This is a genomic window from Alloprevotella sp., from assembly GCF_057240785.1.
This window is the reverse complement of record NZ_DBHHRH010000030.1, coordinates 1-57,671: the sequence shown is the minus strand read 5'-3', so window position 1 is coordinate 57,671 and position 57,671 is coordinate 1. Positions and strand designations below refer to the sequence as shown.

The 57,671-nt window shown below is 49.8% G+C and carries 42 protein-coding genes, 1 tRNA gene and 1 riboswitch (1 of these 44 running past the window's edge); of the genes, 25 read left to right on the top strand and 18 right to left on the bottom strand.

Features of this window, described 5'->3' with window-relative positions; all coding sequences use genetic code 11:
* The 4 genes from uvrC to deoC all read left to right on the top strand — a co-directional run.
* Positions 1-962: the 3' portion of an excinuclease ABC subunit UvrC gene (uvrC, locus tag ACO4R2_RS06490; protein ID WP_484769619.1), read on the top strand. The gene continues 880 nt to the left of window position 1, outside the view; only the last 962 of its 1,842 coding nucleotides appear in the window; its start codon lies off the left edge, out of view; it ends in the stop codon at positions 960-962.
* Positions 963-986: 24 nt separating this feature from the next.
* Positions 987-1,439, top strand: coding sequence for a D-aminoacyl-tRNA deacylase (gene dtd / locus ACO4R2_RS06485; RefSeq protein ID WP_484769618.1), 453 nt, complete (start codon positions 987-989; stop codon positions 1,437-1,439).
* Between the two features lie 90 nt (positions 1,440-1,529).
* Complete coding sequence (locus ACO4R2_RS06480) at positions 1,530-1,862, top strand: nucleotide pyrophosphohydrolase (RefSeq protein WP_009347587.1); 333 nt, start codon at positions 1,530-1,532, stop codon at positions 1,860-1,862.
* A gap of 12 nt (positions 1,863-1,874) precedes the next feature.
* Positions 1,875-2,807 (top strand): deoxyribose-phosphate aldolase, encoded by a 933-nt coding sequence (deoC, locus tag ACO4R2_RS06475; protein ID WP_311489827.1) that lies wholly within the window; start codon positions 1,875-1,877, stop codon positions 2,805-2,807.
* A 338-nt stretch (positions 2,808-3,145) separates the two neighbouring features.
* On the opposite strand, the gene ACO4R2_RS06470 is transcribed toward deoC, so the two are convergent.
* Entirely contained in the window at positions 3,146-4,120 is a 975-nt protein-coding gene (locus ACO4R2_RS06470) for a polyprenyl synthetase family protein (RefSeq protein ID WP_484769617.1), read from the bottom strand.
* 231 nt (positions 4,121-4,351) lie between these two features.
* On the opposite strand from ACO4R2_RS06470, the gene polA reads away from it, so the two are divergent.
* Positions 4,352-7,117 (top strand): DNA polymerase I, encoded by a 2,766-nt coding sequence (gene polA / locus ACO4R2_RS06465; RefSeq protein WP_484769616.1) that lies wholly within the window; start codon positions 4,352-4,354, stop codon positions 7,115-7,117.
* Between the two features lie 135 nt (positions 7,118-7,252).
* Here the strand turns inward: polA and ACO4R2_RS06460 are convergent, their stop codons facing one another.
* Positions 7,253-8,434, bottom strand: coding sequence for an FprA family A-type flavoprotein (locus tag ACO4R2_RS06460; protein WP_484769615.1), 1,182 nt, complete (start codon positions 8,432-8,434; stop codon positions 7,253-7,255).
* 743 nt (positions 8,435-9,177) lie between these two features.
* Here ACO4R2_RS06460 and ACO4R2_RS06455 point away from each other — a divergent pair.
* The 6 genes from ACO4R2_RS06455 (at position 9,178) to ACO4R2_RS06430 (ending at position 17,976) form a co-directional block, all read left to right on the top strand.
* Complete coding sequence (locus ACO4R2_RS06455) at positions 9,178-10,791, top strand: DNA/RNA non-specific endonuclease (protein WP_484769614.1); 1,614 nt, start codon at positions 9,178-9,180, stop codon at positions 10,789-10,791.
* Between the two features lie 33 nt (positions 10,792-10,824).
* Positions 10,825-12,222 carry a fimbrillin family protein gene (locus ACO4R2_RS06450; protein ID WP_484769613.1) on the top strand — a complete coding sequence of 466 codons (1,398 nt, stop codon included), beginning with the start codon at positions 10,825-10,827 and terminating at the stop codon, positions 12,220-12,222.
* A gap of 11 nt (positions 12,223-12,233) precedes the next feature.
* Positions 12,234-14,783: a TonB-dependent receptor gene (locus tag ACO4R2_RS06445; RefSeq protein WP_484769612.1), complete on the top strand. Its 2,550-nt coding sequence runs from the start codon at positions 12,234-12,236 to the stop codon at positions 14,781-14,783.
* Between the two features lie 31 nt (positions 14,784-14,814).
* The gene (locus ACO4R2_RS06440) at positions 14,815-16,152 is read left to right on the top strand and encodes a DUF5689 domain-containing protein (protein WP_484769611.1); all 1,338 of its coding nucleotides are present in this window, start codon (positions 14,815-14,817) and stop codon (positions 16,150-16,152) included.
* Between the two features lie 69 nt (positions 16,153-16,221).
* The gene (locus ACO4R2_RS06435; protein WP_311489818.1) at positions 16,222-17,256 is read left to right on the top strand and encodes an endonuclease/exonuclease/phosphatase family protein; all 1,035 of its coding nucleotides are present in this window, start codon (positions 16,222-16,224) and stop codon (positions 17,254-17,256) included.
* Between the two features lie 312 nt (positions 17,257-17,568).
* On the top strand, positions 17,569-17,976 hold the full coding sequence (locus ACO4R2_RS06430; RefSeq protein WP_484769610.1) for a hypothetical protein: 408 nt from the start codon (positions 17,569-17,571) through the stop codon (positions 17,974-17,976).
* Here ACO4R2_RS06430 and ACO4R2_RS06425 read toward each other — a convergent pair.
* A tRNA-Arg gene (locus tag ACO4R2_RS06425) sits at positions 17,962-18,036 on the bottom strand. The genes ACO4R2_RS06430 and ACO4R2_RS06425 overlap by 15 nt on opposite strands.
* 125 nt (positions 18,037-18,161) lie before the next feature.
* Here ACO4R2_RS06425 and nhaD point away from each other — a divergent pair.
* From nhaD to ACO4R2_RS06405, 4 genes are all read left to right on the top strand, one after another.
* On the top strand, positions 18,162-19,523 hold the full coding sequence (nhaD, locus tag ACO4R2_RS06420; RefSeq protein ID WP_484769609.1) for a sodium:proton antiporter NhaD: 1,362 nt from the start codon (positions 18,162-18,164) through the stop codon (positions 19,521-19,523).
* A gap of 18 nt (positions 19,524-19,541) precedes the next feature.
* On the top strand, positions 19,542-20,174 hold the full coding sequence (locus ACO4R2_RS06415; RefSeq protein ID WP_484769608.1) for an outer membrane beta-barrel protein: 633 nt from the start codon (positions 19,542-19,544) through the stop codon (positions 20,172-20,174).
* Positions 20,175-20,255: 81 nt separating this feature from the next.
* Positions 20,256-20,531 carry a putative quinol monooxygenase gene (locus ACO4R2_RS06410; RefSeq protein ID WP_311489815.1) on the top strand — a complete coding sequence of 92 codons (276 nt, stop codon included), beginning with the start codon at positions 20,256-20,258 and terminating at the stop codon, positions 20,529-20,531.
* Positions 20,532-20,756: 225 nt separating this feature from the next.
* The gene (locus ACO4R2_RS06405; protein ID WP_311489814.1) at positions 20,757-21,173 is read left to right on the top strand and encodes a hypothetical protein; all 417 of its coding nucleotides are present in this window, start codon (positions 20,757-20,759) and stop codon (positions 21,171-21,173) included.
* A 243-nt stretch (positions 21,174-21,416) separates the two neighbouring features.
* Here ACO4R2_RS06405 and ACO4R2_RS06400 read toward each other — a convergent pair whose 3' ends face one another.
* Positions 21,417-22,124: a DUF421 domain-containing protein gene (locus ACO4R2_RS06400; protein ID WP_484769607.1), complete on the bottom strand. Its 708-nt coding sequence runs from the start codon at positions 22,122-22,124 to the stop codon at positions 21,417-21,419.
* A gap of 251 nt (positions 22,125-22,375) precedes the next feature.
* Here ACO4R2_RS06400 and ACO4R2_RS06395 point away from each other — a divergent pair, with 251 nt between their 5' ends.
* From ACO4R2_RS06395 to rnc, 7 genes are all read left to right on the top strand, one after another.
* Positions 22,376-23,314 carry a rhomboid family intramembrane serine protease gene (locus ACO4R2_RS06395; RefSeq protein WP_484769606.1) on the top strand — a complete coding sequence of 313 codons (939 nt, stop codon included), beginning with the start codon at positions 22,376-22,378 and terminating at the stop codon, positions 23,312-23,314.
* Between the two features lie 8 nt (positions 23,315-23,322).
* Entirely contained in the window at positions 23,323-24,423 is a 1,101-nt protein-coding gene (locus ACO4R2_RS06390) for an endonuclease/exonuclease/phosphatase family protein (RefSeq protein WP_484769605.1), read from the top strand.
* Between the two features lie 174 nt (positions 24,424-24,597).
* Positions 24,598-26,664, top strand: coding sequence for a protein-disulfide reductase DsbD family protein (locus ACO4R2_RS06385; protein ID WP_484769604.1), 2,067 nt, complete (start codon positions 24,598-24,600; stop codon positions 26,662-26,664).
* Between the two features lie 832 nt (positions 26,665-27,496).
* Entirely contained in the window at positions 27,497-29,980 is a 2,484-nt protein-coding gene (locus ACO4R2_RS06380; protein WP_484769603.1) for a DUF4982 domain-containing protein, read from the top strand.
* A 353-nt stretch (positions 29,981-30,333) separates the two neighbouring features.
* Positions 30,334-30,570 carry an acyl carrier protein gene (locus tag ACO4R2_RS06375; RefSeq protein WP_009347569.1) on the top strand — a complete coding sequence of 79 codons (237 nt, stop codon included), beginning with the start codon at positions 30,334-30,336 and terminating at the stop codon, positions 30,568-30,570.
* A gap of 119 nt (positions 30,571-30,689) precedes the next feature.
* Entirely contained in the window at positions 30,690-31,949 is a 1,260-nt protein-coding gene (gene fabF / locus ACO4R2_RS06370) for a beta-ketoacyl-ACP synthase II (RefSeq protein WP_311489807.1), read from the top strand.
* A gap of 155 nt (positions 31,950-32,104) precedes the next feature.
* Complete coding sequence (gene rnc / locus ACO4R2_RS06365; RefSeq protein WP_484769602.1) at positions 32,105-32,959, top strand: ribonuclease III; 855 nt, start codon at positions 32,105-32,107, stop codon at positions 32,957-32,959.
* 115 nt (positions 32,960-33,074) lie between these two features.
* Here rnc and ACO4R2_RS06360 read toward each other — a convergent pair whose 3' ends face one another.
* Positions 33,075-33,749, bottom strand: coding sequence for a hypothetical protein (locus tag ACO4R2_RS06360; RefSeq protein WP_484769601.1), 675 nt, complete (start codon positions 33,747-33,749; stop codon positions 33,075-33,077).
* Between the two features lie 207 nt (positions 33,750-33,956).
* Positions 33,957-34,979: a flotillin-like protein FloA gene (floA, locus tag ACO4R2_RS06355; RefSeq protein ID WP_311489804.1), complete on the bottom strand. Its 1,023-nt coding sequence runs from the start codon at positions 34,977-34,979 to the stop codon at positions 33,957-33,959.
* A 381-nt stretch (positions 34,980-35,360) separates the two neighbouring features.
* Here floA and ACO4R2_RS06350 point away from each other — a divergent pair, with 381 nt between their 5' ends.
* Positions 35,361-35,588, top strand: coding sequence for a hypothetical protein (locus ACO4R2_RS06350; protein WP_484769600.1), 228 nt, complete (start codon positions 35,361-35,363; stop codon positions 35,586-35,588).
* A gap of 272 nt (positions 35,589-35,860) precedes the next feature.
* Here ACO4R2_RS06350 and ACO4R2_RS06345 read toward each other — a convergent pair whose 3' ends face one another.
* Entirely contained in the window at positions 35,861-39,940 is a 4,080-nt protein-coding gene (locus ACO4R2_RS06345; RefSeq protein ID WP_484769599.1) for a glycoside hydrolase family 2 TIM barrel-domain containing protein, read from the bottom strand.
* 248 nt (positions 39,941-40,188) lie between these two features.
* Here ACO4R2_RS06345 and ACO4R2_RS06340 point away from each other — a divergent pair, with 248 nt between their 5' ends.
* Positions 40,189-40,899, top strand: coding sequence for a glycosyltransferase family 2 protein (locus ACO4R2_RS06340; RefSeq protein ID WP_484769598.1), 711 nt, complete (start codon positions 40,189-40,191; stop codon positions 40,897-40,899).
* 151 nt (positions 40,900-41,050) lie between these two features.
* Here the strand turns inward: ACO4R2_RS06340 and ACO4R2_RS06335 are convergent, their stop codons facing one another.
* The 11 genes from ACO4R2_RS06335 to rpoN all read right to left on the bottom strand — a co-directional run bounded on the left by ACO4R2_RS06335 (position 41,051) and on the right by rpoN (position 56,465).
* A complete protein-coding gene (locus tag ACO4R2_RS06335) occupies positions 41,051-42,616 on the bottom strand; it encodes a YifB family Mg chelatase-like AAA ATPase (RefSeq protein ID WP_311489800.1) in 1,566 nt (521 codons plus the stop codon).
* Positions 42,617-42,687: 71 nt separating this feature from the next.
* Positions 42,688-43,701, bottom strand: a complete 1,014-nt coding sequence (locus ACO4R2_RS06330) for a DUF4369 domain-containing protein (protein ID WP_484769597.1) — start codon at positions 43,699-43,701, stop codon at positions 42,688-42,690.
* On the bottom strand, positions 43,702-45,402 hold the full coding sequence (locus ACO4R2_RS06325; RefSeq protein ID WP_484769716.1) for a tetratricopeptide repeat protein: 1,701 nt from the start codon (positions 45,400-45,402) through the stop codon (positions 43,702-43,704).
* A 561-nt stretch (positions 45,403-45,963) separates the two neighbouring features.
* Positions 45,964-46,911, bottom strand: a complete 948-nt coding sequence (gene lgt, locus ACO4R2_RS06320; RefSeq protein ID WP_311489798.1) for a prolipoprotein diacylglyceryl transferase — start codon at positions 46,909-46,911, stop codon at positions 45,964-45,966.
* Between the two features lie 86 nt (positions 46,912-46,997).
* The gene (ychF, locus tag ACO4R2_RS06315; RefSeq protein WP_311489797.1) at positions 46,998-48,101 is read right to left on the bottom strand and encodes a redox-regulated ATPase YchF; all 1,104 of its coding nucleotides are present in this window, start codon (positions 48,099-48,101) and stop codon (positions 46,998-47,000) included.
* Positions 48,102-48,296: 195 nt separating this feature from the next.
* Complete coding sequence (locus ACO4R2_RS06310; RefSeq protein WP_484769596.1) at positions 48,297-49,412, bottom strand: YncE family protein; 1,116 nt, start codon at positions 49,410-49,412, stop codon at positions 48,297-48,299.
* A gap of 39 nt (positions 49,413-49,451) precedes the next feature.
* Entirely contained in the window at positions 49,452-51,404 is a 1,953-nt protein-coding gene (locus tag ACO4R2_RS06305; protein ID WP_484769595.1) for a TonB-dependent receptor plug domain-containing protein, read from the bottom strand.
* A 92-nt stretch (positions 51,405-51,496) separates the two neighbouring features.
* Positions 51,497-51,693, bottom strand: a riboswitch (cobalamin riboswitch).
* Positions 51,694-51,855: 162 nt separating this feature from the next.
* A complete protein-coding gene (locus ACO4R2_RS06300; protein WP_484769594.1) occupies positions 51,856-53,733 on the bottom strand; it encodes a 4-hydroxy-3-methylbut-2-en-1-yl diphosphate synthase in 1,878 nt (625 codons plus the stop codon).
* A gap of 74 nt (positions 53,734-53,807) precedes the next feature.
* On the bottom strand, positions 53,808-54,314 hold the full coding sequence (purE, locus tag ACO4R2_RS06295; protein WP_311489793.1) for a 5-(carboxyamino)imidazole ribonucleotide mutase: 507 nt from the start codon (positions 54,312-54,314) through the stop codon (positions 53,808-53,810).
* A gap of 35 nt (positions 54,315-54,349) precedes the next feature.
* On the bottom strand, positions 54,350-54,967 hold the full coding sequence (locus ACO4R2_RS06290) for a phosphatase PAP2 family protein (protein WP_484769593.1): 618 nt from the start codon (positions 54,965-54,967) through the stop codon (positions 54,350-54,352).
* Positions 54,968-54,980: 13 nt separating this feature from the next.
* Positions 54,981-56,465, bottom strand: coding sequence for an RNA polymerase factor sigma-54 (gene rpoN / locus ACO4R2_RS06285; RefSeq protein ID WP_484769592.1), 1,485 nt, complete (start codon positions 56,463-56,465; stop codon positions 54,981-54,983).
* Between the two features lie 347 nt (positions 56,466-56,812).
* Here rpoN and ACO4R2_RS06280 point away from each other — a divergent pair.
* Positions 56,813-57,671, top strand: an 859-nt coding sequence (locus ACO4R2_RS06280) for a BspA family leucine-rich repeat surface protein (protein WP_484769591.1), incomplete at its 3' end; no start/stop codon positions are given.

The window sequence follows — 57,671 nt, the reverse complement described above, 5'->3', positions numbered from 1 at the left end:
AATACAAGAAGAAACTCAACGAAACGGACGAGGAACTGCTGGCGATGGGCATTGTTGAGATGCGCGACCGCTATGAGAGCGACAGTAAAGAGATTATTGTACCGTTTCACGTAGACTTACCCGACGACTACGCCCTACAGACTATCCCACAACGCGGCGACAAAAAGAAATTGCTCGACTTATCGAAACTAAACGTAAAGCAATATCGCTTCGATCGTCTGAAGCAAGCAGAGAAGCTCAATCCAGAACAAAAATCTGTGCGCCTCATGAAAGAAATTCAACGCGATTTAGGGCTGGAAAAACTCCCCTACCACATCGAACTCTTCGATAATTCTAACATCCAGGGCGAAGATGCCGTGGCAGCTTGCGTGGTCTTTGAAAAACTAAAACCTTGTAAGAAAGAATACCGCAAATATAACATCAAAACCGTGGTAGGACCTGATGATTACGCCTCCATGAAAGAAGTTGTTTTCCGCCGCTACAGCCGACTCAAAGAAGAGGGAAAGAAACTGCCCGAACTGATTATAGCCGACGGCGGAAAAGGTCAGATGGAAGTTATACGCGAAGTGGTGGAAGACGCCTTAGGCCTCAACATCCCCATAGCAGGCTTGGCCAAAGACAATCATCACCGCACACGCGAGCTCCTTTTTGGATTTCCTCCCAAGAGCGTAGGAATGAAGGCCAACAGCGAACTTTTCCGCCTGCTCACACGTATGCAGGACGAAGTACACCGCTTCGCCATCACCTTCCACAGGCAAAAACGCTCGAAACGTCAGACCAAATCAGAACTTGATACCATTCCAGGCGTGGGCGCAAAGACCAGAGAGCTTCTCATCAAGACTTTCGGCTCCGTGAAACGTATCAAAGAAGCCAGCTTGCAGCAACTGCAAGTGGTTGTAGGGCGCGCAAAAGGGCAGAAACTATTTGAAAACCTCCACTCCAATAAGGAAAATCACGAATAAGTTTGTACATTTGCTAACAATATTATGCGAACAGTCATTCAAAGAGTTTCTCACGCCTCCGTAACCATAGATGGTTGCGTGCACGGCAGCATCCAACAAGGATTTCTTATACTCCTCGGCATTGAGCCTTCAGACACCGAAGCAGATGCCGACTGGTTAGCAAAAAAGGCAGCCGGGTTGCGCATCTTCGATGATGAGGAAGGCGTCATGAACCGCGACATCGTCAGCATTGGAGGTAACGCACTCGTTGTGAGCCAGTTCACACTGATGGCAAGCTACAAGAAAGGCAACCGTCCCTCCTATCTGCGCGCCGCTGGTCATGACATCGCCGTGCCTCTCTACGAATATTTCTGTCAACGCCTTTCAGAAGCCATTGGAAATCAGGTGGAAACAGGTGTTTTTGGGGCAGATATGAAAGTAGAACTCCTAAATGATGGGCCAGTAACTATTTGTATGGACACGAAGAACAAAGAATAAGATAGAAGAAAAGAATCTAAAACAAGAGAAAATCACTCTCAACACTCTGTTAATCAAACTCTTTTCTAAACATCTCCAAGCAAAGAATATATGACATTAGAAGAAGCACAGGCAACTGTGGACAAATGGATCAAAGAGTATGGCGTGCGCTATTTCTCCGAACTTACGAACATGGCATGCCTTACGGAAGAAGTGGGCGAGCTGGCCCGTGTCATTAGCCGCAAATATGGCGACCAAAGTTTCAAAGCGGGCGAATCACAAGACCCTGCCGATGAGATGGCCGATGTCCTATGGGTATTGCTCTGCTTAGCCAATCAGACAGGGGTGAACCTCACAGAGGCTTTTGAGCGCAATATGGAAAAGAAAACACGCCGCGATGCTACGCGACACAAGAATAATCCCAAACTAACATCTAATCATTAAAATCAAAAAAATATGCCCGAAAAAAATTTGCATATCCAGAAAGATGCAAGCCAAACTGCAAACATGAGCAAGTACGAACAAGCATTTCAGAAATACGACCTACAGCTCAACGACGATGCGGTAAAAGCTGCCGTAGAGAAGCTCCTCGAGGAGAAATCAGCTCAGTACAACACCCCAGAAGTGCTCCGCTATTTGTTGAGCACCATTGAGCTAACCACGCTCACCTGCAACGACTCCGACGAGAGCGTACTGGCCATGGTGGAGAAGTATAATAAAGTGGCCGAAAACCACCCTGACCTCCCACCCTTTTCTGCACTTGTCACCTATCCTCGCTTTGTGGACATCGTGTCCAAGAGTCTTGAAGTGGAAGGCACCAAAGCAGCCTGCGTTGTAGGCGGTTTCCCTTCTTCACAAACGTTTATAGAAATCAAGACCACCGAGACTGCTCTCTCCATCAAAGACGGTGCAGAAGAGTGCGACATGGTACTCTCTGTAGGTCCCTTCCTTCAAGGCGACTACGAAACTTGTGTCGACGAGATTGAAGAAATCAAGGCCGTGTGCGGCGAAGTGCCATTGAAGGTTATCCTTGAGACGGGCGAACTCAAAACAGCTGCCAACATCAAGCGCGCAAGCATCCTGTCCATGTACGCTGGTGCAGACCTCATCAAGACCAGCACAGGCAAGACTCCCGTATCGGCAACTCCCGAGGCAGCTTACGTTATGTGTCAAGCCATTAAGGAATACTATAATGAAACAGGCCGTATGGTCGGTTTTAAGGCCTCTGGCGGCGTTTCTACCCCTAAAGATGCAGTTCTCTACTATACCATCGTTCGTGAGGTCTTAGGCGAAGAATGGATAAAGGCCGGCCTTTTCCGCATCGGAACCAGCTCTCTGGCATCACGCCTATTGACGGCAGTAACAGGTGAAGAATTCGAGAAATTCTAAACCTCTGTCAAAATTATAGCTTAAAAAGTATCCGCAACCTCCTAAAGGAGAGGTTGCGGATACTTTGTTTTTACGAGAATCAAAGTCTGCCACCACGTAGCGAAACAAGGAAAAATACACATTGCAAAAGGCTATATTTCAACACCTTAAAGATGGGGAAAAATATCCTTATTGTGTCAGCTGACGCAATAAGGATGTCAGTTCACACAATAAGGATGTCGGCTGACATCCTTATTGTATTTTTGGAGGGAATAAGAGTATTGTAGAGGACGATTGAGCAAGACTGTGACAAAGCTTTTTTACTGCCTCACGAATCCTATAAAAAGTCAAGAAATAACTTATAAATCGCGACCTATCGTAAAGTCGAGATAGCGCAGAAGGGCTTCGCGAACCTCCGCATTTTGAAAATTATCCAAGATGCCCAAGGCCTCTGTGCGCATACGTTCCATAGTGTCCCGCGCATAGTCGATGCCGCCAGCTTGCTTGGTATATTCCACGAGATTCGATATTTCTTCGCGCGTGGCTGTCCCTGCCTTCACCTTTGCGGCCCAATCGCGAACGTCTTGACGCTCGGTGTGATTGACAGCATAAATAGCCGGCAGTGTGAGCTTCCCCTCGGCCATGTCATTTCCCGTAGGTTTCCCTATATTAGAATCCTCGTAATAGTCGAAAATATCGTCGCGGATTTGGAAACAAACGCCCACGATTTCAGCAAATTTGGAAATCTCCTCGGCAAGCGATTCGGGCGCTCCGGCACTCAATGCTCCCAGACGCGCACAAGCCGTAAAGAGGGCCGCTGTCTTGCGCTGAATGATATGAAAATAAGCTTCTTCCGTGCTCACCTCGCTACGGATATTGGCCAACTGGCGCACTTCTCCCTCGGAGAGCGTCCCGCCCAAGAGAGCTATAATATCCACAATGCGCACATCCTTTGTCAGTGCAGCTTGATGAAGCGTTGCGGCCAAGATATAGTCGCCCACGAGCACTGCCACCTTGTTGCCATAAATGGCATTCGCACTGGCGTGTCCGCGGCGTTTACCGCTTTCGTCAACAACATCATCGTGAATCAAACTGGAAGTGTGTAGCAACTCAAGGGCTACGGCCGAACGAAGTGTAGCTTCACGAACAGGACCAAATTCGCGGGCTACAAGCAAAACGAGAATGGGACGCATCATCTTCCCCTGCCTACTGCCTACATACTGCAAGGCGGCGTTAAGATATTCGTCCTCGTGAGTGAAACAGCTGTCAAATAAAACTTTATATTCCTTCAGCTCGTTTTCAATCGGTTTGCGGATAAGTGATAGTTGGTCCATTAGTATGCACATTTTGAATCGCAAAAATACTAATTTAATCGTGATTGCGAACGATATTATATCTGCAATCGGCACGGATACATTAAATTAAAAACTTTTTATGATAAAGAAAACGAAACAAAAAGCGTGCGGGGAAAGCTATAAAGCAGAGAGGGAGGTGGGATTTAGGCAGGTGGGAAAAGAGGTGAGTAGGGCCGAAATTGCTATATTTGCAACAAACAAAGCACAGCAATGAAGAAATTCTATCTCCTCGACGCCTACGCGCTGATTTATCGCGCCTACTATGGTCTCATTCGTAGTCCGCGCATCAATTCCAAAGGCCAAAACACGAGTGCCATCTTCGGATTCCTGACCACCCTCAACGAGGTGCTGCAAAAGGAGCAACCCGATCTCTTGGCCATCGGTTTCGACCCCGCAGGACATACGTTCCGCCACGAACTCTTCCCCGAATACAAGGCACAACGTGAGGCTACGCCGGAGGACATCAAAAAGGCTATACCCATCATCAAGGACCTCATCAAGGCCTACCGTATTCCCATCTTGGAAGTGCCTGGTTTCGAAGCCGACGACGTCATCGGAACGATGGCGAAAGCCGCAGTGCGGGAGGGCTACGAGGTGCGCATGATTACGCCCGATAAGGACTATGCCCAACTTGTAGAACCCAACCTGCTGATGCAACGCCCTGGCCACGGCAATGCTCCGTGGGAAATTCTCGGCCCTCAAGAGGTGTGCGAGAAATATGGCTTGCAGTCGCCACTACAAGTCATCGACTATCTCGCACTAATGGGTGATGCTGCCGACAACATACCGGGCTGCCCTGGCGTTGGCCCAAAAACAGCCACTACCCTACTCCAGCAATTCGGATCTTGCGAGGACATCATCGCACATAGTTCGGAACTGAAGGGAGCAGTAAGAAAAAAAATAGAAGAACACGTCGACGAAATCAAACTCTCGAAAGTCCTGACAACAATCAAGACCGACGTACCACTCCAATACGACTTTGAACAATTCAAAATAGAAGAGCCGGACAAAGAAGCCTTGCGCCAAATTTTCACTGAGCTCGAATTTCGCTCTTTCCTCACAAAACTCGACGGACCTCAAAAATCCTCAAAATCTGCTCCCGTTGAGCTCTCTCTCTTTGGCTCAGAATCGACCGAGGATAAAGGAAATGATTCTGAACGCCTCTTTTCGCGATTAGAAAACCTATCTTACAAATACAAACTCATTGAGAATGAAACGGAAGCAAAAGAATTAGCCGACTTTTTATTGACAAATGAAATTTTCAGTCTAGACACGGAGACCACTTCCATAGAGGCATTGGACGCCAAATTAGTGGGATTGAGCTTTTCAACAGAGGATTTCCGCGCTTGGTACGTTCCCGTTTCACGTGAAACAGAGAAAGCTAAAAAAATCCTTGAGATTTTCCGCCCGGTGTATGAGAACCCGAAAATTTTGAAAGTCGGGCAGAACCTCAAGTATGACCTCACGGTTCTGGCCAATTATGGTATTCATCTCTCCGGCCCTCTTTTCGACACAATGCTGGCTCACTATCTCATACAGCCCGAACTTCGCCACAATATGGATTATCTGGCTGAGATATACCTCAACTATAAAACCATCCACATTGAAGAATTGATTGGGCCTAAAGGACGTGGTCAGAAAAACATGGGCGACCTCGAGCCGAAGGATATTTATAAATACGCCTGCGAGGACGCCGACGTAACGCTCCGCTTGATGAAACCATTGGCGGAAGAGTTGCGCAAAAACAGCCTTGAGGAAGTGTTCCAAAACATAGAGATGCCGCTGATGCCCGTCTTAGCCCGAATGGAGCGCAATGGGGTTGTGCTCGACACTGATACCTTGAAGGAAGTGGAAAATGACTTTACGCTGCGTCTCCAGACTTTAGAAAAAGACATCTACGAACTGGCGGGACACGAATTCACTATCAACTCTCCACGACAGGTGGGAGAAGTGCTTTTCGGCGAACTGAAACTCTCTGAAAAGGTCAAGAAAACCAAGAGCGGGCAGTATTCCACCAGTGAGGAGGTGCTGCGTGATCTCCATTCGAAGCATCCTATCGTGCAGAAGATACTGGATTATCGCGGACTCAAAAAGCTTCTTTCCACCTACGTTGAAGCTCTTCCCAAACTCATCAATCCGGCCACAGGACACATCCATACCTCTTTCAATCAGGCCGTTACGGCCACGGGACGCCTCAGTTCTTCCAATCCGAACTTGCAGAATATCCCTGTGCGCGGTGAAGATGGTCGTGAAATTCGTAAGGCCTTTATTCCCGAGGCGGGAGAAATCTTTTTCTCTGCCGACTACTCCCAAATAGAGCTTAGAATTATGGCTCATTTGAGTGGAGATGAGCACATGATTGAGGCTTTCAATGCTGGCCACGACGTACATGCCGCCACGGCCGCCCGTATTTTCCACAAGGACATTAAAGACATCAGCAAAGACGAACGCCGGAAGGCCAAAACGGCTAATTTTGGCATCATCTACGGTATTAGTGCCTTCGGTTTGGCTGAACGTATGGATGTCTCTCGTACGGAAGCCAAAGAACTCATCGACTCCTATTTTGAAATGTATCCGAAGATAAAGGACTATATCTCAAAGGCCGTGGACACTGCGCGGGAGAAAGGCTACATCGAGACTGAGTTCGGCCGTCGCCGCTACCTCCCCGACATCAATAGCCGCAATGCCGTGGTGCGCGGCTATGCGGAGCGAAACGCCGTGAATGCACCCATCCAAGGGACGGCGGCAGACATCATCAAAATTGCTATGATTCGCGTGCAACAGCGCTTAGATGCTGAAGGCTGCAAGGCCCGCATGATGTTGCAGGTGCATGATGAATTGAACTTCAGCGTTCCTACCGATGAGTTTGATAAGGTGAAACGCATCGTCATCGAAGAAATGCAAGGAGCTTATAAGATGAGCGTTCCCCTCGAGGCAGATTGCGGCGAGGGCAAGAATTGGCTCGAAGCCCACTAACAGACACAACGAAGCGCGGAAGGATGTTGCTGGTTTGCCCAGTACTCCCTTTCCGCGCTTTGCTTATAAAAGCAACTGCCACCTATAAGGAAAACCTCCATAGGTGGCAGTTGTTATTGTATAGAAATAGTTCGTTTATGCCTTGACAGCGGCTGCCAAACGGCGGCCCAATTCACGCGCGCGCTCCAATACGTCTGGGTTTGCGCCCTGCTTCCATTCCACAGGCGCATCCACCATCTCCATTTTCATACGTTCGTTGTATTTCTCCAGAATCTTAACGGCCTGACCAGCCCAAGAGAAACCGCCGAAAGCCGCCAGCACATGATTGCTGACTTTACGGCCGCAGAGACGCTCCATCATATCGTTGACAACGGGGAAAAGTTCGCTGTTGTAAGTAGGTCCGCCAATGGCCAAACCTTTGTAGCGGAAGATGTCGCGGAGAACATAGGAAGGCTGCGACACACTCAGATTGTGAACCACTATCTTGCGTACGCCTGCTTCCGCTGCTCCTTCGGCAATAGCCTCAGCCACGCGCTGCGTGTTGCCATACATAGACCCATAAGCCACCACGATACCTTCTTCGGTCTCGCCAGCCCCCAGACGGCGGTACAGCTCAATGATAGTGGAGATATGCTCCGTCCAAACTGGGCCGTGAGTAGAGCAAATCATCTCTATCTCCAGAGGTGCCAGTTTCTTGAGTCCTGCCAGCACTTGTGTGCCATATTTTCCCAAGATAGCAGCATAGTAGCGTTCCATTTCTGGAAGGTAGGATTCCGTGTCCATATTGCGATCGACAATGTTTCCATTCAGCGCACCGAAGCAACCGAATACATCGCCAGAGAACAGCACCTTATCTTCCTTCAGATAACTTACCATGGTTTCCGGCCAGTGCAACATCGGCACAAGGTGGAACTGGAGCGTCGTGCTCCCCAAGCTCAATTCTGTTCCCTCGGTCACCTCTACATCATCGGCTGTCGGTACACCGTAGAAACCTTCCACCATATCGAACGTCTTTTTATTGCCCACTAATTTGACATCGGGGTAATACTTTCTAAGAAGACTGATGGAGCCACTATGGTCTGGTTCCATATGGTTGATGACAAGGTAATCGATCTTACGGTCGCCAAGGACAGCATGCAGCTTATCAAGGAACTCGAGGAAGAAGTCGGCCTCAACAGTATCTATGAGGGCAACTTTTTCGTCGACAACTAAATAGCTATTATAGGACACGCCTTGTGGTAAATGCCACTGGCCTTCGAAGCGATGTTTTGTGCGGTCGTTCACACCGACATAGTAAATCTTATCTGTGAGTTGCATATCTTTGGATAATTTCTAACATATATCTTTTTCTCAGAAAGAAGACTTTAGAAATTCGCAAGAGGTTAGGAATCAACGACATGTCACTCTTGCCGCCCCCTATCCCATTTGGTTCGTTTTCCGTCTCTTTCTTACAGTGTGCAAAGATACAAAGAAAACAAGTATGCAACAAGATAGTAACTGCAAGATACCAAGAACGAGGTAGGAGCTTAAGGAAAACATAGAACAACTCAAACCTATACTTCGCCAACTCCCAGAAAATGAACTATACAGCTTATTCTGTCTACTCCAAAGACTACCAAATCGCCTCCTCTCATAAGGGTATTCATCTATGCAATAAGGATACCCATGGATACAATAAGGCTATCAGCTGACAGAATAAGGATGTCAGCTGACAGAATAAGGCTATCAGCTGACACAATAAGGAAAACCACGAACGCAATAAGGAAGCCTACGCGCTGAGAATGGCGTATTTCGGGCCGGAGGTAGGCACGATGGATTTCAAGCCATTCTCAGGACTGTAGACTGCGAATTATATTTACAAAACACAGTCTTATCAAACTATAAAAGAAGGAAGAAAAACGAGAAAAGAGGAAATAGAGAAAGATAAAATTGCTATGTCGAAGTGTTAAATCTCACCCATTGAGCCGCTTTTTAATGGCTTTCGATGGGCAGATATTCTAAAAAATCCCTTACCTTTGAATCCCTTTACACTGATTACTAATTGTTTTTCTGACTTAAGGATGAAAATAAGACATATAGGTTTGCTTCTTTTGCTCGCTGCTGGAACACTGATTGCGGGGTGCTCTCCATCGGAAAATGTGGTCGATGTGACCACCGATGCGTTTAGTTTCAACTCCGAATATGCAGGCAACACAAGCAGCCTGACTTGGGCACAGAACAGCAAGATAGGTATCTTCGAGAAAAAGAGCGGACAAACACTCTCGGAAAGCAGCATAGTTGATGGTTTTTCCAACATTCCGTATCAAACCATCGGCAACGGCATTTTCACACACACCACGCGCCCACTGACCTATCCGCAAGATGGGTCGGCCGTTGACTTCATAGCTTATGCGCCCTTTAGCGACACGCTGCGAAGCTACCAAATCAGCGTGGATGTGAGCCAGCAAACGGACAATCCGTGGCTCAACCTGCTCACGTCCAACAATCTCTTGGCGCGCACAAATACCAAACAACCCACGCTGCGCTTCAAACGCGCACTGGGTAAGGTGACGCTCACCATCAACTCCACCGATGGCGGCGACATTAGTGGTTTAACAGCCACACTCTTTGATATGCCCACAAGCGGCACTTTCGACCTCCGCAACAACACGATGACGGTTACAGCTCCGCGCAACGGCACTATCCCCATGACCATGACGGGCGGCAAATTCAGCCGCACGGCCACGGCCTATGTCCTACCTCAGCAACTGCAAGCCTTGAAGGTGCGCTTCACAGCTGCCAACGGACTGGTGCGCGAAGTGACGCTATCGCCCAGCGTGACCGTGAACAGCGACAACGCCTTGCAGCAAGACGTAACCATCTCGGGCTTAGGCTCTACCACCACCGTTGTGGCGGGCAAACAGCACTGGACGGAAACGCCTCTCATCACTTCCCAACAGAGCAGCAATGTGAGCCTGCGCTACATAGAGCACTTCTTCGCCCGCAATGGCCAGAACTATCGCAACTACGCTATGCTCTACGACACGGATCTCAAGATGGCTTATTGGGTGGCTTATCCGCTCTGCACTTTCTATACGCAGCGCAACACGGGGCGTACGGATGCTTGGGACTACGACCCCTTGCTCTCAACGGAACAACAGCCCACGATGAAAAACGCAATAGAGCGGTATCAGCGTGGCCACCAGATACCGAGTGCTGACCGCTATGTGACGGAAGAAGCTAATAAGCAAACGTTCTACTACTCCAATATGACGCCGCAAGCAGGTGCTTTGAACGGCCAGGTATGGGCGCGATTGGAAAGCGCGGTTCGCGGTTGGTCGTCGAACATCGATACGCTATACGTCGTTACGGGAGCTATGCCCACCACGGCAAGTAACAGTTCAGTGACTTACGTTAGCGATAATAGCGGCAAAAAGATTGCCGTGCCCAAATACTACTTCAAAGCTCTCTGCCGCATTGATCGCTCAACGGGTGCGGCCTATACGATTGCCTTCAAGTTTGACCAAGGCAGCCGCGGCACTACAAATGCGGGAACATCTGTGAGCTACTATTCGGCCAACTATATGGACTTCGCGCTCAGTGTGAGCGAGCTGGAAGAGCTCACAGGCTTCACTTTCTTCCCCAGCATCCGACAACAGTACAAACTGACCTATGATGTCGGAAAATGGCAATAAGACAATAAAATTACAAACTAAATATCTACAAAAATGAGATTAAAGACCTTTATCCTGACAACAGGTGCAATGGCTCTGACTCTGGCTTCTTGTACGGAAGTAGAGGATCATAGCAATTGGGGTTATGGCACTGAGCCTAACTTTACTGCCTACGTGAGTGGAGGCACCTCTATCGGTAAGGCCGATTCCTGGACTACGGGAATCACCGCTGGCGTATTTATGAAAGCAGCCGGCAGCAAACTCTCCGAAGCTACTTCATGCAACCGCGAATACCAACTTTCCGATCGCGGAAAACTGACTGCTGCCAACACAGATGCTACCATCCATTTCCCATTAGATGGCTCAAAGGTGGACTTTGTCGCCTATGCGCCCTACAACGCATCGGCTGCAACGGGCGCTTTCTCTGTGTCGCTCAACGATCAGCAAGATCAATCGAAGCTCTACCTCATCCAATCGGATGATGCTACCAACTGTAGCGGTTTGAACACCGACCTAAAACTCGGCTTTAAGCACAAGCTTGCCAAAGTATTTGTAGTGGCGACGGCCGACAACGGTGTGACACTCAACAACATGTCAGTGACGCTGACAAATGCAGCCGTGGAAGGCACATACAACTTAGCCAACGGGGCTTTCAAGAGCGTTTCAAAGACGGCCGATATTACGATGCCTGTCACTGGCAACCGTGCAGAGGGCACCGTGATACCCATGTCGACGACGAAGAGTAAGATTGTTGTCAATGTGAACGGAATGACAAAGGAATTCTCTATCAACAAAACGGCTTTCCTTGCTGGCAAGACCTACGCCCTCCCGGTAAAGGTGACGGCAAGTAACCTCACGGCTGATACCATACTATCAGGCAACTGGACAGAGAACCCAGGCGCCACTGTGGCTACTCCAACGCCCAACGTAGACGTACATTTTCAGAATGAGAAGGTGCTGTTCGAAGAAAACTTTGGCACAGCAGCCGTCACAAAAGTGGACAACAGATGGCCGTTTGTGAGCAGCTTCACTGCATGGTCTAATCCGACGCTCACCTTTAAGGATGCCAACAATACTCTCTCACTGCGTAACCACAGCAATACAAATGTCATCTGGTTCCCCAGTGGTAAGGATTCCGACTTCAGCATCAGCGGATTCGACACACAAGGCTATAAAAAGTTAGTATTGACCTACGAGCTCAATGCTAACCTCTACAACGCGGGAGAAGAGATGGACCTCGCGGCCATGACGGGAACGTTCAACGGTCAAGCCTTTGCTACACCATCGAAGATAGTAAAGAATCCCGATGACAAGAACACATTCACCACGATTACTATCGAACTCCCCGTTAGTGCTGCAAATGCTACCTCAGAACTGCATTTCCTCAGCTCGGCAAATGCCAACACGAAGGGACTCCGCTTAGCAAAGATCAAACTTGTTGGAACAAAATAAAAAAAGATATTATGAACAGACGGAATATCCTTATTGGCGCACTGCTTTTCCCGTGTCTTATCTACGCACAGAAACCTGCGGAGAAAGCAGACTCCACCACTCAGGAAGACCTATCCTTAGTGGGAGTGGTCGACGCGAGTGTCTTCGACGCTGATGGAGAGGACGGCTCCAACGATGCCTCACAGGACATCAACACGACAGTACTCACCGCGCACGACATCTACCTCAATACGGCGGCTTACCAGCTCTCGCCCATGCGCTTCCGCAACAGAGGCTACAGCAACATCTATGAAGAGACATATATCAATGGTATGCCGTTCAACGATCAGCTCCGAGGCGTGTTCAACTATGCTTCAATCGGTGCGATGAATATCCTGACGCGCTATGGAGACCAGACAAACAACGCTATGCCTGGTGCGTTCACCTTCGGAACTATCGGTGGCGCGAATAATATCCTGATGCGCGCTGGCGACTTTGGCCGAGGTGGCCAAGCTACAGCTTCATTCACCAATCGCAACTACTACTGGCGCGGCATGGCACAGCTATCCACTGGCATGATGGACAACGGCTGGGCCGTAACAGGACTCATCGGCGGACGCTATTCGGGCGAAGGAAACATACAAGGAACTTTCTATCGCAACATTGCCTATGCGCTACTCATCGAGAAGCAGTTGGCCGGCGGTCGCCACCGTTTCAACTTCACCACAATGGGTTCGCCCGTGGTTCGCGGCCAGCAAAGCGGTTCTCTGCAAGAGGTGTACGACCTCACAGGTAACAACCTCTACAACGCAAACTGGGGCTACCAGAACGGAAAGAAGCGCAACGCGAAAGTCGTTAAGGCTTTCGATCCCACAGCCATACTTAGCTACGAAGGTAAGCTATCCGACAAACTCACACTCAATACTGGCTTGAGCTTCCACTTTGGGAAGTACGGCAACACAGCCCTCAACTGGTTTGACGGAGCCGATCCTCGCCCCGACTACTACCGCTATCTTCCTTCTTACTTTGCCGCCAATGGCAACACAGAAGCAGCAGCGTACTACGAGCAACTATGGAGAAGCGGCGACACAAGCTTTACGCAGGTGAATTGGGACCACATGATTGCAGCCAACCGCCAGAACGTGATGAACGGAGACGGACAGGCCATTTATTTAGTGAATGAGCGCCGCAGCGACCTTTATGAGACCACGCTCAACGCTACGCTCACTGCTCAGCTCACTAAGCACAACAAACTGACGGCGGGCTTGCTCGGTCGAAACACCGTGAGTCACCAGTTTGTGAAAGTGGACGACTTGCTCGGCGCAAACTATGTGCTCGACATTGATAAGTACTCCGACACGGACTATCCCGGTGATAACGACCAACGCCAAAAGGACCTCCGCCACCCGAACCGTCGTGTTTACGAAGGCGGTATTATCGACTACGACTTCAAACTTCATGTCAACAGCCTTCGCGGTTGGATCAACAATCAGTATTCAAAAGGCCATTGGGACGCTTATTATGGTGTTCAGCTGACTTATACGGATTTCTTCCGCGACGGAAAGATGCAGAACGGCCACCATGCTAACAATTCCTACGGCGTAGGTGTTCGTCACAACTTTACTGATATTATGCTGAAAGGTGGTCTGACTTACAAACTCAACGGACGTCACCTCTTCCAGGTCAATACAATGTACGGAACCGTGGCTCCTCTGGCCAACGACGCTTATATCTCTGCTCGCTACAGCGATGAAACGCCACAAGGTCTCAAGAGTAGCCGTATCTTCCATATTGATGCCAGCTATCTTTTCTCAACGTCGAAAGTACAGGGCCGTATTAGCGTGTTCAACACAAGCTTCTTCGACCTGACAGAACGTTCCACTTACTACTACGATGGGGTTACGATGGTCAACCAAGTACTGACGGGCGTCCACAAAGTACACCGCGGCGTAGAAGCAGCAGCATCTTACAAACTCGACGACCATTGGACGCTGAGCGCAGCAGGAACTGTTTCTCAGTACTACTATGCTAACAATCCAGAAGGCCAGTTCTCCACCGACAACGGTAAGAGCCTTTCCGACTACGCCGTATCTGAGACTGAAAAGGTTTATATGCGCCACGTCATGGTGGGAGGTGTTCCTCAGTTGGCAGGAACTATCGGTGCACGCTACTTCATCAATTATTGGTTCCTCGGCGCAAACATCAATATGTTTGGGCGTAATTTCATCAGCGCAAGCCCCGCGCGCCGCGTTTCCTCTCGTTACAATGGTAACTCGCAGGCAAATACGCCCGCAGTGACGCCTAACAATCAATACTATGATGCCTACCGCCAATTCACACATCAGGAGATGTTCGACGGTGGCTGCACTGTAGATCTCTCTATCGGTAAGATGATTTATGTGGGTCGCTCTAAATCGATCAACGTGAACCTCTCGTTCAACAACATCTTCAACAAGAAAGACGTGAAGACTGGCGGATTCGAACAGGGACGTATCAACCTGACGAAGCCCTCCCTCTTCGCCAACAAGTACTTCTACATGCAAGGCTTCAACTGCTTCTTCAACGTGAGCTACAAGTTCTAAATCAGTAACAACAATAAAACAACAAAAGAATATGAAACTTATTAGCAAACTTTTGTGCCTCTCGGCAATGCTCTTCGCCTTTGCGTCCTGCGACAAAGACTATGAGCTCCCCCCTCTCTCTGAGCCGACATACACTCTGCCCGCTGACGCCAAGACCGTCACTATTGCAGAATTGCGCACCCTTACGAAGGCTGCCACCAAAGACGCTCCCGTGACCATCACAGATAGCATCTGGCTGAAAGCCCGCGTGAGCGCGGACGACCGTTCAGGCAACGTCTACAAGCAGATCCTGTTGCAGGACGAAACGGGCGGTATCAGCTTCCTCGTAGACCAAAGCAGCGTTTACACCGACTATGCTGCCGGACAGGAAGTATATGTATCGCTCAAGGGCCTTTGCGTAAGCGTTTACGGCGATGAGCAACAAATCGGTCATCCCTCAGGCTATCTCTATCGCACACCTTATGAAGCCTTCAAGAAGCACGTCTTCAAGAATGGCTGGGCCGATGAAAGCCTCATCAACATCAAGGATTTCTCTGATTTCTCCAAACTCTCCGAAGCAGCCGACGCTAACAAGTTCACACTTGTTCGTCTGACGGGGGTACACTTCGCAGATGGCGGTAAGCTCAACTATGCTGAGGCAAGCGGTTACGGCTCTCGCAACCTCGTAGATGCCAAGGGCAACACCATCGTTGTGCGCACATCCAACTTCGCCGACTTTGCAGCCACGAAGCTGCCTGTTGGAACAGGCACTGTTGTAGCTATCTTGGGCCGCTTCAACGGCGCATGGCAGCTCACAATTAGCAACATCAAGGACGTTTATGGCTTTGATGGTGTTCAACCCAGCACCACTCCAGGCACTGGCGGCACTACCGGCGGTGGCGGTACTACACAGCCCGCTGGCACAGAGACTACAGCCTTCACCGAGACCTTTGCACAGAGCCAAGGCCAGTTCACAATCGAAGACAAGGTTAAGGACCCTGCCGTTAGCAATATTTGGCAGTGGAGCGACAAGTATGGCATGAAAGCTACCGCCTATATCAGCGGCAACAACCATGCTGTAGAGAGCTGGCTTATCTCTCCTGTCATCGACTTGACGGGCTACCAGAACGCAAAACTCACCTTTGAGCACGCTGGCAAGTACTTCGGCACTGTTGCTGACGAAGCTATGGTAATGGTGAAAGGAACGAGCGGTGCTTGGACTAAAGTTGCCATCGACCAATATCCCTCTGGTTGGGACTACATCACAGCCACCGCAGATCTCACGGCATATAAAGGCCAGAAGATTCAGGTTGCCTTTGCTTACAAGAGTACAGCTACTAAAGCCGGTACATGGGAGCTGAAGAACGTAAAAGTTTCTGGTGCGAAATAATCAATAATGCTTACAGCTCCTCAGTTCGTCCCACGCGGCACGACTGAGGAGCTTAACACTCTATAGTTTATGACACGGAAAATTCTGTTCATACTCCTCGCCCTCTTCACGGCAACGAGCATCACGGCACAGAAGCGCTACGGTATCTACTCCGTTGCCTTCTACAACCTTGAGAACCTCTTCGACACAGAGGACGATCCCAACAATCCAGGCGATAACGATTTTCTGCCAACAGGGCCCTATCAGTGGACACCTGAGAAATATCAGCAGAAACTCCACAACATCGCCAAAGTCATCGGAGAGATGGCGCGCGAGCACTGCCCCGGAGGCCCCGCCCTCATAGGGGTGGCTGAGGTGGAGAACACACGCGTTCTCGAAGACCTTTGTAACACCGAGCCGGTGAAGGCTATGGGACTGAAAGTGGTGCATTATGAAAGCCCCGACCATCGAGGTATTGATACGGGCCTCCTTTACAATCCTCGCTTGTTCCGCCTTACAGGTAGCAATGCCCATCACACAATGCGCGAAGGCCGTGTGAGCCACACGCGCGATATTCTGGAAGTGGACGGCATCTTAGCTGGCGAACCCGTAAGTATTCTTGTCAACCACTGGCCCTCGAAATATGGTGGAGCAGCTGTATCTGTGCCGCTCCGCGCCAATTCTGCTCGCCAAACTCTGGCCGTTGCCGACAGCATTCGCAAGGCGAATCCGATGGCTAAGGTTATCGTAGTGGGCGACCTCAACGACAACCCCAACGACAAGAGCTGTGCGGAGGTTTTTGGTGCTAAGCGCACGCAGAAGGAAACACCTACTGACGGTTACTTCAATGCCACTTGGCCGCTCTTCGATAAAGGTATTGGCACACTCTGCTATCAAGATGTTTGGGGCCTCTACGACCAGCAAATCATTTCGGGCAACTTCCTCGGAAAAGACTACTCCTCACTGAAGTTCTGGAAGGCACAAGTGTTCAACCCCTCCTATATGATTACGCCCACAGGTAAGAAGAAGGGTTATCCGCTACGTTCGTTCGACGGCTCTCGCTGGCAGAATGGTTTTGCGGACCACTTCCCCACCATTACCTACTACATGAAGGAGCTCAAATAAGAGACTTCCTCCTGAAGATTAAAAGCACCCGCCAACGTGGGTGCTTTTTTGTTGGGTGGAAAGCTTCCGCAGACCAAGGGGAAGCCCCCTCCATCTCCCCCATGAGGGGGAGTGCTCGGCTGCCACTTGAGATTCTTGAGAGGCTTTATTGGAGCTCGGAAGAGTCCGACGGGTCGGACCAGTCCGATAAGCAGATCTCTCAACAGAATCTCGGACGAGTCGGATAGAATCTCGGACTTGTCCGACCAGTCCGACTTGTCCGAGAACACCTAAAACCTCCTGAAAAATTGACAGGAGCTTTTCTGCTAAAAGATGGCGAAATTCTTCGAGGTGTGCTTCCTGCCAAAATCTCTGCGGTATTTTTGCTGTTTCGAGAAAGGAAAATCAGTCGAAATCCTGCGGAAAGTGAATCTTTCGAGGGATTTTCTCACTTTTTTGGTCTATTTCGATGAATTTTCTCTCTATCCTCTTCGTCGGTCTCCTTATTGTGTCGGCAGACGCAATAAGGATGTCAGCCGACAGCCTTATGGTGCAGACAAATACAATAAGGAAAACCACGCACAGGAAGGCGGGATTGTTCGCTCTCTCCCCTTGACGAAGACTTTCGAGCCATTCTCAGAGGCGGAAAATAAGAATTGTATTGACAAAGAACAAAGAAAGCGACCAGCCGGAAGCAGAAGGTGCTCGATGGCTGGTCGCTACGCGTGGTACCCCCACTGAGAATCGAACTCAGATCTAATCTTTAGGAGAGATTTGTTCTATCCATTGAACTATGAAGGCAGAGCTTTTGTGTTTCGAACGCGAAGTTAAGGAATTTCAATTATAATACTTGTCGTAATGCTTTTTTTTTCTTTTCTTTGCCCCCGCAAAAATCATATTATAAACCATCTAAACACATTTACAGTATGTCAACTCTGACACTTGTCATTGTTATCACTTTCGTACTGGGCTATCTCGGTATAGCCCTCGAAAGCTCGCTCAAAGTGAATAAGGCAGCCCTTGCACTTCTCATGTGTGTGATCTGCTGGACACTCTTCTCTCTCGCTCCCGAAACGTTTATCAGTGGTTTCCACGGGCTCGACTTCTTGAAAGAAGCTGGCAGCGCCACGACGGCTATGGGCAACCTGCTGAAAGAACATCTTGGCGAAACGAGCGAAACGCTCTTTTTCTTGATGGGCGCTATGACCATTGTGGAAATCGTTGATACCAATGGCGGTTTCAACTTTGTGCGCGACACGCTCAGTACGCGCTCTAAGCGCAAACTACTCTGGCGCATCGCTCTGATGACTTTTGTGCTGAGTGCCATACTCGACAATCTGACCACGAGTATTGTGATGGTGATGGTATTACGCAAACTGATCAACGATCCAAAGGACCGTTTGATTTACGCTTCGCTCATCATCATTGCAGCCAATTCGGGTGGCGCTTTCTCCCCTATCGGCGATGTCACCACTATCATGCTCTGGGTGAGCAACTACATCACCACAGCCGGTGTTATGAAGGAAATCTTCATCTGCTCACTCACTTCGATGGTTGTCCCTGCTCTCATCTTGCAGTTCCGCTTGAAAGGCGAATTGGCACCTGCTGAATATGCCACAGAAGGCGACACGCTCGATTTCAGCCATACAGAGCGCAAGATTGTGTTCTTCTTGGGTGTGGGCGGACTCATGTTTGTTCCCGTGTTCCGCTATCTGACAGATTTGCCTCCCTATATGGGCATTTTCCTCGTGCTGAGCTTGCTATGGTTCACAACAGAGATGTTCTACCGCTCTAAGCATCACATCGAAGACAACATGAAGAAACGCGTGACCAAGTTGCTCACAAAAATCGACTTCGCCACAATCCTTTTCTTCCTCGGTATCTTGATGGCCGTTAGCTGCTTGCAAGAAGTGGGCGTCTTAACGGGCTTGGGACAGTGGCTCAACGATGCGAGTGGCAACAACCACTACTTGGTGACGGGCGTTATCGGCGTAATCAGTTCGATTGTCGACAACGTGCCTCTCGTGGCTGGCTGTATGCACATGTACCCCATCGCGCCAACTGGAGATATGGCGGTGGACGGCATCTTCTGGCAACTTCTGGCCTACTGCGCTGGCGTGGGCGGTTCGATGCTCATCATCGGGTCGGCAGCAGGCGTAGTGGTGATGGGATTAGAGAAAATCAGCTTTGGCTGGTATCTGAAGAACATCACCTGGATTGCCTTCGTGGGCTACCTTGCCGGTATCCTCGAATACTGGGTGGAGCGCACCTTCATCTTTGTGAACTAACACAAACACAACAACGTTATGAAAAAAAGTTTCTTTTCGCTCGTTCTGCTCCTTTTGATGGCAGCAGCACCCGCCAAGGCCGGTATCGAATTTGGTGTGCTGACAGGCATGAACATGAGTAAGGTAAACTTCCATAACTTCAACAAGAACTTCGATTCGGCCAATCGCTATGGTTGGTACATCGGTCCGAAGATCAACTTCTGCCTGGTGGGATTCGGTGGCGATGCAGCTGTTGTTTATAGTCAGCTTCGCATGAACTTGGACGATAACTACAGCAAAACTTTCCGCTCGATCGAAATTCCGATAAATGCCCGCTACACCGTTGGTTTAGGCCATCTGGCCAGCGTTTATGTGGCTTCAGGTCCTCAGCTTGGCTTTAATATTGGTGGCAAAGAATGGAACTGGAAAAGCTTTACTACGCCCGAAAACAACGTGCTGAGTAGCACATTCACCCGCAAGAATATGAATGTGAGCTGGAACTTTGGTGTAGGCGTGAAAGTCTTCAAACATCTCGAAGCAGGCCTCAACTACAACCTCATGTTGTCCAGATATGCCAACCCCATCAAGGAGATAACGGGGCAAAACGTTAATGCTTCAGACTATCATTTCCACACCAACACAATCTCATTTCGCGTGGCCTATCTCTTTTGATAATAATAACGCTGGCTCGGAGAATTGCCATCACCGCTCGCAGTGGTAGTAAAGCTCCGCGCCTCTTATATGAAAAAAAATATGATACGAGTAAACTGTTTCTTCAAGGCTAATGAGGGAAAATACAACGATGCCCTCGAAGCCGCTATTGCTCTTGTTGCCGCATCGCAACAAGATGAAGGCGTAGTGTCTTACGACTGTTTCGAAAGTGCCACACGTGGCGAAATCTTTCTGATTTGTGAAACATGGAAAGACAAAGCTGCTCTCGAAGCCCATATGCAAACTCCTCACTTCAAGGAATATGTGGGTCAGCTGGAGGCAGCTGGTATGCTGAAAATCGAACAATTCGAATTCTAAGTACTGCCGAGCCAGCAACCAGCAGGTTGCAGTGGCCAGCCAGTATAAACAAAGAAGAGCGCGCGTCCATTGTGGCGTTCGCTCTCTTTTTTATACAATCTCACGTCCCAAGGCTGTACACTCGCAGCTCTATAAAGTAGACTTTTATCATAAAAAAAGCAAAAGCTTTGCATATCATTATCTTATTCACTACTTTTGCCACACAATTTTTAAACAATCATAGATATGAAAAAGATTTTAGTATTTTGTCTCATGGTACTCTCTACCATGACAGTCTTTGCTCAAACAGCATCTAAAATAGAAGATCTGAAACAAAAGCAAAAGGTATTAGCACTAACAGCTAAACTGAATAAAATGCAGCTCGATTATGCGAAAGAACAGGCTCGTTTTGCTGACATCAGCAATAAAGCTGCCACTATCAACAGTTCAGCAAACACCATGACAACCGACTTTAATACTTCAGATGCTTCAAGCACCGTGAAAGATGCCAAGAAGGTTGTTAAGACTCTCAAAGAAACAAAGAACATCAATAAGAAGCTCGCTAAGAGCCAAAAGACTTTGCAGAAAATGGAAAAGAAGATTGCAAAGATGAAGGCTCGTCTGGAAAAATTGAATAAGAAAATAAAGTTTGTAAATCAGTAAGATTTCCTTCAAGAACTATTAAAAGGGAGGCCACAACAGAGCTGCTGCGCAGCATGTGGGCCTCCTTTTCTCTTTTCTCTATGAGATGTAACGATCCCTTAATATAAGCCCCTCGAAGAAAGGTCATGGATAAAAGCAGAATCAGCCTACACAAAAACAGACGCTACAATACCTATCGTTAAGTACTGTAGCGTCTGTCTTTAGATGTAAACGCAGCAATTTAGAAATCCTGCCTATCAGAAATCAAGAGCGCACTACGGTTTCAATTTCATCAGCCGCAACTTCCTCAGTTCCTCTCTTGACATCGCCTTCGTAGGTCACAAAATAGAATCCCTTACTCGGAGTCCACTCCATACAAAAGAGCTCAGCAGGACTCTCAAAACCGTTGTTTTTTATGTTACGAATCACCCATGCACGAGTCTTACCGCACTGACCAAGAGTATGCTCCACGATTTCGCCATTATTAACAAGCAGATGAGAGAGATCGGTCTTGCTGGGCGAACTAACAGTGACAGCACCATTGGTCTCAAACAAAACGTTCTCCACATCAAACATCGAGAAAACTCCCTTCTGACGGAGCATCAAACGGAATTGTTCCATCTCAAGACTGTTGCGCTTGAATGTTTTGAAATTTATAATGCCGTTCTTCACTAAGTACACACTTTCACCCTTGATAAGGTGACGTAGGCGAGCAGAGCGCATAGCAAATCTCACAAGCATATTGAATACTGTCCAGACCACCAAAGCAAAAAGAATGTGCCATAAGGTCATGTCAGGATTGTAGAGTACACCGCCGACAAGCGCACCTATCACAAATGCGCTCACAGTATCAAGCGGCGTGACTTGTGCCATCTGCGCCTTGCCAGTTATGCGCAAAAACGCCAAAATGCCAATCATGCCCGTGATTAGTTTCAGAGCAATTCCAATGTAGGGTTCGATAAATTCTATCATAAGTCCTATTCTAAAAATTGATATTTACTTTATGCCGCAAAAATACCTTAAAGAACGGAGATACACAAAAGAGACAGGTACAAACACGCTTATAGGAGGAAAGAGAAGAGAAAAGGAATAGGACAACATCTTGGACGCTTTGTCCACCACAAATAGTAGTAAAGATTGTCAAAACTGCACTAAGACAAGCAGCGGACCATACTTGTTGGCACTTTAATTGTATCTTTGCAGCGAAAAAATAAGAAACGATTATGGCAAACCCTATGAGCGCGATGCCGCCCGCTACTAAAAACTTACTCATCATCAATTGTATCGTTCTGCTGGCGCAGACGGTGCTTCAACAGGCAGGAATTGTTGATCTCTCCAGTTGGTTGGGGCTTCATTTTGTACTGGCTGATAATTTCTACCTTTGGCAGCCTCTCACTTATATGTTCCTCCACGGCGGATTGAGCCACCTTTTCTTCAATATGTTTGCACTCTGGATGTTCGGTGGCATTATCGAACGCACCATTGGCACCCGCCGATTCCTCACCTACTACTTTGTGTGCGGCCTTGGAGCGGCTTTGAGCCAAGAAGTGTGGCAGCTGGCGCAGTATTTCATTGAGGGCATGCAAAATCATCACTTTGTAGAGGTCGGCGGAACACTCATACCCATGGGGCAACTACTGAACGCGTGGACTACCATTGGTGCATCGGGTGCAATCTACGGCATACTGCTCGCCTTCGGCTATCTCTACCCCAACGAGCGTATCATGCTGCTCATCCCCCCTATCCCGCTCAAGGCTAAGTACCTCGTGATGGGTTACATCGTTATAGAAGCTCTCTCGCTCGGTATGTCCGACAATATCGCACACTTTGCGCATCTCGGCGGAATGCTATTCGGCTGGTTGCTACTCCTATACTGGCGCAAGCAGAGCAGCCGCACGAGCAACTTTAGAGGCTGGGACAATTACACGCCTGCCAAACCTACGATTTGGCAACGCTTGAAGAAACGATTCGGAAAACAACCGGACATACATATTAGTGGTGGACGAGCGTTCAACAGTCATACATCTGACTACGACTACAACGTGCAGAAAAAACAACAAGAGGCAGAAATCGACCGCATTCTTGATAAAATCAATCGGTCGGGTTATGATAGTCTGACGCGTGAAGAGAAAGATTTCCTCTTCCGTAATTCTCAATCGTAATAACTCCCATGGCCAGAAAGACACAAAAAGGAAAAGAAACGGGCACCTTTGCTAAAATCATCATCGGTGCTTCATGGACGAGCGTACTCTTATTGTGGGCATGCTCAGCCTCGGTCATGGTCAACCCTACCCACTTTCGGCTACTCAGCATCCTTGGACTTGCCTTTCCCTTTCTGCTGGGTGGCACGCTTTTCATGGCTTTCCTTTCGCTGATTTTCACGCCACGTCAACTCTGGATTACGCTCTTGGGGTTGCTCGTCTGTATTGTGCCCATCCGCACCTACTGCCCGTTCAACCTCAGCTCCCCTGCACCTAAGGGTAGCCTAAAGGTGATCTCTTACAACACCGCTGGCTGGGGTGGCGCAACAAACGACACCATCAACGGAATAACTGGCAACCGCATCGCTCACTATCTGGCCAACGAAAATCCCGATATTGTCTGTGTGCAAGAAGGCTTTGCGCGTGAAGAACATTATCAAAACTATATCTACCCTATTTTTCGCGAACAACGCTACCATCAAGAGGATACTTTCAACGATAGTAAGCTCGTCTTGTTCAGCAAATATCCGATTGTCCGCAGCGAGCGCATCTGCCAAATAGGCAACAACGGAACAATGGCCTACTGGCTCAAACTCTCGGATAAGGACACGCTCCTCGTCATCAATAACCACTTGCGCAGCATGGGCCTCACGCAGGACGACAGAGAGGAGTTCCACAACAGCGTGCGGGAGACAGGCGAGAAGATCCATAAGAAAGCCGTACGCACCATCATATCTAAGATTAGTCGGGCCAGCATCGGGAGAGCAGCCATGGTGGACACAATCACGGCCTTCATAGCGCAACAGAAAGGTCAGAGCATGATTGTTTGCGGCGACTTCAATGATAGTCCCATTTCCAATACTTACTACCGCATGAGCAAAGGCTTACGCGATGCCTATGTGCGCACTGGCAACGGATTGGGACGGTCTTTCAACCGCGATGCCATTATTGTGCGCATCGACTACCTTTTCTGCTCCGACGATTGGCGGCCTTTCTCCGCTTACATAGACAACCGCGTCACATATTCAGACCACTACCCCATCATTGGCTACTTCAAACGGGAGCGTTGAGCCTAGATGATGGGGCTTTTCTCTGAGCCTTTGTCGTAAAAAACAAAGCTATTTATCCCCACGTTTATAGAAAAGTCTTCCTTAAATACTTGAAGAAACACTTTTCCATAAGAATAGAATAAAAATAATTAGGTACTTTTGTCGCTATAAACCTCAAAATTCCTAGAATAATTTATGAAGAAATGTCTCTCTTTGCTTTTGCTGACAATAGCAGGACTCCTCAACACGCTACAAGCGCAGGTGTCGTTCAGCGTGTCGCAGAAGCGTGTTTCCCCAACAGAGATAGACGTCACTTTCAAGGCTAAAATAGCCAAAGGGTGGCATGTCTACAGTACTAATATCCCTGACGGCGGTCCAACGGCGGCTCGCTTTGGTGTGGACAAGGCGGATGGTGCTGAGCCGCTTGGCGCTCTCAAGCCAGGGCCTGGTGTGAAGAGTATGCACGATGATGTTTTCGAGATGCAACTGTCCTTCTTTGAAAACACTGCTACATTCACGCAGCGCATCAAACTGACGAAAAAGGACTACAAACTAAAGGCCTACTTGGAGTGGGGCGCATGTAACGATCAGAATTGCCTGCCGCCTTCCACCACGGAGGTCACTGTCAGTGGCTCTGATGGCCCTACCGGTGAGGCAGCCAAAGCGGCGGCAGCCGAAATGGCTCATAAGACTGAACCGGACCCAACAATGCGCATCGCGGGATGGGCCCCCCCCACAATCGATACAACTGCATTGGCCAATGCCATAGACACGGCAGCAAGTCCCACCACAGTGGCCCCTGCCGACTCCTCAGATATTGCTCAATGGTATCAATCTTCTATCGACCAGCTCAAGCACTGGGGCGAAGACGGCGGCACGCACAACCGCACACTGTGGTACATCTTCCTCATGGGCTTTATTGGCGGACTCATCACGATACTCACGCCCTGCGTATGGCCTATCATACCGATGACGGTGAGCTTCTTCCTCCACCGCAACGACGACCGACGAAAAGCCATCCGCGATGCCATCATCTACGGTATAAGCATCGTGGTCATCTACGTATCTCTGGGCCTCATCGTCACCTCGCTGTCGAGTGCCAACACCTTGAACGATTTGAGCACAAACGCTGTGTTCAACATCTTCCTATTCCTTTTGCTCGTGGTCTTTGCGGCCAGTTTCTTGGGAGGCTTCGAAATCACGCTACCCTCTAGTTGGAACAACAAAATGAACGATCGAGCCAGCAGCGCATCGGGTTTCATGGGACTCTTCTTAATGGCGTTCACGCTCACCCTTGTGAGCTTCTCCTGCACAGGCCCTATCATCGGATTCTTGCTAGTTGAAGTGTCCACTGCGGGCGGTTCAATCCTCAACCCCACTATCGGAATGTTGGGCTTTGCCATTGCGTTGGCACTTCCCTTTACTTTCTTTGCTCTCTTCCCCACGATGCTGAAGAAAGCACCAAAGAGCGGCGGCTGGATGAACGTTGTGAAAGTGGTTCTGGGCTTCATCGAACTGGCTTTCGCCTTGAAGTTCCTCAGCGTGGCCGATTTGGCTTACGGTTGGCATATTCTGGACCGCGAAACCTTCCTTGCCCTGTGGATTGCTATCTTTGGTCTCTTGGGCGCTTACCTCTTCGGCTGGATTAAGTTCCCCAGCGACGACGATGATACCCACACCAGCGTGACGCGCTTCTTCTTAGGCCTCGGCAGTTTGGCTTTCGCCATCTATATGATTCCCGGACTCTGGGGCGCGCCCTGCAAAGCTATCAGCGCCTTTGCTCCGCCCATGTACACGCAGGACTTCAATCTCGATCAAGTGAAGGTGGAAGCAAAATTCCGCGACTACGAGGAAGGAATGGCCTATGCCAAGAAAGCAGGAAAACCGGTCCTGCTCGACTTCACAGGCTTTGGCTGCGTGAACTGCCGCAAGATGGAACTGGCCGTGTGGCACGATGCTAAGGTGCGCGATATTATGAACAAGGACTATGTGCTCATCTCGCTCTATGTGGACGATAAGACGCGCTTGCCCGAGAATATCGAAGTGAAACAGGCTGACGGCACCACCAAGATTCTCCGCACTGTAGGCGACAAATGGAGCTACTTGGAGAGCACCAAGTTCGGTGCGCAGACCCAGCCGTTCTATGTACCTGTCGACAACGAAGGAAAAGCGCTCAACCACAGCTTCTCTTACAAAGAGGACATCCCTGGCTACGTTAAATTCCTCGAAGAAGGTCTCAAGCACTACCGCGACAAGAAATAAGTGAGATAAAGCTTATCATTCATATTCCCCACGTGCCCCGCAGCGCGTGGGGATTTTTGTTGAGGAAAGATAGAGCCCCCTCCATCTCCCCCATAAGGGGGAGTGCTCAGTATTGGTTCTCAGACTTGTCGGATTAGTCCGACTGGTCGGACCTGTCTGACCCGTCCGAGACCCAATACTGATTCGTGCTCCTTCGCTTTTTTCGTGAATATTCGTGGGCTAAAAACATCAATAGAATTCTCACTTTTCCCCTCCCACGAAGCCCACAAATCCACGCACGAAAGGGAGAGAGCGAACAATTTCGCCTTCCTGTGCGTGGACTTCCTTATTGCGTCAGCCAGCACAATAAGGCTGTCGGCCGACAGCATAAGGAAATCTGCTGACACAATAAGGAAAATGACGAAGAGGATAAGGAAGATTTTCATCAAAAATGGACTGAAAAGCACGAAAATCCCTCAAAATCTCCACTTTCCACAGGATTTCGCCCGATTTTACCCTCCTGCAAAATCAAAAATGCCACGAAAATTTTGGCAGAAAGCGAAGAGGAGAGCTCTTCTCAAATTTTCAGAAGAAGGCCTATCGTCAATTTTTGGGAAAGTTTTAGAACTCTTCTGACTGGTCGGACAAGTCGGACAAGTCCGAAAGGTTGTTAAAAGAGCTGCCTATCGGCCCAGTCAGACTAATCGGACCCGTCCGACCTGTCCGACTTGTCCGACCAGTCAGAAAGTGGCAGCCGAGCACTCCCCCTTATGGGGGAGATGGAGGGGGCTTTTCCTTGTGTAGAATTCATACTTTTTTTCTACATTTGTCAGCAGAAACAAAACCACACAATATGAATCCGTTCCATTCTCTCCTCTTTGCCGGACTGCTCTGCACCACGGCGGCATCGGCACAACGCTCAGAAACATTGCTCAAAACCCACTGGCAATTCCACCGAGGGGAGGCGCTGGGCGCAGAAGCCGCGGAACACAACAGCAAAGCATGGCAAGCCGTGAGCATCCCTCACGACTGGGCCATCACAGGGCCTTTCTCCCGCAACAACGACTTGCAGCGCGTAGCCGTTACACAGAACGGCGAGACGGAGGCTTCAGAAAAGACAGGGCGCACGGGCGGATTGCCGTATGCGGGAGTAGGGTGGTACAGAACAACTTTCGTGGCCGACACCACAGGATGCACCACGCTGCTCTTCGATGGGGCAATGAGCGAGGCGCAAGTATTTGTAAACGGACAGAAAGCGGCTTTCTGGCCTTACGGCTACAACAGTTTCTTCGTCGACATTACGCCTTATCTGAATCCTAACGGTCAAGCCAATGTTTTGGCCGTTCGATTGGAGAACCGCCCGCAGTCGGCGCGCTGGTATCCTGGTGCAGGACTTTACCGCAATGTCCGGCTCATCCATACAAACCGCATTCACGTGCCTGTATGGGGCACGCAGGTGCTCACGCCGCACGTGGCGGCCGACTACGCCTCCGTGGAGCTTCGCCTCAATGTGGAAGGAGGAGAGGGAAAGCCCTTGCGCGTAGAGACCACGATCTTGGACGACAAGAATCACATTGTTCTCACCCGCGAGAACACACAAACCACGATGCACGGCCAGCCTTTCGTGCAGCATTTCACGATAGAACGCCCGCGCTTATGGTCGCCCGAAACACCACAACAATACCGCGCCGTGAGCCGCATCTATACGGCCGACGGACAACTGCAAGATACTTACACAACGCGCTTTGGTATCCGTTCCTTAGAGTTTGTACCCGATAAAGGGTTCTTTCTCAACGATCAGCACCGTAAGTTTCAGGGAGTTTGCAACCATCACGACTTAGGACCACTTGGCGCGGCCGTCAACCGAAGTGCACTCATCCATCAACTCCGCCTACTCAAGGACATGGGTTGCGACGCTATCCGCACGAGCCACAATATGCCCGCGCCCGAACTCGTAGAGCTGTGCGACTCGCTGGGCTTCATGATGATGATTGAACCCTTCGACGAATGGGATGTAGCAAAGTGCGAAAACGGCTACCACCGTTTCTTCGCGGATTGGGCTGAGAAAGACATCGTCAACATGGTGCGCCACTATCGCAACAACCCGAGCGTTGTGCTCTGGAGTATAGGTAACGAAGTGCCCACGCAGTGTTCGCCAAACGGATATGCCGTGGCGCGCCGCCTGCAAGACATCTGCCACCGCGAAGATCCCACGCGCAAAGTGACTTGCGGCATGGATCAGTGGGATTGTGTACTGACAAATGGGTTTGCGGCTATGATAGACATCCCTGGGTATAACTATCGCGCCCATCGCTATCAAGAAGGCTACGAGGGTCTGCCGCAGGGCTATGTCCTCGGTTCAGAAACGGCGTCAACGGTTAGTTCGCGCGGTGTTTATAAGTTTCCTGTTGTCAAAGCGGACGGGAAGATGTATCCCGACAAGCAGTCGAGTTCTTACGACTTAGAGGCCTGCTGGTGGTCGAACATACCCGACTGGGATTTTGCCAACGCCGACGACCAGCCCTGGACTTTGGGGCAATTTGTCTGGACGGGCTTCGACTATCTGGGTGAGCCTACGCCCTACGACACCAATGCTTGGCCGGCACACAGTTCCTACTTCGGCATCATCGATCTGGCTTCGCTGCCCAAGGATCGCTATTATCTCTATCGGAGCGTTTGGAATAAGCAGGCGTCCACGCTGCACGTTCTGCCGCATTGGACGTGGCCGGGACGAGAGGGGCAGACTACGCCCGTGTTTGTTTATACGAATTATCCCGAGGCCGAACTTTTCGTGAATGGGAAAAGTCAGGGACGTCTGCGCAAGGCTGATGCACCAAAGTCTGCACCGCGCCGCAACCAGCCCGAGGACTACAAGGATGTGGAGAAACGCTACCGCCTGATATGGAACGAGGTTGTCTACGAACCCGGCGAACTTCGCGTGGTGGCCTATAATGATAGGGGAGAGCAGGTGGCAGAAAAGGTGGTGCGCACGGCAGGCAAGCCCCACCATCTTGAAATTGTGCGCGCCGACAGTGAAGCCCTCCGTGCCAATGCAGAAGATGTGGCCTATTATACGGTACGTGCCGTTGATAAGGACGGTAATCTCTGTCCCGCCGATAACCGACTGGTACGTTTCAAAGTTTCTGGCAATGCTCGCTTCAAAGCCACGGCCAACGGCGACCCCACTTGTCTCGATGCGTTCCAAGAACCGCAGATGCACCTCTTTAGCGGAATGTGTACCGTAATTGTTCAAACCACCAACAAAGCTGGCGCATTCACCCTCGAAGCCGCAGCCGCTGGTTTGCAACTCGTTCGTGCCACAGGGAAAAGTCAATAAGCACAACCGCCGTTGGAGGGATTTCTCAACGTGCTTCCAGCAGGTTGCTATCCCTCCCTACTTGTTCTACTATCGTCCTTATTATTCAAAAAAACTTCTTTATAATTCAATCTCTTTTCTCTATAATTCTGACAAAATCGCCTTTTTCCTCCCTCCTTTTTCTCCCACATTCTCATCAACATAACCCTCCTTTTATCAGCCAGAAATATCAAAACTGCACAGAAATAGGAAAAAATGTGCAACAAAAAAGTAGTTTTCAGCTGAAAAGTTTGGGTATATCCATAAATGTCTCTATTTTTGCAACCTACAAAAACAGAAAAATCATATTAACAACAAATTAATTATTTACAATCATGTCTGAAATCTCTGATAAAGTAAAGGCAATTATCGTTGACAAACTGAGCGTTGACGAGGCAGAAGTACAAGACGGAGCAAGCTTCGCAAACGACCTGGGCGCAGATTCACTCGATACTGTAGAGCTCATTATGGAATTTGAGAAGCAGTTCGGTATCACTATCCCCGACGACCAGTCTGAAAAAATCAGCACTGTTGGCGATGCAATCGCTTATATCGAAGAGCATACAAAATAATATTTGTATCCATAGTTCCGATACCGACGTTTAACGTTTTCAGAAACGCGCTCCTCAATGGGTGCGTGTTTCTCCTGACGTTAAACGTTGCGCTTTATTAACAGATTAGCTCTCATAAAATGGAATTACACAGAGTTGTAGTGACAGGTATGGGTGCCCTCACGCCGGTAGGTAACACCGCTCCCGAAACATGGGAGAACATCAAGAACGGCGTTAGTGGCGCAGCTCCTATTACTCATTTTGACGCAGAGAAGTTCAAGACTCACTTTGCGTGCGAAGTAAAGAATTTCAAGGTTGCGGACTTTATCGACCGCAAGCAGGCTCGTAAGATGGATCTCTACGAACAGTACGCACTCGTAGCTGCACAAGAAGCCATCAAAGACTCTGGTTTGGACCTCGATACAGTGGACAAAAACGAGATTGGCGTTATCTTAGGCGTCGGCATCGGTGGTATCCATACGTTTGAAGAAGAGGCAGGCTACTACGCACTGCATGAAGCTGAGGGCCCGAAGTTCAACCCGTTCTTCATCCCTAAGATGATTGCCGACATCGCTGCCGGACAAATCTCTATCAACTACGGCTTCCGCGGCCCGAACTACACAACGACGAGCGCCTGCGCCAGCGCAACCAACGCCTTGGCTGACGCGTTCAACCTCTTGCGTTTGGGCAAAGCCAACGCTATTGTAACAGGCGGTGCAGAAGCTGGAGTCTGGCCTTGCGGCCTTGGAGGCTTCAACGCTATGCACGCGCTCTCCACTCGCAACGATGACCCCGAGCACGCAAGCCGTCCGTTCTCTAAGAGCCGCGACGGATTCGTCATGGGAGAGGGTGCAGGTATCCTCGTGCTGGAGACGCTCGACCACGCCCTTGCTCGCGGCGCACACATCTACTGCGAAGTGGCCGGTGTTGGCATGAGTGCTGACGCACACCATATTACGGCCTCTCACCCCGAGGGTCTTGGCGCAAAACTTGTTATGCAGCGCGCACTGAAAGATGCTGAAATGCAGCCCGAAGATATTGATTATATCAACGTACACGGTACTTCTACTCCCGTGGGCGATATCTCCGAAGCAAAAGCAATTAAGGACGTATTCGGCGACGCAGCTTACAAGCTCAACATTAGCTCAACGAAATCGATGACGGGCCACCTTCTGGGTGCTGCCGGAGGTATTGAAGCACTCTTCTGCGTACTCTCAGTGGTCAACGACATTGTTCCGCCAACGATCAATCATGAAGATGGCGATGAAGATCCCGAGATCGACTATTCGCTGAACTTCACTTTCAACAAGGCGCAACAACGCGAAGTACGCGCAGCTCTGAGCAACACGTTCGGATTTGGTGGACACAACGCGTGCGTCATTATGAAGAAGTACAAGTAAACAAAGCTACGAGGGACGAGGCACAAGACAGCGTTCAGTAGCTGGCACTTCGTGTCCCGTCCCTTGTCTTTAACGTTGCATATCTCCTACATCGTCATTCATACGAGGGGTATTGTGCTTCGCAGCTTGTACCTCGCAACTCGTAACTTAATAGAATGAACACGAATTTACTTGATAGGATGAAGCTCCTCTTCCGCAAGGACAAGGAGCTTTATTTTCAAATTTACGACATCTTAGGGTTCTATCCGCACAATATAGAGCTCTATCAGATTGCTTTAGCTCATCGCAGCAAGATGTATAAGAATCATTCCGGCCGTGCCGTCAATAACGAGCGACTGGAATACTTAGGCGATGCTGTGCTTGAGACCATCGTCAGCGACATTGTTTTCAAGAAATTTCCGCGCAGGCGAGAAGGTTTTCTGACCAATGTGCGCAGCAAGGTGGTACAGCGCTCCACGCTCAACCTGCTGGCGGAGAAGATGGGACTTAGCCAACTCATCAGTCTCAATACGCGTCCCACAACGAAGCGCAATAACATTGGTGGAAATGCCTTTGAAGCCTTCATCGGGGCGGTATATCTCGACCGAGGCTTTAAGAAATGCTACGAATTTGTGGACAAGCGCATTCTGGGACAATACATCAATCTTGAAGCACTTTCGAAAAAGGAAGAAAATTTCAAGTCGCGCTTGTTGGAATGGAGCCAGAAGAATAAGCTACGTGCCGAGTTCAAACTGGAAAATACGGAAGGGGAGAACAGCAACTCTCCCGTGTTCAACACCGTCATAATCCTGGAAGGCAAAAAGGCAGGAAAGGGGCGTGGCTACTCTAAGAAAGAGAGTCAGCAGAACGCCGCACGCCAAGCACTCGAAACGCTCAACAAGGACACCAAGTTTAAGGATAGCATCTTTGCAGCAAAGGAAAGCCGCACCGCCATGGAGGCGCAGGAATTTGCTGCCCTTCCACCCACTGAAGTATCTCCTTTGCTTCCCGACAAAACCGCAAAAAAGTAAGGCTATAATAAGCCGCATCATAACTACAAACGCCCGACCTGTGGAGGTCGGGCGTTTTTCTGTGAGAAGAAGCTCTGGAAGGAGCTGCATCCTCAATATATCAAAGTATAAAACTTTAGAGGCCGAGTTTTTTCAAACCTTTGTTCACTTCTTCTGAAGTCTTTGCTTTGGCTTTCTCTGCCGATTCTTTCACTGCCTTTTCGGCCTTCTCAGCACCTTTTTTCACTTCTTCTTTCGCCTTATTGGTTGCTGTTTCTTTTGCAGCATCCACAGCTTTATTAGCCACCGTGCTTGCAGCTTCCTGAGCTTCCTGGGTAGCAGTCTTTGTCACCTTCTCCATAGCTCCATCAGAAGTTTTAGCCACATTGGTAATTCCGTTCAGAGTTTCATAGAGATTTGTAGCAACATCCACTTTAGCTGCAGCAGCATCCTTCGAAAGGCTCACTTCCGCCTTTGTGAGGGCTTCTTTCACCTCTGCGTCGGTATTGATATAGTTCTGAACTACCTTCGCATACTTTGCAGCGGCTTCCTTGTCACCATTAGCCAAATATTGCTGTAGCGTAGCCTGCACAGCAGTAACAGCTGCCTGCAACTTCTCGGGATCGTTCACACTCGCCTTCAACTGCTCCGTCACGCCCTGAGCCGCAGCGGCCACGGGATCATTCGTAGTATCAGCCACTACAGTTGTACTGTCAGAATCGTTTACTCCGCCCTTTTCTGTTTTGTTTCCGCCGCAAGAAGCGAAGCTAAAGGCAGCTACTGCTGCCAATGTAAATACAATCTTCTTCATACTTGTTTTTTCTTCTGTTATTATTACATTCGGCGACAAATGTAAAGAGTTCCAACAACAATATGTAAGCAAACGACCTCTTTTAACAAAACATTAGTATTTCTTATACTCTTGTGGCATCTTTGGCTTCTGGGAAACGAAAAATGCCAATGGTCACCCTGCATGACAGGGCAACGCATTGGCACGTTATCTTAGGTTTCCACCTTCTTAATCGCGGCGTTTAGGCGCTGGGGGAGGAGTATTGCCTTGTCCAAAGGAGGAGAGGCCGTTCTTTGCCAGGCCAGCAATCTCTTCGCGCATCTCTGTATCGCCCAAAAGGTTTTTGAGTCGGTAGTAGTCCATCGCGCCCATATTGCCATCGTTGAGGGCTTTGGCCAGAGCCAGTGGCACTTGTGCTTCTGCCCGAATCACTTCTGCGCGGGCTTCCTGCGCCTTGGCTTTCATTTCCTGCTCTGTGGCCACAGCCATAGCGCGACGCTCTTCTGCCTTGGCCTGAGCGATGTTCTTATCGGCATTGGCCTGATCCATTTGCAAAGTAGCACCGATGTTCTTACCCACATCGATGTCAGCAATATCAATGGAGAGAATCTCAAAGGCCGTACCAGCATCGAGGCCTTTGCGGAGCACGAGCTTCGAGATGCTATCGGGGTTCTCCAACACAGTTTCATGGCTCTCTGCCGAACCGATGCTCGACACGATACCTTCGCCCACGCGGGCCAAGATGGTTTCTTCGCCAGCACCACCCACGAGTTGCTGGATATTGGCGCGCACCGTGACACGAGCCTTGGCGATAAGCTGAATACCATTCTTTGCAACGGCAGCAACGGGCGGCGTATCAATCACCTTAGGATTTACACTGGTCTGCACAGCCTCGAAAACATCGCGACCTGCCAAGTCGATGGCGGTAGCCTTCTCAAAGGTGAGGTCTATATTGGCTTTATTGGCCGACACAAGGGCATGGACCACGCGCTGCACATGACCACCGGTCATATAGTGTGCCTCGAGTTTATCACGCGTAATATTCTGCAATCCTGCCTTGTGCGCCTCAATCATACTGGGCACGATAATACCTGGCGGGACGTTACGAATACGCATCAAAAAGAGCTGGATCAACGAGATATGTACGCCAGAAACTTTCGCGCTCAACCAGAGGAAGAAAGGCACGAAATAGAAAAAGATGCTTAGGGCAACGATGATGCCGAAAGTCATAAACACGGATACCATTTCCATAGTGTGATGTTTTTTATGTTTGGTGTTTGCTGCAAATATAAGGATTTTTTTCAGATGCAAGGAGAATGGGGAGAAAAAAGGGGAGAGCCCCCTCCATCTCCCCCATAAGGGGGAGTGCTCGGCTGCCACTCTCGGACTCGTCCGATAACGGATTGGATTTGTCGGACTGGTCGGACTAGTCCGATAAGCAGTTCTCTCAACAACCTTTCCGACTGGTCCGACCAGTCCGACCAGTCCGACGACTTCTAAAACTTTCCTCAAAATTGACAATAAGCCTTCTTCTGAAAAATTGAGAAAAGCTCTCCTCTTCGCTTTCTGCCAAAATCTTTGCGGCATTTTTGATTTTGCAGGAGGGAAAAGTCGGGCGAAATCTTGCGGGAAGTGGAGATTTTGAGAGATTTTCGTATTTTTTCGGCTGCTTTTGGTAAAAATCTTCCTTATCCTCTTCGTCATTTTCCTTATTCTGTCAGCTGGCTTCCTTATTCTGTCGGCCGACTCAATAAGGAAATCTGCCGACAGCCTTATTGTATCGGCACGCAGAAAGGCGGGATGGATCGCTCTCTCCCTTTCGTGCGCGGATTGAAGAGCCTCGTGGGAGGAGAAAAATAAGAATTCTATTGATATTTTAAGCCCACGAATGTTCACGAAAAAGGCGAAGGAGCACGAATCAGTATTGGGTCTCTGACGGGTCGGACTGGTCAGACAAGTCCGACAAATCCGACAAGTCTGAGAACCCACACTGAGCACTCCCCCTTATGGGGGAGATGGAGGGGGCTTATTCCTTCTGGGCTGTGGGGCTCTCCCTTTCCTCAACAAAAAAGCAAGCAGGGGATTGGCATCCTCTGCTTGCTCATTAGTAGATATATATCTGTGCTTAGATCTTATTCGCCAATCACGGAGAATTCGGCACCGCTGGCGTACTCTGCGCCGTTCTGCTCACTGAGAGCACGGAAACGGATGTAGCGTGCCTTTGTGGGCTGAGAGAAGAGAACGCGTTGTGGTTTTGCTGAGTTCGGGAATTCACCTTCAGCCACCTTGCGCCACGTTTTGTTATCGTTGGAAACGTAGATCTCATAAGCCTTCACACGACCATTGACATTGTCCTGACGCGGAGTGTAAACAAAGCCGCGCATCGTGCCTAAGACGCCCGAATCAAAGTCGACCCAGTGGGGGAATTTCGTAAGCGTAACGCCATATTGCGTATGCCAATAGGTGTCGAGCTTATTGTCGGTGAGGTGGGTAGCCTCTCCTTCGTTCGGCTCCATACTGCTGGCATAGATTGCTTCCAAAGGTATTTCGTCGATTTTCCCGAACGACATGCTCGTAGTACTGCTCTTGTTGCCCTTATACTGTACTGTAACTACTCCTCCTCGGCGCAAGTTGAAAGGTTTGGTGTATATTTGCTGCTTACCGCCATTGATAGAGTAGAGAATCTGAAGGCCGTGTTCTTTTGTTGAAAGAGTTACTTCACCGGCACGATCACGTGAGAAAGCAATGGGGCTTTCGCCACTGGTCTGCACCTTACCTTGTTCATCTTCGTTGTTCTTTGTAACGGGGCGGATGAGGAAGCCAAACATACGGCTTGTGGACTTCACTTGATCTTCCAGCAATGGGCCTGGGCCGCAGCTTGCACCTCCAAGACCGCGCACCTGTGCGTCGAGATGAACATGAACCGCGGAGCTCTTCGGGAGTTTATAGGCATGCGAAGCACCCATAAGCTCGAGCTGACTCCAAGGCAGAGCGGAACAGCAGAAAGTACTGTCGGCACGGAAAAGAACGCCATCGCCGGCATTGTCCGTCAGCGACATCCAGCGCACATCCTCGCGGTTGCCCATAGCTTGCGGCTTCGGCAGAACGATATAGCTATCGTCGAGTTTCTGATTGTATTTCTCAATAAATTGGCCTGTCTTGCGATCGGAATAGTTGTTCACAGGTCCACGGCCGTAATAAGTGTAGTTGTCGTACTGCTTAGGCAACTCAAGCGCATAGCCCATACGCGGCATGTCGATACCTGCGTGGTTGGTTGTCACAGCACTCTGGAGTTCGATAGAACCATCGGGATAGATGGTATAAACGAGCTGCTGCGTGAAAGTAAGGCTACCAGGTTCGGTAGACTTCTCATTGATGCGGTAAACATCGTCGGGGTTGCGATCGGTATTGCTATAGGTGTTTTGACATCCTGGAGCTGTATGACTTTCTACAATGAAAGAAACAACACAATTACCCCTCTTGTCAGTAGTAATCGAGGAACTCTTCACATTGTGCGTCAATTTGTAGAGACCATTACGGAACCAACCGCCAATCTGCCAATTATCATTGTCAACTGGGGCGCGGAACACATCCAGTTTAGGGCCTTGACCTTTTTCTATTATCTGCTTACCAGCATAAGTAAGTTCACTGATAGCTCCCTGTTGTGTGTCGAACACTGCTTTGAAGTTCTTACCGCTCACTTCTATACCTCCGTTCACGGTCTTTATTTTAGGCTGCTGTGTTCTATCCTGAGACATTTCCACCTCGGGCAAACAATTGGGTGTCTGGAGCAAGAGCTGTTCGTTCATCTGCTCATAACCAGCCTTTGCCCAAGGTTGGTCGGCGCGGGTAAAGAACTGCGCTTTGAGGAAGTACTCGGAATTGGCGTCAAGTTCGGCCATCTTGTAGTTAGGAACCGTCACCACGCGCTTTTCACGGGCGGGGATGGCAACGTTATAGTTCCAACCCGAACCAGCTACCTGCTGACCGTCCTTCCAAAGGGTGAAATGGATGGTATAGTCGAGGGGCTCGAAATAGTTTTTATTGAAGATTTCCACCTGATTGGTTGCGGCATCAACCCACTTAACGCCGACGTTCTGGTAAACCTTCTTCACTTCAAAATATTGAGCCTTCGGCGTGAGATCTGGGCGCATCACACCGTTCATACAGAACATTCCGTCGTTGGGTTTATCGCCAAAGTCGCCACCATACGCCCAGTAGTAGGTTGTAGAGGGAAGACCGTTGACAGTATTCTTGCCGTCCACCTTATATTGCGCGTCCTGCACCTTATTCATAGCCTGGTCCACCCAGTCCCAAATGGCGCCACCCATCACATAATTGGTGCTTTCGATAGCATCCCAATAGTGCTGGAGATCGCCCACGGCGTTACCCATAGAGTGGGCATACTCGGAGATGTGGAAAGGATATTTGGCTTTCGTCTTACCGGAAGCCAAAGCCTGTACGCCGCCCACGCTGGGATATTGGTTAGAGCCCATGTCAACTATATCGTTGTTGCGCTCATACTGCACGGGGCGAGAGGTATCAAAGGCCTTGATGGCGGCATAAGCCTTCTTGAAATTGTCGCCTGGGCCGGCCTCGTTGCCAAGACTCCAGATAGCCACAGAGGGATGGTTCACATCGGCGTGTACCATCTCCATGTTGCGCGCAACATGCTGATTCTGGAATTCGGGCACATGGGAAAGCGAGGGAGCTTCATAATAATATTCATGGCTCTCTAAGTTGGCCTCATCCTCAAGATAGATGCCATATTTGTCGCAGAGATAGTACCAATAGGGATCATTGGTGTAGTGGGAGTTACGAACGTGGTTGATGTTGGCACGCTTCATGAGCATGACTTCGTGTTCCATCTGTTCGTGGGTAATAGCATGACCGCGGTCGGGATTTGTTTCGTGGCGGTTCACACCCTTAAACTTGATGGGCTTACCATTATAGAGATAGTAGCGACCTGCCAAACCGAACTCGTCTTGACTTGCGGGGACGTCCTTAATCTCAATCTGTCGGAAACCAACATAAGTGGAGTAGGTGTCGATAGTACGGCCTTTCTCGTCTTTCAGTTCGCCCACGAGGACATAACGCTGCGGGCGCTCAGCCGACCAAGGACGCACGGCCTTACCTACCGCAATCTGCGCGGTGGCCAGCATCTCGCTGCCTTTCTTCACCAGCGAAACGGGAACAGTTCCCTCCACACCGCTGACAGGCTTAGTGGCATCACCGTAAAGTTCCACCTCGAGCAGCTTATAAGCCAGCTGGAACTTCTGATCCTTTTTGCCGAGATTGGAAACATAGGTCTTCACGTTGAGCACTGCATCCGTGTAGTTGGCATCCTTATAAGAGGGAATGGCCACTACATCGCGCACCTGCACTTGTGGCTTCGACGTGAGATAAACATTGCGGTTGATGCCCGGCAGGCGGAACATGTCCTGACTTTCGAGAAACGAACCGTCGCTGTTGCGGTACACTTCCAGCGCCACAACGTTCTCGCCCTTCTTGTTGAGGTAGGGAGTGATGTCGAATTGCGCTAACGTGCGTGAGTTCTTCGAGAAGCCCACGTATTTTCCATTGATCCAGAGATAGAAGAAAGAGTCAACGCCATCGAAGTTAATATACACCTGACGACCTTTCCAATCGGCCGGCACGGAAAATGTACGACGGTAGGAGCCTACCTCATTGGGATATTTCGCTGTGAGCCAGCTGCTGGGAGCTTTGCGCATAACGCCGCCTTTCCAGTCGCCCACTGCCACATGATGGGCAAAGATGACGCGCTGATTAGAATAGATGGGCAAACCATACTTCCAAGAGCCGTCGGCCTGGCGCCCTGCCAAGTTCCAGGACATGGGCACTTCGATATTGTCCCAACTGCTTGCGTTGAAGTCGGGGCGGTAGAAATCTTTTGGTCGCTCAGAAGGTTGCTTCACCCAGTTGAACTTCCACTGACCGTTCAGACTTTCGTAGTATTTAGACGCTGTAGGTTGCACGCGAGCAGCTTCGCTCTCGTTGGCAAACGAGAAGAAGAAAGCGTGCGGCATCTGCTTGTTGTACGCCACGGAGTCTGGGCTTTGCCACTCCCAACCTGTTGGAGCTGCATCTTGCCCATAGTGATAGCCTCGCAACTGCGTTATAGCCGATGTTTGAGCTATTGCGCCCAACGGCAGAGTCAGTCCGAGGAACACCCAAAGGTTTCTTTTTTTCATTAGATAGTATATTGATTAGTTATATATTCTTTCGGTAAATCGAAACAATGTTTGCCTTTGTCAATAATTATAAGGGCAAAGATAGCACAAAGTATCTATAATTTTCTCACAGCCTTATAAGATTTTCTCCAAAGGAGCTGCTCTCGTGTCTGTGGGACAAGTTTTTCAAAGCAAAGGGGCAGCACGCCAACAAGATATAGTAACTTTGCACTCCATAAACTTTAAAAAAGAATCCCTCACAACTATTTATGACTCCCCCGAAAGTATCCGTCGTTACAGTTTGTTACAACTGCGATAAACTACTGCAAAAAACCATCACAAACGTGCTGCGCCAGACTTACAAGAATCTGGAGTACATCATCATTGACGGAGCGTCCACCGACTCTACTGCGCAGGTGATTGAAACTTTCCGCCCGCACCTCACAACAGTTGTATCGGAACCCGACCGCGGTATCTACGATGCGATGAATAAGGGCGTTCGTCTGGCCACGGGCGAATGGGTCATTTTTATGAATGCGGGCGATGGATTTGCGGCAGACGATGTGTTGCAGAGGGTCTTTGCCGAAGAACGCGCGGCAGATGTTATCTACGGCGATGTAGTGAAACGCGGCGTCATCAAGAAAGCTGAAGCGCCGCATAATGGGCACCGTATGTTCTTCTGTCATCAGAGCGCACTAACCCGTACAAGTTGTTTGCGCGAGTATCCTTTCGATATACGCCACCGTATGTCGGCCGATTTTAAGTTGTTCAAACAGCTCTTTCTTGCCGGCAAACGATTTCTGCAATTAGACTTCCCGATTGCCGACTTCGATGTGACGGGCGTTAGCAACAGTCTGCGCTCGGCAGGACTCAAGGACAACATCCGCGTGATAAGCGAAGTGGACAGTCTCAAGGATCGGCTGCGCCTTTTGCCCCGCCTCTATTTCGTCTACTTTATGTGCCGCCTGCGCGGTCGCTAACTCGCTTTTTCAAACCTACAAGAAAAGAGCAGATAGAATCAGTAAGTTATCCATCTTCCTCATTCTATCCGCTCTTTTCTTTTTCTGAGCCACCAACAAGTTCGCACCTTTTTTTGTCGCGCACAGAGCCAGCAGCAAATATCTTTATCCTTTAGAACGTTTCGCCCCAGTCGGAGCGGTCCAGATTACGGTAGCCCACGGCTTCGGATATGGCATCGAAGCCCACCTCCTCTTGACCAGCCAAGTCGGCTATTGTGCGCGCCATTTTGAGTATTCGCTCGTAGGCTCGAGCACTGAGATCCATCTTCTTCATAGTCATGGCCAACGCTTCTCGCCCAGCTGCATCGGGTTGCGCAAAGCGTTCGATTTCGCGTGCGCCCATCTGCGCGTTGCAATGAATACCGGGCAAATGGGCAAAGCGTTCGGTCTGCACGGCGCGCGCCTTGGCCACGCGCTCACGTATGGCAGAACTACTCTCACCCTTGGGCGCACATTGTAGTTCTTCAAGCGGCACGGGCGTTACTTCGATCTGCAAATCGATACGGTCCATCAGCGGCCCGCTAATCTTAGACATATAGCGCTGAATCATACCCTGATTACAACTGCACTTATGCGTTGGGTCGTTATAATAACCACAGGGACAAGGATTCATAGCGGCCACGAGCATAAAAGAGCAAGGCAGATTGGCGCTATACTTGGCGCGATTGATATTGATAACTCTGTCCTCCAGCGGCTGGCGGAGCGTCTCGAGCGCACTGCGCGAAAATTCGGGCAACTCATCAAGGAAAAGTACGCCATTATGGGCCAACGAAATCTCACCAGGCTGAAGATTGACGCCACCTCCTATCAAAGCCACGTCGGAAATAGTGTGGTGAGGACTGCGAAAAGGGCGTCGAGCGATGAGTGAGGTGTTTTCCGGCAATTGGCCTGCAATGCTGTAGATTTGTGTGGTTTCGAGCGATTCGGCCAACGTGAGTTGCGGAAGAATGCCTGGGATGCGCTTAGCCATCATACTCTTGCCGCAACCGGGCGAACCGATGAGCAGCAGATTATGTCCTCCGGCGGCCGCTACTTCAAAAGCTCGCTTGGCGCGCTCTTGACCCTTCACTTCAGCAAAGTCGAGAGGATAGTCGCTCTGTGCCTGGTAGAACTCCTCCCGCGTATTGACCTCAACGGGTTGCAGGAGCGACTGACCGTTGAGATGGTCTACCAGTTCGCTGAGTGTACTCACACCGATCACTTTTAGCTGATTGACCACGCCAGCCTCCCGCTCGTTCTCGCGGGGAACAAAGAGCGTGTCGTACCCCAGGCTGCGAGCTTCGATGGCAATAGGCAGTGCACCGCGCACAGCTCGCACGGAGCCGTCGAGGCCTAACTCGCCTACGAACATCATACGCTCGAGCGTGGGACACTTAATGAGGTCGCACACTGTGAGCATGGCGATGGCCAGCGGGAGGTCGAAACCTGAGCCTACTTTGCGGATGTCGGCGGGGGCAAAATTGATAGTGATATTGAGGCGGGGGAGACACAAGGACGAATTGATGAGCGCGCTCTGCACGCGCTGCCGGCTCTCCTTTACAGCGTTGTCGGGCAAGCCGACCATAAAGAAAGGCGTTTCTCCAATAGCATCGTGCTTGGCTGGAGAGGCGTTGATTTCGACCATCACGCGGATGGCCTTCAATCCGTTTACTACGGCACTGTGAATTTGGGTAAACAAGGAAAAATAGTTTTAGGATAATGAAAAGAGAAAGAGCATTAGCAGACCACACAATGGGCCTGCTGATGCTCTCACTCCATAAGTTTTGAAACGCGGCTTTCCAAATCGGCAGCCGGAATATCGCGTGCTACGACACGTCCCGCGGCATCAACGAGGATATTACCAGGAACATAGCGCACTCCCAACCTCTCGGCCACAGGCGAACGAAAGGCCTCACCGTCACAAAGTGTCGGAAAAGTGAGCGTATCGGTCTGCACGCGGTGTCGGCAATCGGGGATGCTGGTGTCCATCGAAACGGCCACTATCTGCAGCTTCTTCCCAAAGGCCCGCTGCAATCGCTTCACGTGGTTGAGCATATCAGTGCTTTCGGACGACCAATTTGCCCAGAACACAACGAGAGCGGGCTTGCCCTTTAAGGTGGCGTTCGACACAACAGAACCATTGAGGGCGGTGGCGGAGAAAGTCTGCAACGGCATACGCGCGGAATTGGACAAGAGCGGTCGCAGGCGCGCATCGAGAGGACCTATCAACGCCTTGTTAGGTTGTTTCTGTTTGAGCAAGTCGAGCAGTTGCAGCGCGGTGGGAGCATCGAAATCCTTTTCCCCTGCAAAATATTCGAGAAACAGTACCAAACCATCGGGCGTTGCGGCATTGTCGCGGACATACTGGGCTGCAGCCATCCGCACATTGGAGGCAGGTTTGCTCTGGTTGGTGTGGCGGAACTTTGAGAGGCGTTCGTTGCTCTCCGTCCCACTCACATCCACATCGCTCAACTTCCCAGCATCGCCCGTAATATGGATGGTGGTTCCTGGTTCGGCAACCACCAGCGTGCGCGAGAAGTTGGGATAGAGCAGCGTGAGGACTTCCGTGCCCTCCAAGGCTTTCTCATAGCGAAACTTACCGTCCTCAATGCGAACTGTATCGAAGCCCGCAAACTTTTCTCCGTCATTGTAGACGTAGAACTCGGCGTTGTCGAGATTTTTGAACTCTCCAGTGATGCGCACATGGTGTTTGTCTGGGCCGCAAGCGGTCAGAAGCACCAACGCGAGCAGGAATAAGCTGCAAAGGGAACGGCGTGTAAGCATTTATTTCGTGATGTTTTGGAAATCAGCAGTATTAAAGTAGTTGGCAAACTCCAGATCCTTAGCGGCACGAGCCTTGAGCGTGCTGTCGAGCTTAAAGGCTTGCTCCAGATTCGTCACTACATCGGCAGCCTGATGCGTGCGGGCAGCGAGGATAGCCTTCAGATAGGCCGTTGTGGCATCAGGTTGAGGAATGCGAGAGAGCGTAGTGCGCGCCTCTGTATAGTTTTTATTCAGTAGCTGAGCCAGCGCGGCGGAGTTGGTATTCACACCCTGCAACTGGCGGGCTGCTTGCGCGTACTGTCCACGAGCCAAAGCCAGATTGCCCAGCACTTCGCCGTAGTTGTGTGCCGCAGCAGCTTGTCCCAGATAGTCCTCCGATGTTTTAGAGTCGCCTTCAGCCAAGGCCACAAGGGCGAGGTTTGCTTTGGGCTCTGCTGCCTGCTCGTTTTTCTTTGCGGCTTTGGAGAAATAGTCCTTTGCAGCGGCGAGGTTGCCCTGCCCGTAAGCCAGTACACCGAGGTTGTTCACCGCGCGATAGTCAGCGGGGAAAAGTCGGTCAGCTGTTGTGTATATCTTCTCTTTTTCGGCCACATTGTCCGTCAGTGTGGCAGCGTAGAGCAGTTCTTCGATACTGAGTTTTGAAGCATCGGCCTGCAACTGCTGTTGTATCTCGTCGTCGGTTCGTCCCACAATCAGATAATTGACAGTAAGGCGTGAGCGGCGAAGTTCGGGCAACACCTCATCAGCCAGTTCGCGGAAACCAGCAGATAGGTTTTTGATTTGCTGTTCACGCTGTTCGGGGTCTTGATACATGGAGAGCACGCGCAGAATCACCTCTTTGTCCTGAATGTTGCTCTCACTCACGAGTTGCTGGAAGCCTTCCCAGTCCTGCGCGGTATAATGGGAATTGACCTCACCTTCGAGTTTTATTTTCTTCAGCTGATTCTTCACATAGCTACCTGAAGCATCGTCGCGACTCTGTGCCAACTTGGTGTTGAGCTTCTCACCGCCGTCGGGCGATGCGTAGGAACTCACCTCCACGTTTTCCAATTCCAGGCGTTTGCCATCGGCCTTGATGTTGCGGAGCGTCTGCACAAAATCTTTCACAGAAGTAGATTGCAGTTCGCTGGTGCGGATGCGGGCTTGCTGGATGAGGTATTTGATTTGTGCTTCCTGCTTTTGCTCGATGGTATACTGGAACTTGTCCTCGCCCAAAGCGGCAGTTGCTGAAGCGGCAGTGCGGCGAAGCAGTGTGCTGGTGGCCAGTACGCCATCGGCAATTTTCACTGCAGGGATGTCTACCTTCTTCTTTCCAACGGTGGCATCAAACGTAACGTAGAGTTCGGAGCGCAGCATTTCGTCGCGGTAGGGGAAAGTGGTGCGCAACTTATAGTTGCCGCCCAATAAGTACGAAATTTCTTGATGATTTCCTTGCACCTTCTCGCCCTGGAAAATATCGCCAGTAGCAGTAGACTGCCCGCCTTGGAAATGCAATACGGGAGTGATCTTGACCACAGCTTTCTTTTTCATATACTTCTCAGGGAAACGCCCAGAGATGACCACGGGCACCTGATTGTCCATGGCTTCGAGCGGTGAGGGATCTACTGCAAAATTCTCAGGACCCAAAGGGCCCATTTTGGAGCAGGAGGTCAGACCGAGAGTGGTGGCCAGTGCCAGAAAAACAAGAGGTTTGCTTTGCATGATTTTTCTATATTGGATGTTGTACGCAGCAAAGATAATGATTTTTTTCGTTCGTTGTTCGCGATGAAGAATGCCTACCATTGATTGCCACATGTTTCATGCACTTAAGCGAAGCTAAACCATAGGTTTTCACCCTTCTCCTTCTCGTTGAAACAAGGCGGTGGAGCATCTTCGGCCTTATGAGAAGAATCACTCCCTTCGAGCTACTCAAAAATACAATAAGGATGTCGGCTGACAGAATAAGGCTATCAGCCGACGCAATAAGGAAGCCAGCCGACAGCCTTATTGTATCCACGAATAGGCTTATGAGGTTTCTCTGTGTGGAGGGGCAAGGGAGCGGCTTCCTTATTGTGCTAATAGGCTCTCCTTGCGTTCTTTTAGTCCAAAGTATCGCGCGCTGGATTTCAAGCCATTCTCAGCGCGTTAGATTTACGTCTTTTCTTGACAGTATACGGATGTTTCGAGAAGGCATAAAAAAATCCATTCGCCAAAAGCGGGCATCCCAAGAGGGGTGGCTTTTGGCGAATGGAAGAATAGGGAAGGGAATGGGTGAATATGCACTTAAGGTTTCTTCTGCGTGGGTTGTTCGCCCAACTTCTTGCAGTATTTACCGCCCAACCAGCAATAGAGGCCGAGTACCACAAAGGGGATGCTCAACATCTGTCCTTGATTCAGTCCGATGGTCTCAACCATCGACAGTTCCCAAGGCTCTTGCACTTCCTTGAGGAACTCTACGAAGAAACGGAAGGCGAAGATACACGTCAAGACCCAGCCAAAGAAATAGCCCGTGCCTACTTTCGTTTTGTAGCGTTTGTAGAGCCACAAACCGATGGGGAAGAGGAACAGATAGAACAGGGCTTCGTAGAGCTGTCCTGGATGTCGCGCAAAATTTTCATGGTTCTGCACGAAGATAAAGCCCAGCGCAGAATCAGTGGGTTTGCCCACAATCTCGGAGTTCATCAAGTTGCCCAAACGGATGAAGCAGGCCGTGATGGGCGTGGCGATGGCGATGTTGTCGAGCACACGCATCAGATTGACTTTGTACTTTCTCACGTAGAACCAAAGGGCTATCATGAGGCCCAGCGTACCGCCGTGACTCGCCAAACCTGCATAGCCCGTAAACTTCCAACTGCCATCGGCAAGGTGCTTCATGGGGAGAAACATTTCGAGAGGGTTAGCCATGAAATAAGCCCGCTCATAGAAGAGGCAGTGGCCCAGACGCGCGCCCAACAAGATACCTACGAAACAATAGATGAAGAGGGGGTCAAACTTTTCATCGGGCAGGTGTTGGTCCTTATAGAGCTTCATAACAACCAGATAGGCCAAAGCGAGGCCTACAACCCACATGATGGCGTACCACACTATGGGGTGACCAAACACCGTGAAGGCCACTTTGTCTGGATTCCAGACGATGGACAACAGAGTCGTGCTGTCGATTCCTTTCCCAAAGGAAAGCGGAACCACAAGAGCTTGCAGCTGCACGAGAATATGGGATAAGAAATGAATCATAATGAGATGATTTTAAGGGGAAGGGATGGGTTGAAAAAAAGACAAGTCGAACTGACCGTCCAGTCCGACTTGCCCGAAAAAATCTTTTATACGTTGAAGCGGAAATACACGATGTCGCCGTCTTGCATAACATACTCCTTACCTTCGATATGGAGCTTGCCAGCTTCGCGCACACCTGCTTCCGAACCGTAGCTGATGTAGTCGTCGTACTTAATGATTTCAGCACGAATAAAGCCGCGCTCGAAATCGGTATGTATAACACCAGCGCATTGCGGAGCTTTCCAACCCTTGTGGAAAGTCCAGGCTTTCACCTCCATCTCGCCTGCGGTGATGAACGTTTCCAACTGTAGCATTTTGTAGGCAGCTTTGATGAGTCGGTTCACGCCTGACTCTTCCAAACCGGCCTCTTGCAAAAATTCCTGGCGTTCCTCGTAAGTTTCGAGTTCTGCAATGTCGGCTTCAGTCTGAGCCGCCACCACAAGGATTTCTGCCTCCTCTTCCTTGACAGCTTCGCGCACCTGCTCAACATAAGCATTGCCGCTGGCAGCACTTCCTTCGTCGACGTTGCAAACATAAAGCACGGGTTTCGACGTCAGCAGAAAGAGATTGCGCGCTGCTTGCTGTTCTTCCTTAGATTCGAAGCTAACGGCGCGGGCATTCTTGCCTTGCTCAAGCACCTCCTTGTAGGCCTTCAGCACATTATACTCAATCTTGGCGTCCTTGTTTCCGCCCATCGTTGCGAGCTTCTCCACCTTCGGCAGGCGGCTCTCAACGGTCTCCAGGTCCTTGAGCTGCAATTCTGTGTCTATGACGGCCTTATCTCTCACAGGGTCGACGGTGCCGTCAACATGGACAACGTTGTCGTCGTCAAAGCAACGGAGCACGTGGATAATGGCGTCCGTCTCTCGGATATTACCCAAAAACTGGTTGCCTAAGCCCTCGCCCTTTGAAGCTCCTTTCACCAAGCCCGCAATATCGACAATCTCCACCGTAGTAGGGACAATGCGGCCTGGATGGACTATTTCGGCCAATTTATTAAGGCGTTCGTCGGGCACAGTGATGACACCGACGTTGGGCTCTATCGTGCAGAAAGGGAAGTTTGCGCTCTGAGCCTTTGCATTACTCAGGCAGTTGAATAACGTTGATTTACCCACATTTGGTAAGCCAACGATACCACATTGTAAACTCATATTGTTTTATTTCATTATATTTCTGCCGCAAAGTTAGTAATTATTCGGTGATATAAGGCATTTGGGCATGGCTCTCATAAGGTTACAGGCGAGAAGAGTCCTTCTTTCCCAACACAAAAAGGAGTGCTCAATTCCTTTAGCAAGGCAACTGAGCACTCCCTTTAGTGGAAGAACTAAAGAATAGTTCCTATGTTTTTAGATTGTTACTGTAGTCTGAATTCCGGGGAAGAGAACGAAATAGGGGTGTATACCTACGTTGAATTTCTTCACGAAAGAACCATCCTTCTTGTAGACATAAACAAAACCTGGCTTATTGTAGCTCTTGGCATCTGCGTCGGAAGTGATGATAACATAGTTCTGGTTGAGATCCGTAAAGACGCCCGTAGGAGCAGGAGCCATCTCGCGCTCCTCAAAGCGGTTCACTGATTGTCCTTGCAGGCTTGAGCCATCGAAGATCTTAACAGAAGTGTTCACTTTTCCCGTTGCCCAGTCGCTTTTTACGTTGAAGACATAGAGAAGATTGTTCAAGCAAACGATATTATTACCCTCTGCCACTTTTTTCACCTCGTCTGAAGCGGAAATACGTTGTACTTCAGCAGCAACATCAGCATAGTTACCGTTACATACTACGAACACGTTGCCAGCATTGTCCACGTCCATACGGCCAGGGTTCATACCTACAGCGATGTCTTTTGTTTTCGTGAAGGTCTTAAGGTCGATCTTTGCTACCTTCTTTCCGTTTGCATATCCGTTTGCATAATTGTAGCCGTCGGATATAGAAGCGTAGAGATAGTTCTTAGCTACAACGAGACACGCGGGATTTGGACCTACTTGGATGGAATCCTTTGCATAGGTGGCAGTATCAATACGAGTGACATAACCATTGTTGTTGGCCACGTAAACGTTCTTGCCGTCAGTAGTTACCCATTCTGGATCAGTTGTTGAGATAGACTTGATGATCTTCTTAGTGGAAGGATTGAGCACCCAAACCAGTTTACTTGCATAAACCGAAACGTAGAGCTTAGAACCACACATCACAGCGTTCTGAGGCGAATCGCCAAGACTCTGTCCATTGGCAGCCTTGAACACGTTTGATGTAATTGTTCCGTTCCAAAAGTCGTTTGTAGTCATACCCAGTTCTAAACGATCCAATGTACCTTCTACACCTCCATAGTAGTTACCTTGGTTGAGGACAAGCATTTCCTTCTGAACCGTCACTACTTTCTGGGTCGGTCCATCATTCTCAGAACAAGAAGCCAGTGTGAGACCAGCGAACAGCGCGAGGGCTGCAATTTTGAATGTTTTCTTCATAATTTTATGTGATAATATTAAGTTGATTTCTCTGAGGCATCACCACCGCAGCAGTGCCGAGAAGCGATAGGCTCGCCCTGGCATTGGATAGCGGCGGATGACTTCGTATTGATGATTAAAAAGGTTGGTCAAATCAGCACGTGCCTCCAACTGGAAGCTACGAAAGCGAAAAGTGCGATAAAGTCCGAGATTGACATCGGCATAAGCCGGCACGCTGGTGGTGACAGTATGCTCGTTAGTGGCCCAACGCTTGGAGGCAGCGGTCATACTAACAACGGCATTGACCCATGGGTTTTCCCACGCCATAGATACCGCGCCGGAATGAAGTGGCGTATAGGCCAGTTGCTTACCATAGTCCTCCGAAGTCTTATCTGTACGATCTGTGACACGCTGATAAGTGTAAGTACCGTTACCTATGAGCTGTTGCCCATTACGCAGCGTCCACGTGCTATGCAGAGCCACATCCAGCCCCGCAGCCCTCACCTTGCCGAGATTGACTGTGCGCCAAACAAAGAGGTTGTAGGGGATGCTGGAGATTTTGTCCCACACGCGATTCACGTAACCATCGGCAGTGAGCTGCACCTGCCAGCGAGCGGACAGCATCCCTGCGAAGGTGACGCCTGCGCCCAACTGCTGGGTGCGTTCGGGCTTCAAGTGGGTGTTTCCGAGGTGGTAATAATAGTTTTCCGTAAAGGTGGGCACACGGAAGAACTCTTTATAGTGAGCGCGCACAAACAAGTGGGCGCGCTGATCAGACAGCAGTTTCCACGAAGCCGAGAGGCTCGGCGAGAGTTGGCTGGCATTCTTTGCCGCCTCTGTTCCCGCCGTGGCGTGGTTGCGGAAGATGGAGCTTACAAGGCGTCCCGTCAGTTCAAAGTGGCGGAGAGCGTAGCGCAGTGTCATACTTGTGAGCCAAGAGGTGCGCCACACGTCGTTGTCAACTTTGAGATTGGAGGTCAAATCATTACGAAACCAATCTGTGGCCACTGCTGCCGTGAGCGTTTGCCAAACATACGATGCACCCGCCGAAGCGTAGATTTCGTTTTGCTTATAGCGTTGGTCGAGACGCCCACCGGGGTATCGACCAGCAATATCGAGGTATTTGCTTTCTCGCCAATCCGCTTTGCCAGCCCCAAAGAATTTCCAGCGGCCATACTGCTGTTCCCACCTCAACTGCGCAAAAGCATTCTGCTCCGTAAGGTGTTCGTTATTGCCACTGACATAGAGCGTGACAGGCCCAGGAAGATAACGATGATTCGTGACATAAAAAACTTTCCCCGAAAGCTGTCCGCGCCGCAAAAGGTGGTGGGCGTTGGCTTCCAGCGTCCAGTCGTTCATCTGCGAATTCAAGCGTTTCTCACGATGCGTGGCCACACCGTTTTTCACCGTGAAGGGATAGGCGTTATTACCATGATAGTAGTCGGCACTGACATTGATGCCCGTATGTCCGTTCCAATTTTGAGAGAGTAGCACACTCGGATTCCAAACTCCGAAACTTCCGTGGCGGAGGGCCACCGCACCGTGCATACCTCGATTCTGCGCATTGGGTTGCCAAGAGCGGAGCACGACTGTTGCCGCGCCCAACTGCCGCACAGGCACAAGGAGGTTGCCTTCATCGGCCGTGTGAAGCTCAACTCCCGCCAAACGGTCGAGAGAAAAGCGTCCCAAATCGATTTGTCCTTGCTGGGCATTGGAAACCGTCACCCCGTCGTAGACCACTGCCGTGTGTTGTGCGCCAAGTCCGCGCACGCTCACAGTTTTCAAGCCGCCCGCTCCGCCATAGTCGCGCAAATTGACGCCCGCAAAGCGGCGCAGCGCATCAGCAGTAGAGGTGACACCCATACGCCGGATGCTCGCAGTGTCAAGTTTCTGCACCGGAGCAGCCGAAGCCACAGAAGCATCGGCCCGAACGCCTAAGACTTCAGCGGACGAGAGATGGCGGTCTTTCCGACTTTGCGCCGTGAGCACAAAAGGCAGAAAGGCAAATGCCAAAAAGCTAAGACGAAGAAAAAACTTGTTTTCCAAGTTGGCAAGTAGTATTTATGCTCTGTTTTGCTGCAGCCGTCCCTCCTCGGGGAGCAGATGCAACCATGATAGATACGGCAGGTCTTCTGACTTACCTCTATGTGCCTCGTCTTCCCGAATAAATTTTACAACTTATGCAGTGACGCTTGTTGAGACACACAAGAAAGAGGCTTACAGCAGCGGGACTGTACGGGACTCTCACCCGTTTCCCTTTTGAGCTCTTCTCTTTATGAGCACCGTTCTGCCTGCGAATGTACAAAGAAATTAAGAAAGATAAAAATTTTACATAAAAGAAACAGAGAAAGAGAAAGCTCTCTTTCTCTCCCTCATGAGGGGGAAGCTCAGTTTTTTGATCTCGGACTGGTCGGACAAGTCAGACTTCTCGGACGAGTCAGAGCCATCCGACCAGTCAAAGAAGCTATTGCCGTTTCTTTTTGTCGGACTCGATGAGGGCTAAGAGCTTGTCGACCGCTTCTTCCTCAGCAATATTTTTCTCCACGCATACTTTGCCGCGATAGAGACTCACCTTGCCGCGAGCAGCACCCACATAGCCGTAGTCGGCATCGGCCATTTCGCCAGGCCCATTAACGATGCATCCCATGATACCTATCTTGAGCCCCGTGAGGTGGCTGGTGGCAGCCTTGATGCGGGCAATGGTGGTTTGCAGGTTATAGAGCGTTCGACCGCAACCAGGACAACTGATATATTCGGTGCGGGTGGTGCGCTGGCGCGTGGCTTGCAGAATTCCAAAAGCCGTGGCGTCGATGTCGGCATAAGTCATGCGTTGCGCCTTGCCCTGATAGTTGTTGAACAGGAAGATACCATCTGTCAATCCGTCGAACAGCAATGCGCCGAGATCGGCCGCCGTCTCGATTTGGAAATCTTCTTTCTCGTCGGCACTGTGAGCACTCTGCTCGAAGAATACTACAGGATTCTGGAGGTTTTCTGTCCACATCTCGTGTACCAAAGCTCGCAGTTCGCCCAGTCGGTTCTGGTGATTGCTCTGCGCAATAACGACCATCTCGGGATGGAGGCGGAGACACACTTTCACTTCCTCATTGAGGGCAGGATAGGTGAGGAAGAGGAATTTGAGCGGACAAGGATTCATACCGATGAACGGCAGCGTTTGGTCAGTATAAGCTGGGAACACTCCCTCCTCTGGCTTCCACACGTCGGCATCCACAATGTAGGCCGTTTTTACACGTTTGTCGTGTGGTGGTAATTGATGCCCCGCATAGATATAGTCGGGCAAGAGTTCGCCCACTTCAGTAGAGCCGTTGAGGCGTTCGCTGATGACCACGGGGGCATTCGTTCCACCGATGTTGAGCACAGGGCAAGTGGCGCGGCACTCAGGCCGAACGTAGTCGAAGCCTGGAAAAGCCATACCCGGAATAAAGGTGTGACCCGCGCGGCGTACCACATAGGAGGCCAACTTATAGGCCACGGGGATTTCGTTCTCGGGAGCTTCGCTCAGACTAACGCGGATGGTGTCGCCAATACCGTCGGCGAGAAGTGCGCCAATACCTGCTGCACTCTTGATGCGGCCGTCCTCACCTTCGCCTGCCTCTGTCACGCCGAGATGAAGTGGGAAATCCATCCCCTCCGCCTGCATGATGGAGCACAGAAGGCGCATACTGCGCACCATGACCACTGTGTTGGACGCTTTGATGGAGATGACAACATCCTTGAAGTCTTCTTTTTGACAAACGCGCAGAAACTCCATGCAGCTCTCCACGATGCCCTCGGGCGTATCTCCGTAGCGCGACATGATACGGTCGCTCAACGAACCGTGGTTTACGCCAATGCGGATGGCTGTGTGGTTAGCGCGACAGATGTCGAGCAGTTGGTGGAAGCGCGCTTCGAGACGTTTCAGCTCGTCGGCGTATTCCTCATCGGTGTACTCCAAATGTCGGAAAGTGCGCGCGGGGTCGATGTAATTGCCTGGATTGATACGGACTTTCTCTACAATAGTGGCGGCCACGTCGGCCACGTTCGGATTGAAGTGAATATCGGCCACGAGGGGCGTGGTGTAGCCCAAGCGCGTGAGTTCGTCCTTGATATTGCGCAAGTTCTCGGCTTCACGCGTGCCTTGCGTAGTGAGACGCACATAGTCGCCGCCTGCATCCACGATGGCCTTTATCTGGCGCACACATCCCTCGGTATCGGTGGTTGCCGCCGTGGTCATGCTCTGGAGGCGGATAGGGTTGTCGCCCCCCAGTGGCTTATTGCCCACGCGCACCTCGTGAGATTCACGTGGCGTATAGTTGAATAGTTCTGAACCGGAATGGTATTTCATATAGATATAATAATGAGCCACGGCCCTACTTATGAGGACCTGGCTCGGTTAGAGTAAGACCGTAAAGGGTCTTATTAGTTGGTCTTAAATTCGTATTGCACATCGGCCAAATCAGCATTGGCCTTGATGATTTTTTGCTTTAAGCCTTCCTTATACTTGGTAAGCTTTTCAGCAATTTCGGGGTCGGCGAGGGCAAGCATCTCAACGGCCAGGATGGCGGCATTCTGCGCACCGTTCACGCCCACTGTGGCAACAGGGATTCCGGGAGGCATCTGCACGATGCTGAGCAGGGCATCAAGTCCGTCGAGCATTCCCTTGATGGGCACACCAATGACGGGAACCGTTGTGGAGGCTGCAATCACACCGGGAAGGGCTGCCGCCATACCGGCACCAGCGATGATGACTTGCAAACCGCGCGCAACGGCATTTTGTGCAAACTCTTCCACCTCTTGCGGAGTGCGGTGGGCGCTCAGAGCCGTCATCTCGAAGGGGATCTCCATTTCGTTGAGAAATTTAGCGGCTTTTTCCATAACGGGCAGGTCGCTGGTGCTGCCCATAATAATACTGACTAAAGGTTCCATATCATAATGAGTTTGAATTGCTAATGTTTGAACGACTACACCAAGAGAACACAGAAGAATCCGCAGAGGATTCCGAGGAGTGTGCCCAAGCCGATGTCGATGAGTTTGTGCTGGCGAAGGATGAGACGGGCCGTACCCACCAGTCCGCATAAGAGAATGCAGAGACAGAGCCAGCTGAGAGGGTTGAAGTTAAACCAAAGCGAGTAGGCACAAAGTGCGCCGACCACGCCGCCTGCTGCCGCCGCATGAGTGCTTATCTTGATCCAGTTGTTGAGTACGGCGCAGATGATTTGCAATGTCAGAGCTCCCACGATGATGGCCAGCGTGAAGTGTGGCATATGGAGAACTATCATCAGATACAGAAGTCCGACGTAGCACGTTATAGAAAGGATATAGGGGATGTATCTATTGACACGACGACTCAAATGATGGCGCGACCAACCATTGAGGCGGCGATAGATGTAGATGGACAAAGTGGGGAGCAGCACTGTGAAAAAATAAACCATCAGCAGAATGACCATTTTATAGCGCAAGGGAAACTGGTTCAGATAACTGAACATAAAAAGCGCTATAAAAGCCACCACGGGCATGTAGAAAGGCGAAAAAATCAGCGAAACTACCTGCGCTGTCAGGATGAGTATGCGATTGTTCATTTTCGTTCGTGTGTCAACTCTTTCTTAGGCCACTCTTGGGGATTCCCAGAAGTTCTCGATATTTCACTACTGTGCGGCGCGAAATGGGAAGACCTTTTTCTGCCATCAGCTTAGAGAGATGTTCATCGGAATAGGGTTTGTGCTTGTTCTCTCCGTCTATAATCTCGCGCAAGGCTATCTTTGCTTGTCGCGAGGATAGTTCTTCTCCGCTCTCCGTGGTGAATTGCGAGGAGAAGAAGAACTTTAGCGGATAAACGCCATAGGCTGTTCGTACGTATTTACTACCTGTCACTCGACTGACGGTGGAAAAATCCACGCCCGCCCGTTGTGCTACGTCTTTCAGCGTCATCGGCACGAGAAAAGATTCGTCGTCTTCGTTGCGGAAAAAGTCTTGCTGAATATGAGCAATACTCTCCATCACATTGCGCAGCGTCTGTTTACGGCGATTCACCAGCTCGATGAAAAGTTGTGCATCGCCCACCTTCTTGCGTGCATAGATGTAGGCTTCCTTCTGCGCACGACTCAGCTGGTTTCCTTTTCCGGAAAATTCGCGCACGGTATCTTTGTAGGAACGGCTCACACGCAAATCGGGCGCATCGCCGTTGTTCAAACTGATTTGTATGTTACCGTCTTCATCTATGCTCAAGTAGAAGTCGGGTATCACCGTTGGAGCGATTTGTGAAGCAGACTCGTTGAGCCCGCTGCCCGGTTTCGGATTCAGATGAAGCAACACCTGCATGGCAGCTTCCATTTCTTCCTGACTGATGCCCAAACGTTGGCGGATATGCGCCCAATGGCGCAGACTGAAATCCTTATAATAATCGTTTATGATGCGCAGAGCGATGGACTTCGCAGGTGATTTCAGTTCAGGATTTTCCAATTGTATGCGCAAACACTCCTGCAAATCCTTGGCACCAATACCGCGCGGCTCGAACGTTTGGAGCAGACGCACCATACGCTCCACGTCCTCATCTTCAGCATTGATATTATGATAGATGGCCATTTCGTCCGTCAGGGTGTAGACATCTTTACGTAAATAGCCGTCATCATCAAGACTACCAATGAGATATTCCATAATGGCACGCTCACGTTCGCTGAGATCTTGTTCGCCAATCTGACGATACAGCTCGTCGTAGGCATTGCTCTGCTCGCTAATTTGGATTTCGCGCTCTTCTTGCGCATTGTTCTGACGCACAAGATAGTCGGGGACATCGTCCGCACTCAGATAGTCGGCCGTTTGATCATCCATCTCGGGCAGCTCCATATCGCCCAGCTCACCGTCTGTTTCTTCCTCGTGGTTGTCAGTATCGGGCTGAACATCTTCGGGTTCTTCGTCACCACCAGCTTCTTCGAGAGCTTCGTTGTCGTCCATCTCATTGCGAACACGCTCCTCAAGGTCCATAACAGGAAGCTCCAGCAGTCGAGCAAAAGCCACCTGAACGGCACTTAGCTGCTGCGTTTGTTCCTCTTTCTGTGTTTGTACGAGCTTCTGCGACATAATCCTGAATCTTTTCTGCAAAAATACAGATTTTTTTGTGAACCTTACAATCTTCCGCCCTTTCCGCTCTGAAACTTGCAGCTACCTGCTCTTCCTCCGCATCAATAGGGCGATACATTCCCCTCTGTGCCACTGAAAAAAATATGTTTTTTGTGTTATTTAAAAGTTTCCTTATATTCGCAGACATATAACTATTAATACTTGTAATACTTACAGCTTTACGTTCTAAAGAATCGACAAGTGAGCAAGATATTCTTTAACAGATTCTATTTATCGGCCCAACTTCCCGATACGGCACTCCTAAAAAGCAGAAAAACGAGGAGACAAAAGGGGGAAGCAAAAAATTTATGAGCAAAAAATCACTCAAGAATCTCTGTGCTGTGTTCCTTGCAGGATTCATGGCCTTGTTACTCTTTCCGCAGTCCGCTCAAGCGCAGAGGAAAGAAGCCTATGTTGTGAAAAGCAGCGACAAGAAAACGCTAACGTTCTACTACGACGATCAGAAATCCTCGCGCACGGGAACTGTGTGGGGAATTGACGAGACGAAGGAGGAAGATCAAGAAACGTTTCCTGCTTGGGCGGGAACGATGTATACAGCAGTACCAGAGGTTACTACTGTTATCTTTGATCTTTCTTTCAAAAACTTTCTCCCGAAAACGACTAAGAACTGGTTCTTCAACTTCACGAATCTGGAGGAAATAAAGGGATTGGAAAATCTTAATTCATCTGAAGTAACTATAATGTCTGGTATGTTTGTCGATTGCGAGAAACTCTCTCAACTCAATCTTTCTAGCTTCAATACGGAGAAGGTGCAAGACATGAGTGGAATGTTTGATGGCTGCTCATGTTTAACTTCTCTCAATCTCTCCAACTTCAATACCGAGAAGGTACAAGACATGAGTAACATGTTTTATGGTTGTAAGAGTTTAAGTTCCCTTAATCTTTCCAGTTTCAATACCGAGAAGGTGCAAGACATGTGTGCAATGTTTTTGGACTGCTCGAGTTTAACTTTTCTCAATCTCTCCAACTTCAATACGGAGAAAGTGGAAAATATGCTTGGAATGTTTTATGGTTGTAAGAGTTTAAGTTCCCTTAATATTTCCAGTTTCAATACCGAGAAGGTGCAATACATGAGTGGAATGTTTTCTGGTTGCTCGAGTTTAACTTTTCTCAATCTCTCCAACTTCAATACGGAGAAAGTGGAAA

Bases quoted from the DNA above. Each gene is read 5' to 3' on its own strand.
- dtd (WP_484769618.1), top strand. From the start codon at position 987: ATGCGAACAGTCATTCAAAGAGTTTCTCACGCCTCCGTAACCATAGAT.
- ACO4R2_RS06480 (WP_009347587.1), top strand. From the start codon at position 1,530: ATGACATTAGAAGAAGCACAGGCAACTGTGGACAAATGGATCAAAGAG.
- deoC (WP_311489827.1), top strand. From the start codon at position 1,875: ATGCCCGAAAAAAATTTGCATATCCAGAAAGATGCAAGCCAAACTGCA.
- ACO4R2_RS06470 (WP_484769617.1), bottom strand. From the start codon at position 4,120: ATGGACCAACTATCACTTATCCGCAAACCGATTGAAAACGAGCTGAAG.
- polA (WP_484769616.1), top strand. From the start codon at position 4,352: ATGAAGAAATTCTATCTCCTCGACGCCTACGCGCTGATTTATCGCGCC.
- ACO4R2_RS06460 (WP_484769615.1), bottom strand. From the start codon at position 8,434: ATGCAACTCACAGATAAGATTTACTATGTCGGTGTGAACGACCGCACA.
- ACO4R2_RS06455 (WP_484769614.1), top strand. From the start codon at position 9,178: ATGAAAATAAGACATATAGGTTTGCTTCTTTTGCTCGCTGCTGGAACA.
- ACO4R2_RS06450 (WP_484769613.1), top strand. From the start codon at position 10,825: ATGAGATTAAAGACCTTTATCCTGACAACAGGTGCAATGGCTCTGACT.
- ACO4R2_RS06445 (WP_484769612.1), top strand. From the start codon at position 12,234: ATGAACAGACGGAATATCCTTATTGGCGCACTGCTTTTCCCGTGTCTT.
- ACO4R2_RS06440 (WP_484769611.1), top strand. From the start codon at position 14,815: ATGAAACTTATTAGCAAACTTTTGTGCCTCTCGGCAATGCTCTTCGCC.
- ACO4R2_RS06435 (WP_311489818.1), top strand. From the start codon at position 16,222: ATGACACGGAAAATTCTGTTCATACTCCTCGCCCTCTTCACGGCAACG.
- ACO4R2_RS06430 (WP_484769610.1), top strand. From the start codon at position 17,569: ATGGCGAAATTCTTCGAGGTGTGCTTCCTGCCAAAATCTCTGCGGTAT.
- nhaD (WP_484769609.1), top strand. From the start codon at position 18,162: ATGTCAACTCTGACACTTGTCATTGTTATCACTTTCGTACTGGGCTAT.
- ACO4R2_RS06415 (WP_484769608.1), top strand. From the start codon at position 19,542: ATGAAAAAAAGTTTCTTTTCGCTCGTTCTGCTCCTTTTGATGGCAGCA.
- ACO4R2_RS06410 (WP_311489815.1), top strand. From the start codon at position 20,256: ATGATACGAGTAAACTGTTTCTTCAAGGCTAATGAGGGAAAATACAAC.
- ACO4R2_RS06405 (WP_311489814.1), top strand. From the start codon at position 20,757: ATGAAAAAGATTTTAGTATTTTGTCTCATGGTACTCTCTACCATGACA.
- ACO4R2_RS06400 (WP_484769607.1), bottom strand. From the start codon at position 22,124: ATGATAGAATTTATCGAACCCTACATTGGAATTGCTCTGAAACTAATC.
- ACO4R2_RS06395 (WP_484769606.1), top strand. From the start codon at position 22,376: ATGGCAAACCCTATGAGCGCGATGCCGCCCGCTACTAAAAACTTACTC.
- ACO4R2_RS06390 (WP_484769605.1), top strand. From the start codon at position 23,323: ATGGCCAGAAAGACACAAAAAGGAAAAGAAACGGGCACCTTTGCTAAA.
- ACO4R2_RS06385 (WP_484769604.1), top strand. From the start codon at position 24,598: ATGAAGAAATGTCTCTCTTTGCTTTTGCTGACAATAGCAGGACTCCTC.
- ACO4R2_RS06380 (WP_484769603.1), top strand. From the start codon at position 27,497: ATGAATCCGTTCCATTCTCTCCTCTTTGCCGGACTGCTCTGCACCACG.
- ACO4R2_RS06375 (WP_009347569.1), top strand. From the start codon at position 30,334: ATGTCTGAAATCTCTGATAAAGTAAAGGCAATTATCGTTGACAAACTG.
- fabF (WP_311489807.1), top strand. From the start codon at position 30,690: ATGGAATTACACAGAGTTGTAGTGACAGGTATGGGTGCCCTCACGCCG.
- rnc (WP_484769602.1), top strand. From the start codon at position 32,105: ATGAACACGAATTTACTTGATAGGATGAAGCTCCTCTTCCGCAAGGAC.
- ACO4R2_RS06360 (WP_484769601.1), bottom strand. From the start codon at position 33,749: ATGAAGAAGATTGTATTTACATTGGCAGCAGTAGCTGCCTTTAGCTTC.
- floA (WP_311489804.1), bottom strand. From the start codon at position 34,979: ATGGAAATGGTATCCGTGTTTATGACTTTCGGCATCATCGTTGCCCTA.
- ACO4R2_RS06345 (WP_484769599.1), bottom strand. From the start codon at position 39,940: ATGAAAAAAAGAAACCTTTGGGTGTTCCTCGGACTGACTCTGCCGTTG.
- ACO4R2_RS06340 (WP_484769598.1), top strand. From the start codon at position 40,189: ATGACTCCCCCGAAAGTATCCGTCGTTACAGTTTGTTACAACTGCGAT.
- ACO4R2_RS06330 (WP_484769597.1), bottom strand. From the start codon at position 43,701: ATGCTTACACGCCGTTCCCTTTGCAGCTTATTCCTGCTCGCGTTGGTG.
- ACO4R2_RS06325 (WP_484769716.1), bottom strand. From the start codon at position 45,402: ATGCAAAGCAAACCTCTTGTTTTTCTGGCACTGGCCACCACTCTCGGT.
- lgt (WP_311489798.1), bottom strand. From the start codon at position 46,911: ATGATTCATTTCTTATCCCATATTCTCGTGCAGCTGCAAGCTCTTGTG.
- ychF (WP_311489797.1), bottom strand. From the start codon at position 48,101: ATGAGTTTACAATGTGGTATCGTTGGCTTACCAAATGTGGGTAAATCA.
- ACO4R2_RS06310 (WP_484769596.1), bottom strand. From the start codon at position 49,412: ATGAAGAAAACATTCAAAATTGCAGCCCTCGCGCTGTTCGCTGGTCTC.
- ACO4R2_RS06300 (WP_484769594.1), bottom strand. From the start codon at position 53,733: ATGAAATACCATTCCGGTTCAGAACTATTCAACTATACGCCACGTGAA.
- purE (WP_311489793.1), bottom strand. From the start codon at position 54,314: ATGGAACCTTTAGTCAGTATTATTATGGGCAGCACCAGCGACCTGCCC.
- ACO4R2_RS06290 (WP_484769593.1), bottom strand. From the start codon at position 54,967: ATGAACAATCGCATACTCATCCTGACAGCGCAGGTAGTTTCGCTGATT.
- rpoN (WP_484769592.1), bottom strand. From the start codon at position 56,465: ATGTCGCAGAAGCTCGTACAAACACAGAAAGAGGAACAAACGCAGCAG.